This is a genomic window from Catenibacterium sp. GCM10023432 (genome assembly GCF_042651925.1).
Taxonomy (GTDB): domain Bacteria; phylum Bacillota_I; class Bacilli_A; order Erysipelotrichales; family Coprobacillaceae; genus Catenibacterium; species Catenibacterium mitsuoka.
Map to the genome: position 1 here is coordinate 1 of NZ_JBHSEB010000064.1, position 45,290 is coordinate 45,290.

Below are 45,290 nucleotides of genomic sequence, written 5' to 3' on the forward strand. Positions count from 1 at the left end.
TTTGCCTTTAGAGGAGTCCATGCCAACATAAAGAATATAATTGTTTTCCATAAATAATGACCTTCTTTCAAATGTAATCGGTTTTGAATTGCACCTCTAAATCAAGACAAACGCAACCTCGCAAATACGGAGACAAGTGTAGAAACACTGCTGCAACAAACTAATTCGGGTATAAAGTGATGTCAAGTCTAAAGGATTAAGTCTTTTTGAAGTGGACGTACATGAAGTAGCCACAGGGGGATGGAATAAAACCTTCATTCAAAACAAAACTATTATCTAGAAATTAGAATGTACAATCAATGATGAATTTAATTAAATTCATTAACTGATTACGTACATATTATACGAGAAGGGTGAAATTATGAAAGAACGTGAACAATTTAAATCAAGGATAGGCTTCCTGCTTCTTTCTGCAGGATGTGCTATTGGTATTGGAAATGTATGGAGATTCCCTTATGTTGTAGGACAAAATGGTGGAGGAATCTTTGTCTTCTTCTATTTGATTTTCTTGCTTCTTATTGGTGTTCCAATTCTAAGCATGGAATTCTCTGTGGGACGTGCAAGTGCAAAAAGTCCAGTTAAAGCTTATCAGGCTTTAGAAAAGCCAGGACAGAAATGGCATTTACATGGTTATATTGGATTATTAGGTAATTTCTGTTTAATGATTTACTATACTACAGTATCAGGATGGATGTTGAACTATTTCTATAAGTTCTTGACTGGTGGATTTACAGGAGTCAAAACATCTCAGGTTGCATCAGTTTTCCAGAATGTATTATCTAGTCCATCTCAGAATGTATTCTGGATGGTATTAGTTGTTGTTATTGGTATGTTAGTATGTTCAATGGGTTTACAGAACGGTGTAGAAAGAATTACAAAAGTCATGATGATTGGCTTACTTGTACTCATTGTAGTTCTTGCAGTACATGGTTTAACACTTGATAATGCGATGACAGGTGTTAAATTCTATTTATATCCAGACTTTAATAAAATCAAACATATTGGCTTATTAAATGTGATCGTAGCGGCAATGAACCAGTCTTTCTTTACTTTAAGTATCGGTATTGGTTCAATGGCAATATTCGGTAGTTATTTAAAGAAAGATAAAACTCTTTTAGGGGAAGCAGTGAATGTTGCGGTGTTGGATACATTTGTTGCTATTGTGGCAGGTCTTATTATCTTTCCAGCATGTTTCTCATTTGGAGTAAATCCTGACAGCGGTCCTAGTCTGATTTTTATTACTTTGCCTAATGTCTTTTTATCAATGACAGGAGGAAGAATCTGGGGTGCTCTATTCTTCATATTTATGGCTTTCGCATCATTATCTACAGTCATTGCAGTATTTGAAAACATTATTGCCTGTACAATGGAACTATGGAACATCACAAGAAAGAAATCAGTAATTATTAACTTGATTCTTATTACTGTATTCTCATTACCATGTGCCTTAGGATTTAATGTCCTTGACTTCTTGCAGCCTCTTGGCAGTGGTTCAACAATATTAGATTTAGAAGATTTTATCGTAAGTAATCTTCTCTTACCACTTGGGTCTTTTGTTTATTTATTATTCTGTACATCTAGCCTAGGATGGGGATTCAAGAATTATCAAACAGAAGCCAATTTTGGGGATGGTCCTAAGGTCCAGAACTGGATGCAAGGTTATCTTACAATTATATTACCTATTGCTGTCATATTCGTATTTATCAGCAGTTTGATGTAAACAGTGGATATTCCACTGTTTTTTTTCTTAGAAAATTCTTTTTTACAGGAATATAATATAATTAGAGAGAAAGAAAGGAGACTTTTATGACAAAGCAACAATACCAATTATGGATTTTAGAACATCAATCAGATGATTAAATTTTAGAAAGAAAGAACGAAAATCTTATACAGCTTGATACATCCTATGCAGTAGCTTCTGTGCAGTTTTCTTCTATTGAAGACAATATACTAGTAGAAATTTCTATTGTTTCAAAGAAGGATGAACGTACTAAATTTTATCTTCATTTTGAATTGAAGGAAGAAGAACATGCTAAAAAACTCTTTGATGAGATGGTTGAAACGCTGATTCGCTTAAAAGATGAAAAGAAAGTCAGAGTATTATTATCTTGTTCTGCTGGTTTGACAACTTCGATGTTTGCATCTATGCTTACTGAAGCGGCTGCTACGTTAGGATTAGATTATGAATTTAATGCAGTGAGTTATATGAATATTTATGAAGAGGCAGATAATTATGACTTAATACTGATTGCACCTCAGATTGGTTATATGCTGAATCGTTTGACAAGTAGCCTTCCTGATCATCTTATTCTGCAGATTCCTACAACTTGTTTTGCATCCTATAATACAGGAGAAACATTACAGTTTATACAAAAATCATTGAATGATTATTATAGAAAGAGAAACGATAATAAGAAAAAAATATGTCATTGTAAGAAATCTCAAAAGCGTATTTTATCCATAGTTATTCAAATTAATAAAAATAAGCAGCGTATCTCTTATCGTCTTTATAATAAGAATGAGGTACTAGATGAAAATTTGATTATCAAACCTACCTATAGAATTCAGGATCTGTATGATATTATTGATACACTTTTATTAAAGTATAATTTTATTGATTGTGTTAGTATTGCGACACCAGGAATTGTGAAAGATAATAAGCATTTTGTAGATGCTTTTACAGGAAGTATTATCGATATTCATAAATTATTTGAAGAAAAATATCATATAAGCACTTATGTTTTTAATAATGCGAATGCTGCCTGTGTAGGCTTTTCTTTAGAGCATCCTGAATATTCTCATATTATTTTTCATTCTCAACCATTTGGCGCTGGTCAAGGAGGACAGGGAATCATCGCTAATAAGATGCTTCTTACAGGATATAAAGGTATTGCAGGAGAGTTAAGGTATTATCTTCATCGTATGCAGTTGTCTGATGATGAAAGTAAGCTGATCTGGACAGAAGCAGGGGCTTTAGAAGTTGTTACAAAAGCTTTATTACCTTCTATTATTACAATAGGACCAGAGGCAGTGGCTATTAGTTGTCGTATGACGCCGGATATGGAGGAAATAAAGAAGACACTTTCTTCTTTCATCCCAGAAGAATATCTTCCTGAATTTTATTCTATTAAGGATCCTATTCCTTATATGCTAGATGGTCTTGCTCATCTTGCTGATGAAATAATTTAAAGACTATGAAAAAAAGTCGTATAGAACATGTGAAGAAATATAGTATGCTTTCTCTTGTAGAAGATTTAGGCTTTACTCTCGTCTATGAGAGTTCTAATTACTATTATCTTGAGGAACATGATTCATTAAAAATCAGAGTAAATATCAATAGATTCTATTGGTATTCAAAAGGATTTGGGGGAGACACGATTACATTATGCCAGACATTGGGGTTAGAAAAGAATTCAGAATTCCATTCTTTTATCTATACGATTCTTTATCTGGAAATGAGAATGTATGAGAATCCTCATTATGAATTTAAAAAGATTAAAAGACAAGAGAGAAAACTCTATTTACCACGTAAGAACATTAATAATAAGAAGGTCTATTACTATTTATATGAAAGAGGCATTAGTCTCAATATTATTGATTACTTTATTAATCATGATTATCTCTATCAGGAAGCAGTGAATCATAATCTTGTCTTTGTATCTTATAAAGGAAGTCAACCGGTATTCATAAGTAAAAGGGGAAGTGTGATAAATAATCGTTATATGCGTGAGCAGGCAGGGAATGATTATAACCATTGTTTTTATATATCGCATAACACGTCGCAGTTAATTGTGACTGAATCTATTATTGATATGATGTCTCTAATGACTCTTACACATAACTTTAAGAAGTATGATTATCTATCACTTAATTCAGTCTCTCATTATCGTGCACTCTTTTATCACCTAGAACATCAACCAATAGAAAGAGTCCTATTAAGATTAGACAATGATCAAGCAGGAAGATGGGCAGTTCATACAATCGTTGATATTTTAAATAAGAACTATCCCTATATCAAAATAGATGTAGCCTATCCTTATAGGCATAAAGATTGGAATGATTATCTAGTTTATGGTATTAAAAATAAAGAAAATGATATAATTATATTCTAGAGAGGATGAAATATATGAAACTTATATTAAAACAAAAGATCTTTTTGAATACCCACAAACCACAGGTAATTGTCAAAATAAGAAATGACAGTTTCAATTTTCTTGGCATTTATGTGTAAGAATAATTTCATCAATTGAATTCACCTGTTGATTATGGGTAATTAAAATCAATTTAATTTTAAAGGAGAAAGTTATATGTCTAAATATAAAGTTATTTTATACAATGAAGAAACAGATGACGTAGTTGATGATTTTGTTGATGGAGAAACATTTGATTCTGAAGATGAAGCACAAGACTTTATTGATGATATGTCAGCTAACCTGGCCGAAGGAGAAGAGATACTTCGTTTAAGAGGTGAATGGGATGATCCTGATCCAGAAGATAACTATGGGTATGGATCAGATGACTTATTTTTACAAGTTATTGAAATTGAAGATTAATTTGAATACCCACATTCCATAGGTAATTGTCAAAATAAGAAATGACAGTTTCAATTTTTTTGGCATTAATGTGTAAGAATAATTTCATCAATTGGATTCACCTGTTGATTATGGGTAATTAAAAAGATCTTTAGTTTGATGGATAGTTATAATATCTATGATTAACATGATCATGTTCTCTATACAGTCAGCAGTCGTCTTTCATGGGAGTCATAAATTAGATGTATATGACCCATCAGGTCATTGTCTAGCAACCATTAAAGAAGAAATATTGACATTTATGCCAAGATTTAGTTTTTACATAGATGATCATTATATCGGTTCATTCCAGAAGAAACTCAGTTTCTTATTTCCTAAATATGTCCTAGAATTTAACGACAGGTCTATTGATGGAGATTTCATGAACTGGAATTACACTATAAGTGATTTTTATCATGAAATTGCGACTATATCAAAAGAACTATTTCATTTTACAGATGTCTATGTCATTGATGTTCATAATAGCCAGGATGCACTTTATGCATTACTTGTTGTACTGGCAATAGATGCTGAAAAGTGTTCAGCCTCAAATAACTAAAAAAAGAAGCCGAGGCTTCTTTTCTTATGCATCAGAACGGGCAAATTTATTCTTCATAATAAAGCTTAATTCATCTAAGACAAGATGTAATGTTTTTGAAGTTTCCTTCTTCAACATATCAGCTGCCTTTTGATTGGCTTCATGTCTTAATTCTGTTTTTCTTGCTTCATCTGTTTCTTTTTCAATTAGTTCATCATATGTATGAATAATATGATGTGAATGAGACTGTACCACTCTTTGATAACGTTCAATATGGATGGCTGACTGTTTATCACATGCATCAGCCATAGCTCCTATAAGTCTATTGGCCCAATAGAAGTTATCAGTAGATACTTCAGCAGTTGTATTGCTGTAATATTCAGGCACAGTATCAATATGAATATACAATGGCACAAGTGTATTAAATACATTTGAACCAAATGTGAACCATTCAATAGGTTCCTGTCCCTGTCTTACCTGTAATACAGATAAGAAGTCGTTTCTATTGATTCCTACAGGACGTAATGCACCTTTATTAGATAAATCTCCACGCGTAATGTATGGATCATAAGGCGTATTCTGGAAATGAGTTGATAATGCGTATTTTACATCTTCAACAGTAATCTTTCTTTCAGGTACCATAGTCCAAGGAATATCATCAGAAAATGGTGTATAGTCTGCATTTTCTCCATCCCATTTATAAGTACGTGGATTTAAATAACGTCTAATAAACCAATCACGTGGTGTGTTATAGACATGATCTGAATCATCATGTGAACCAAATGCATAGCGTGCATTAAATGAATCATCTAGATTTAAACATAAATGATTCTTTTCAATAAATTCCTTTAAATCATCACTACATAAATGATTTTCTTGAGCAGTAAAAGCATCCTTTAAATCAAATGTATCAATACCTAACTGGTTAGGCATTACAACATAAGCATCATCAGGTACTCTTCTTGCAATCCAATGATGACCACCAATAGTTTCTAACCACCAGATTTCATCATGATCAGAGAAGGCAATTCCGTTCATTTCATATGTTCCATACTTTTCTAGTAGTGAACCAAGTCTTAATACACCTTCTCTTGCACTATGAATATAAGGTAATACAAGATAGACAATATCTTCTTCACCAATACCGCCTGGTGTATTTGTTTCTTCATCATATTCTACAAGTGGATCAGCCCCTAATACACGAGGGTTAGAAGTAATTGTTTCTGTCGCTGTCATTGCGACTTCTGCTTCATTAATTCCACTTGCTGCCCAGATACCTTCACCTTTTAAGGCATTTGGCATTGCAGTATATCTCATTGGATTATCAGGTAATTGAATCTTTAAATAAGATAATACTGTTTCATATTCTCTTTTTTGTTGTTCTGGATGAATCACTGCAAGTTTCTTTGGTGTAAATCTTGTAGATTGTGAATCATCATTTCTTGCGATTAAGGTAGAACCATCATAAGATGCATTCTTACCTACTAGTAATGTCGTACATGGCATACATTCATTCCTCCTTGTAGGCTTTATTATAGACCCTAAAGTAAAATAATTCAGCACATATGTGCAACCAAATGGAGGAAATCATCGTATTAATAGTGAAGGGAGGGAAATATCATGACAATAGAAGATGTAATTGATACCTATGGGGATATGGTGACTCGCATTTGTATCATGAATTTGAGAAATAGTGATGATGCGAAAGACTGTTTTCAAGAAGTTTTCATCAAACTCTACAAGCATGGCAGGATAGAAGACCCTGATTATCTAAAACACTGGCTGATTCGTGTCACAATCAATACATGTAAGGATTATCGTCGTGTTTTCTATAAGAAGACAATTAATATAGAAGATTTGCTTATTCAAGATGAGAAGAAGGATTATGTATTACTTCCTGTGATATTAGATATGCCAACGCGTTATAAGAATGTACTTTATTTATATTATTATGAAGGATATAAAACAGATGAAATTTCAGAAATATTAAAGATGAATATCAATACAGTGAAATCAAGATTAAAAAGAGGAAGGGAGATACTAAAGAAGAAAGTTGGTGAGGATGATGAATAAATGGAAAGAATTTGATGATATTCATACGCCAGAAGATTGGAAGAAGATCACATATACACAAAAGAAAAAACATTATTCATTTTCTATGGTTTTAACGGCTGTTATTGTATGTATTTCTTTAATAACTGTCAGTGCATTTCATTCTGATATGTCAGAATGGCTGACAAATCACTTTTCTAAAGAGGACATTCATGCTGTTGAGAATGTGGCTTTTAAGGATATCAGCTGGGGGGAGGCCCCTTTTGGATATACATATACTAAGGATGATATAATAAAAAATATCTACCTTATGCATCATAATCAAATCAAACTACAAAAACCACGTACATATAAGGGTGTTTATAAGAAGCCATTCTCTTTTAAATATGTGCGTTACCACCATGATATTTTCTTGTATGATTTTTCAGGTTATGTAGAGTATGGTGTCAATCGTATATTCAATAATAATGTCTATTTATGTACAAAAAAGAATGATATCATTGCCTTGAATATGAAGACGGGAAACATTGAAGCAATAACCACTGATCATCGCTCTGTAAATCCATACCTATCACCTCATGGACGTTATTTACTTATTAATAAGCAGGATGAGTATTGGACAATCTATGATACAGTCAATAAGACAGAAAAAATTGTGCCTGATATATGTGGGTATGCTTTATCAAATGAACATTCATTTTATGGTGATGATTATATTATTACTTATGGTGATGATTATACGATTGTGATTGATTGTGCAACACAGAAGGTGGTTGAAAAATGGAATGGTATTACTGAATTTGCGTCTGCATTTGAATTAGTAGATAATACAATCATTAATCATGTCACTAGAAAGAGTTGTGAAATAAAGGAAGAAAATTATCGTATAAAAATTGCAAGTTCTACAAGTCAATATCTTCTTATCACAAATGAAAATGAAGATTCTTTCTATGATAAGCATGTCAATTATTATCTCTATGATATTCAAAAGAATAGCTATGTTCCATTATCTTTACCATTTAAAAATGGTGTTGATATTTCACTCTATGAATATGAAGGAGAAAACAAATTGATCATCTATGATGACAAACAAAGCTATTTAGTCAATCTTCAATCATTGTTCCAATAGAAAAGCGGGGGAGTTTTAATTAAACTCCCTCGCTTCATTATTTATTTAAAATCTTTTTTACTATATTCGCAGGTGCAAATTCATAATCAAGGAATTCCATTTCAAAGACACCCTGACCTTGAGTCATAGAACGAAGATCAACTGCATAGTTCATCACTTCACTCATAGGTGCTTCTGCTATAATCTTAATTAATCCATCTTCAAATACATCAGAACCGATAACTCTCGCACGTAATGTATTTAAATGACTCATAATATCACCTGTAAACTCATCATCAATAATAACCTTCATCTTCATATATGGTTCAAGTAATGCAGGCTCTGCCTTAGGCATTGCTTCCTTGAAGCACATAGATGTTGCAGTCTTAAAGGCCATTTCAGAAGAGTCAACAGAATGATAAGCACCATCAATAAGAGTTGCTTCAATACCTAATACTGGATAACCGCCTAAGCATCCTGCTTTTACACTTTCAATAAGTCCCTTTTCAACAGCAGGGAAATAAGTACGAGGTACAGCACCACCAAATACTTCTTCCTTAAAAATATAAGGCTTATCATAATCACGAGAAGGTTTGAAAGTAATTTCTACTTCACCAAACTGTCCATGACCACCAGACTGTTTCTTATATCTTGTTCTTTGAGTGACTTCCTTTTTGATTGTTTCACGATAAGGAATCTTGACATCTTCAAACTTTGCTTCTACTTTAAATCTTGCTTTTAATTTATTAAGCACTGTATCAAGATGAATATCACCAATACCAGATAAGCATTGTTGCTTTGTTTCTTCATTGTATTCATAAACTAAAGTAGGATCCTCTTCGAGTAATCTATTAATCGCATTCGCAATCTTTTCTTCATTGCTCTTACCAAGAGGTACAATCGCTTTCTTATAATATGGTTTAGAATATTCTGTATCAGGAATAAGGATAGGAGAACGTGGATCACATAATGTATCATTTGTATGACATGTAGTTGAACGTGTAAATGCACCAATTTCCCCTGCATGAAGTTTATCTACTTCAATCAAGTTTTTACCCATAGGCTGATAAATCTTCACAATCTTTTCATCTTCTTTTTCTTTTGGATTATAAAGAGTCATACCTGCATATAAAGTACCACTTGTCACTTTAAAATAAGATGTCTTACCTACAAATGGATCAGTAATTGTCTTGAAGACAAATAAGCTTGTAGGTGAATCTTCATTACATTCTAAGATCTTTTCATCATCTTTCTTTAAATCCTTTACAATAAGTGCATTCTTTGGATGATTGGCTGAATCAAAGAAAGCACACATAGAATTTAAGATAATACTAATACCAATACGATCAGTACCACAAAGTACAGGAATCAAACTACCATCAGTTACACCCTGTCTTAATGCATTAGAAATCTCTTCTTTTGTGAAAGGTTCTTCTTCTAAATATTTTTCAAGTAATTCATCACTTGTATTCGCAACAGCTTCATCAATCATTGCCTTGATTGGTAATACTTCATCCATCATATCTTCAGGAATAGGGGCTTCATGTGTCTGACCATTTTCAAACATACGTCCTTCCATCTTTGCAACATTGACATAACCAACCATCTTATTATTATCCATGATTGGTACCTGTATTGGGGCAATACCCTTACCATAAGTATCCTTTAACTGCTGAAGTTTTGTAGGATAATCACTATTTGGATTATCTAATCCATTAATATAGATGATCTTACCTTTATTTCTAGCCTTATACATTGCCTGTTTTGTACCTGCTGAAATACCAGCATAACTTGGACAAATAATTAAAGCAGATTCACAAACGGATAAAGCTGCTTCTGTTTCACCTACGAAGTCAAAAGTACCAGGAACATCTATTAAATTAATCTTACAGTTATCCCATTCAATAGGAACGATTGATAAATTAATAGAAGACTGACGTGCAATCTCCTCAGCACTATAGTCACTGATTGTATTACCACTTTGGATATCACCAATCTGACCAATTGCTCCAGCACGGTAAGCCATTGTTTCTACTATACTTGTCTTACCACATCCAGAATGTCCTAAAACAGCTACATTTCCAATTTCGTGCGCATGATAATCTCTCATAAATATCTACCACCTTTCTAATGCACTTCTATGTAATGTAAATTTATACAAATATTTTATCATACATCATTTTAATAATGGAAAATAATCACTGTTTTAAAAAAAGTTTTCTAAAATAAGGAGTGAATGGCTATAATGGAAGTGAAAGTACTTTGGTAAATAGATGATAACTGTATCATATTTACAAGATAATGATATGTGAAAAAGAGTTCTTTGTAACAATCGTGCTCGTGATAGCGCATCCTTGGACTTACATTTTAGATTGTGTAAAATAGTACCTGTACAAGAGTTACGCCAACTCTTGAAAGGGAGGAAATTAAATGGACGCTTTTGCTGATAAGCTAGGACGTGTCGGTGCTTGGTGTGGTCAGAATAAGTACTTGAATGCAATCAAGAATGCATTCCAGAACTTCATGCCTGCAACTATCTCAGGTGCCATTGGTGTTCTTTGGACAAACGTTTTAGTAAACGAAACAACAGGTTTAGGCGCTTTATGGCCACCAATTATGGTACTTAAAGTTCTTAACCCAATTTTTACTGCAATGCAGTATGCTACAATCTCATGTATTACTATTAGTGTTACTATGTTACTTGCTTCTGAAATTGCTGAAGCAAATGGTGAAACTGGTGCTTTCCCAGCTGTATTAGGCTTCATCTTATGGATGATGGTTACTCCTACATCATTTGCTGCAAAAGATTTATCTGCTTCATTCATCGATAAAGCTGGTAAATCTCATGGTTATACTTTAGGTAATTTTATTAATGTGACTGGTGAAGCTGCTAAGCATAAAATTACAGCCGATAGCTTCACTTACAGTGGTATTTTAAATAACTACACTGCTGCAACTGGTTTATTCACAGGTTTAATTGTTGCAATCGTTGGTATGGAAATCTACAACATGTTCCGTAAGAATGATGCATTAAAGATCAGAATGCCTGAACAGGTTCCACCTGGAGTTGCTCGTGCATTCGAAGTATTAATTCCAACTTGCTTAACTGCAATCATTATTGGTGCTATTGGATTAGTATGTCAGTTAGCTACTGGCGCTGAATTAAACGCATTAATCTTTAATGTCGTTCAGAAACCTTTACAGAGCTTAATTGGTAACAACATTTTTGCAGTTGCTATTCTTTATGTAGTTATTTCATTATTCTGGTGCGTAGGTATTCATGGTAACAACATGGTTAATGCTGTTAAGGAACCAATCTTCAGACCATTACTATATGCTAACACAGCTGCATTTACTGCAGGTGCTGCTCAGAAGGACATTCCATATGTAATGAACTTAACTATGTTATCAATGTTTGGTGAATTCGGTGGTTCTGGTGTTACTATCGGTTTAGTTATCGCTATCTTTATCTTCTCTAGACGTGAAGATAACAGAACTATCGCTGGTATCTCTGTCGTTCCAGCCTTATTCAACATCAACGAAACTATGACATTTGGTATGCCTCTAGTATTGAACCCAATTCTAGATATTCCATTTATCTTAGCTCCAGTAGTTACACTTGTTGTAGGTTATCTATTAGTTACTAGTGGATTCTGTCCTAAGATCGTACTTGAAGTACCTTGGACAATGCCACCAGTATTCTTTGGATTCATATGTACAGGTGCTAACCCAATGGGTGCATTATCACAGTTAATCGTTATCGCATTATCTGTTGTAATCTATACACCATTCTTGATTGCTTACGAAAAGTATCAGGCTAAACAGTCTGAGGCTGAATAATCAATCATTTCTAGGTACTTTCTAGGCGGGAAAGTACCTTTTTTATGCGTATAAGGGAGGAAAAGTAATGTTATTAGATGAACTTATAGAATCTGGAGGAAACCTTCAGGAAGGTATTGAATTAAATACAAAACTCAGTGATGCTGAAAAATCAATCTGTCAGTATATTATCGAACATTTAGATCAGGTGCCTTATATGTCTTCAAGAGAATTAGCACGTTTGACTTATTCTAATCCAACATCTATATTAAGACTCTCTAGAAAGTTCGGTTATGCCAATTTTAATGACTTTAAATTTGATATTGTATTAAAACTACGTGATATGCATATGCCTAAAGTAGAACTTAACAAAAATGATAGTGGACTTGAATGCATTAATAAAACAGCACAGCTTTATGATAATGTAATCTCACGTACAAAAAATAATATATCACTTGCACAATATGATGAAATTATTGATGTATTAAATAAATGTGAGGCAATTGATATTATTGCGACAGATATGAACGCAGATATTGCGCATTATGCGCAACATATTTTGATGCCAATTGGTAAACCAATTCATGTTTATGAAAATCAGGATTTACAGGTACATGCTAGTCTAAATGTTCCATCAACTCATGTTGTTATCTTGGTCACTAAAACTGGCTTTAAACGACATATTCTGGATAATGCACGTATATTATGCCGTAGAGGTATTACAACTATTGCTATTACACCAGATAATAAAGGACCAATCTCTAAATATGTCACATATACAATTAAGGCAGAAAGCAATGAGACATTTATGAAATTACGAGATGTTATTTTCAGTATTTCTACAAAGTTTATCTTTGATTTATTCTTTACATCTTTATGTGCTATCAACTATGAGAATACATTGAATTCTGATGAATTTTACAATAAAACTGTTGATTAAAACAAATAAAAAGGATTGAGCCATTTGACTCAATCCTTTTGCCTTACTGAATTGTATCTAAGATATCCTTCATTTTCTTTGCTAGACCTTTAGTCTTTTCTACTGATAATGAACAGATAGCGACACGAATACCAAGATTTACCTTTACAGTAAAGATATTATTTGCCATTAAAGCTTCATGATACTTATCACGAGTTTCATTATCCATGGCAAGTGTAACGAAGAAACCTTCTTTATATGGGTAATACTTTAATCCTACTTCATCCGCTTCAGAAGTGAAGATATCTCCTCTTTCTTTTAATAAGTGAACATATTTTAATCTTTCCTGATCATATTCTTCGCCATGGTTATCTAATACATCTACAAATGTTTCCATTGCACCATTGTTGATATTTGACCAAGTTGCACGAGCATTCTTTTCAAATACGATCTTTACCTGATTCACTGATTCTTTCTTCTGACCTAGGATGATTGCTGCACCACATCTTAAACCATAGCTTGTCATTGACTTAGATAATGAGAATGAAACAACTACAATCACATTATCGCTGATCATGTCAAACTGACCAAAATAAGTCTTTGCTTCTTTCTGGCGGCTTGAGAAATCAATATAAGCAATATCATTTAATAATACAACAGCATGAGTCTTGCTGCATTCATTTAAGAAAGTAATCACTTCATCCCATTCTTCATGAGTTAAAGAATAACCAGTAGGGTTATGACATGGGTCATTGATAACAATCACTAACTTATTCTGCTTCTTCATTGTTTCAAGACATGTTTCTTTGAAAGAGGCAATATTGAAATGATCTCCTTCAAATAAAGAATATTTAGCCATTTCAAGATTATGCATCTGAGCCATTAATGCATAACTACCCCATGCAATTTCAGGCAGGATGACAGTCTGACCTTCATCTAAACATTCCTGAATAGTCATAGATACAGCACCAGTTCCTCCTGGAGTTGCCACTACTTCATGTTCAAGATGGCTATTACCATCTAGTACCCAATCATAAGCCTTCTGTCTAAAAGTAGGGTTACCAGTAAAGCTTGCTGCATACTTCGCAAGAACCTTATTATCAAGATTCTTTAAAGAATTGAAGACACTGTCCAATGCGACAAGCTGACCTTCTTCATTATATAAAGAACCGATAGTTGCATCTACAACCTGATCAGCTCCATACTTTTCTTTCGCTTCCTTTGCTTTCGCAACAATAGTAAATACTGTATCTACTATTGGCTGCTGATTTACGCTATCTTTTACGAAATTCATACGTTATCCTCCGTTTGTTTAGTAATATAGATACTATTCTAATACGCTAATGCGTTTGAAACAAGTCAACAAAGCGATATTTCTCATTTGTTTCACAAAATCGTTGTATATTAATGTACATCATTGTACACTATGTATGGCGTTGTTCTCAAGTGAGAATAACGGAAAGGGGCTTGTATGAAGGATCGTTATAACCGTACAATTGATTATATGAGAATATCGATTACAGATAGATGTAACTATCATTGTGTATATTGTAATCCAGATAAATTAAAATCTCTTTCACATAATGATATTTTACGCTATGAAGAGATACTAGATATATGCAAGGTGGCAGTTAAGCTAGGTATAGTGAACTTCAAGGTGACTGGTGGAGAACCGACGGTAAGAAAAGGATATCTTTCTTTTTTAAGACAGCTCAAACAGCTAGAGGGTGTGAGACAGGTAACTCTTACAACCAATGGCTTATTACTAGATGCACATACTATGGATGAGTTAAAGGATATAGGCATTGATGGGATCAACTTCTCTATAGATACACTTGATTCAAAGAAATATGCTTCTATCTGTGGCAAAGATACACTTGATACAGTATTAAATAATCTTCTCTATGGTGTTTCTATTGGACTCAATATAAAAATCAATACAGTCGTAGGACCACTTTTTACACAAAGTGATTTAGAAGGCTTGATTGATTTTTGTGAGAATTTATCAGTAAGTCTTCGTTTTATAGAACTCATGCCACTTGGTTCAAATAAAAGAGAAAATAAAATAGAAGAGGTACAGTCATATTTTGCATTACATTATAATATAGAAGAAATTACAGAAAGATTAGGCAATGGTCCTGCACATTATATAAGAATAAAGAATATGAAATGTGTCATTGGCTTTATTGAAGCCTTACATCATAAGTTCTGTCATGAATGTAATCGTGTGCGTTTGTCTAGTACAGGATCATTAAAATTATGCTTATTTCATAAGAATAGTATCGCATTAAAGCCTTATATATGTAATGAAATCAAACTAGAAGAAGTGATGAGGGATGCAATTTATATGAAGCCAGAACAGCACCATTTTGAAGATGAACAAAGTGGTACTGTAATGAATCAAATAGGAGGGTAATATGGGATTTACGCATTTTGATGATGATGGAAACGCCATTATGGTGGATGTATCTGATAAAGAGATTACAAAAAGAACAGCTTATGCAAGAGGGACTATTCAAGTCAATCATGAGATTATTGAACATATAAAAAACAATACAGTGGAAAAAGGAGATGTTCTTGGTGTCGCAAGAATTGCAGGTATCATGGCCGCAAAAAAGACAAGCGATATGATTCCGCTTTGTCATATATTAATGATTACTAATGTCACTGTTGATTTTGAAATAGATGAAGACAACAATCAGATTCATGCCTTTGCGACAGTGAAATGTAAAGGGAAGACAGGGGTGGAAATGGAAGCATTACACGCAGTAAGTGTTACATTATTAACTATTTATGATATGTGTAAGGCAATCAGTAAAGAAATGGAAATCAAAGATATTCATTTATTAAAGAAAACAGGTGGAAAGAGCGGTGAATTCAATTGGCAGGAAAAATAGAAGCAATTTGTATTAGTGAGAAGAAGGGGACTGAAAAGAAACCTATACAAGAAACTAAAATAATAGAAAACTTTGGCTTAGAACATGATGCCCATGCAGGTAAATGGCATAGACAGGTCAGCTTATTACCTTATGAAGAAAGAGAAGACTTTAAAAGACGTGGTGGAGATGTAGAAGATGGTGCTTTTGGTGAGAACCTTCTTATTTCTGGTATTGATTTTAATGAGCTTGTTGTAGGAAGTCATGTTCATATTGGTGAAGTGGATTTAGAAATCACACAGAGAGGTAAAAGCTGTCATGCTCATTGTCGTATTTATCACCAGGTAGGTGAATGTATTATGCCTCGACTTGGTATTTTCGCAAGAGTCATTCATGGCGGAGTGATTCATTGTGATGATGAGGTGACTTATACACCACCTGCTGATTCACGCATGCGTGTCGCAATACTCACTTTATCCGATAAAGGAAGTCAAGGATTAAGAGTGGATGAAAGTGGTCCTTCTATTAAGGAATATATGGAAGAAAGAGGTTATCATGTCACATCATTAGATATTCTTCCAGATAATCAGAAAATGATTGAACAGGCACTTATTAATCTAAGTGATCGATGTGAGAATGATTTGATTTTGACTACAGGTGGTACAGGTTTGTCACAAAGAGATGTCACACCTGAAGCGACATTAAAAGTAGCCACACGACTTGTGCCAGGTATTTCTGAAGCAATTCGTTATGAATCTATGAAATATACAAATCGTGCCATGTTATCTAGAGGTGTAAGTGTTATTAGAAACAACACGCTCATTATTAATCTTCCTGGAAGTGTCAAGGCAGTGAAGGAGAGTCTGGATATTATTATAGATCCTCTTCATCATGGCTTAGAAATCTTAAAAGGAGATGCACACGATTGTGCAAGAAATGATGATTGATTATTCACCTATATGGATCTCATTTAAATGCGCTGCTTTTTCTATCTTTATCACATTCTTTTTAGGACTCTTTGCAGCAAGATGGATGATGACACTTAAAAATAAGGTCATTCAACTCATCTTTGACGGCATCTTCACACTCCCACTTGTTTTACCACCGACAGTAATGGGCTTTTTCCTATTATTGATATTTGGAGTTAATCAGCCGATTGGTTCATTTTTCTTAAATGTGCTAGGCGTGCGTATTGCCTTTAGCTTTAGTGCCACAGTGATTGCGGCAGTCGTCATTTCTTTTCCCATCATGTATCGTTCAGCCAGAGGAGCTCTTGAACAGGTGGATGAAGATTTGGTCGCTGCTGCAAGAACACTTGGTATGAGTGAAACAAGCATCTTTTTCAAGATACTCGTACCTAACGCTTTACCAGGTATTATCAGCGGTGGCGTATTATCATTTGCGAGAGGTTTGGGGGAATTTGGTGCAACAGCTATGCTTGCAGGTAATATTGTTGGAAAAACACGTACACTGCCTTTAGCTGTCTATGGCGAAGTTGTCAGCAGTGATATGCATAGCGCATCTTTCTATGTTGTTGTTATTATCGCTATATGCTTTACGGCTGTGATATTACTGAATATCTATCAGTTATGGGTGAAGAAAAAGAGAGGTTATTAATATGTTATTAGAAGTGGATATCTATAAAAAACTAAGTGAATTTGACTTAGATGTTCATTTTAAGATTAATGAAATATGCTTGGGTGTCATGGGGTCAAGTGGCAGTGGTAAAAGTATGACACTTAAATGTATTGCTGGTATAGAAACACCTGATTCAGGAAGAATTGTCTTAGATGGAAGAGTACTCTATGATTCAGATCAACATATTAATCTATCACCACAAGAAAGAAATATTGGATATATGTTTCAGAATTATGCATTATTTCCAAATATGACAGTTTATGAGAATATTGCCTCACCTCTTGTGGCTCGCAGACTTGATAAGACTATAATTCATGATTCAGTGATTCAGCTGATGAAGGAGTTTCATATAGAAGGATTAGAAAAGCGTTATCCAAGACAGTTGTCAGGGGGACAGAAACAGCGTGTTGCCCTGGCAAGACTGTTGATCTACAACGCTGAGGCAATTCTTTTAGATGAACCATTTAGTGCCTTGGATGAAGATTTAAAAGGGAAACTTCTAAAAGAGATGAAGACTAAACTAGATGCTTACCATCGACCTGTTGTCTTTGTATCCCATAATAAGGATGAAATCAAAACTTTGAGTCATGAAATGGATATTATAAAAAAAGGAGAAATGGCTCATGAAGAAATTAGTTAGTATTTTATGTGTTTTTGCGCTCGTATTCGGTTTAGCTGGATGTGGACAGGAAGAAAAGAAGCCTGAAAAGAAAGTTACAATTACTATTGCGGCTGCAGCTAGTTTGGAAAAGACTTTTGAAGAAACACTTATTCCTCGTTTTGAAAAGAAATATCCAAATGTGAACGTAAAGGGTGTTTATGACAGTAGTGGTAAATTACAGATTCAGATTGAACAAGGATTAGATGCTGATGTGTTCTTTAGTGCAGCCACTAAACAGATGGATAGCTTAGTAGATGAAAAACTTGTTGATTCTAAGAGTGTTGTAAATCTATTAGAGAATAAACTTGTATTAATCAAAGGGAAAGATACAAAAACCGCTGTAAAAGGTATTTCAAACATCACTGATGCGAAGATGATTGCGGTAGGTGATCCTGAAGTAGTACCTGCAGGTCAATATGCGAAAATCGCACTTACTAAAGCCAATTCTTGGGAAGCTATCCAGAATAAGATTTCATTAGGTGGTAATGTCACTGAAGTATTAAGCTGGGTAGAAAGCGGAAGTGCTGAAGTAGGTCTTGTTTATTCTACAGATGCAGCCAGCAGTTCTAAAGTCACAGTACTTGAAAAGGTCAACAACAACTTATTAGATACACCAGTTATTTATCCAGTAGGACGAGTAACTAAAACTAAACATCAAGAACAAGCAAATAACTTAATTAAGTTTTTAGAAACTAAGGAATCGAAAGAAACATTCAAGAAGAGTGGTTTTACTATCTGTAAGTAGTAGTTGGGGGGCTTACCTCCTTTTTTGTGAGTATTGACACAACGTATAATAAGAAATAAACTTTAACTGTTAGGAGGACAAATCATGAAACAAATCAAGACAGAAGATGCAGTAGGGGCAGTATTATGTCATGATATTACTGAAATTGTGAGAGGCGTGAGAAAAGGCGCACGCTTTAAAAAAGGTCATATCGTAAAAGAAGAAGATATTCCTGTATTGTTGTCTTTAGGGAAAGAAAACCTCTATGTATGGGAAAATGATGAGACAATGATGCATGAAAATGAAGCAGCAGAAGTATTATGCAAGTTGTGTCAAAATGATCATATGTCTACAACAGAAATTAAAGAAGGTAAAATAGAATTGATTAGCACCATTGATGGCTTATTTAAAGTGAACAGAGAAAAGTTATTAGAAGTGAATCGTATGGGTGAAATGATGATTGCAACAAGAAATGGAAATACAGTTGTTCATTCAGGTGATCATTTAGCAGGTATGCGTATTATTCCATTAGTTATTAAAAAGGAAAAGATGGAAGAAGCATCAAAAATCACCGATACACCAATACTTGAAGTAAAGCCTTTTGTACTTAAGAAAGCAGCCGTTATTACTACAGGAAGTGAAGTCTATAAAGGACGTATCAAGGATACATTTACTCCTGTTATTATTGATAAATTAAAGGAATATGATGTAGAAGTTGTATTCCATAAACTATGTCCAGATAATCCGGATATGGTGACAAGTGCTATACAAGAAGCACTTGACATGCATGTAGATATGGTGATCTGTACGGGTGGTATGAGCGTTGATCCAGATGATAAGACACCACTCGCAATCAAGAACACAGGGGCCAATATTATTAGTTATGGTTCACCTGTTTTACCAGGTGCGATGTTCTTATTGTCATATAAGGGAGATACACCAATTGTTGGTTTACCAGGATGTGTGATGTATGCAAAAAGAACAGTCTTTGATTTAATTCTTCCTCGACTTGTAGCCAATGATCCAATCACTGCTGATGAACTTGCGATGCTTGGTGAAGGTGGTTTATGTTTAAACTGTCCACAATGTACATTCCCAAATTGTGGTTTTGGAAAGGGCTGGTAGGATGACATATCATAATCCTGAAAAATTTGATTTTAGAGTCAGACTCTTTAATGAAGAACCCTGTTTTGGAAAAGGTGTCTCACAGTTACTTCATTTATGTGATGAATATGGCTCTTTAAGTAAGGCGTGTGAGGTTATGGGGATGTCCCATTCTAAAGCATGGAAGATATTAAAGAAATCTGAAGAAGATCTAGATATGAAGTTATTAGAGCGTGTATCTGGAGGAAGTAATGGAGGAGGAAGTGTTTTAAGCGAAGAAGGAAAGACATTATTAAAGAAATATGATGAATTCCAGAAAAGAATGAAAGACTTCGCAGAAGAAACATTTCAAGAACTATTTAATGAAGAAAGATAAATATTTGATTATTGCGTTTGATTCTACAAGCCATGCACTAGACTTAGAGGATAAAGCAAAAAATAAGATGCAGGGAAGGCTGATTCCTCTTCCAAGAGAAATAGAAGCAGGATGTGGACTATGTTTTGCTTCTTTAGAACTCAACCAAGATAAATGGCATAAATTCTTAGAAGAAGAACATGTACAATATGCTTATATGAAAGAGGTGATTTTCTGATGAGTGAAAAGATTTACTGTCAGGGTGGAGGATGCAGCGCAAAGCTTGGCGCAAAGAAGCTCTCTCGCATCCTTGAAAAGATTGATAAGTATGAAGACCCAGACTTGTTAGTAGGCTTTGATAGTCATGATGATGCATCTGTATTAAAGATAACGGAAGATAAAGGAATTGTCTCTACACTGGATTTCTTTCCTCCAATGGTAGAAGATCCTTATCTTTATGGTCAGATTGCAGCCACTAATGCATTAAGCGATGTCTATGCTATGGGCGGTGTGCCTAGAACGGCTTTAAATATTGTCTGTTTCCCAGATGAAGAAGATTTAAATATATTAGGGAAAATTATCGAAGGTGGCAATGATAAGTTAAAAGAAGCTCATGTAACACTATCTGGAGGGCATTCTATTAGAGATACTTCTATTAAGTACGGCTTAAGCGTGACTGGTATTGTGGATGTTTATTCTATTAAGACAAACAATAATGCCCAGACGGGAGATGTACTTATACTTACTAAGAAATTAGGTGTAGGTATGACACTCAATGCGATGCGTATGAAAGACGCGGCGCCAGAAGTATTAGATGATGTTTTTAAGAGTATGACAACACTTAATAAGTATGCTGCAGAATTACTGAAACCATATGATGTTCATGCACTGACTGATGTCACAGGTTTTGGCTTAATGGTTCATTTAAATGAGATGTTAGATCATAAAAAGAGTGCACTGCTTTATGGAAACAGTATTCCTTATTTTAGAGATTGTCCTTATTATGTAGATGAATTCTATTTAAGTGGGGCTGCTCAGACAAATAGAAATAGTGTAGAAAAAGAAGTTGTTTTTGAGAAGGAAAACTTCTTCTTAGAAGAAATTATGTATGATCCTCAGACAAGTGGGGGATTACTTGCAAGTGTCGCAAAAGAGGATTTAGATGATATAATGAATGCATTTAAAGAAGCAGGAAGAGAATGTTATATCATTGGAGAGGTTATTGATTTAAAAGATAAAAGTATATATGTTGGAGAATAAAAATGAGAAAGTTAGATGCAAGAGGATTAGAATGTCCATTACCAGTTGTAAAGACTAAGGAATTATTAAAGGAAAGTAGTGAAGCAGTAGAAGTATTAGTAGATAATGAAACAGCTGTAGAAAACCTAAAGAAGTTTGCGAAAGTAAAGGGTTATGATGCCGTAAGTAGTAAAGTCAACGAAGATTATACTGTAGTAATCAGTTCAGGCGAACAGGTTGTAGAAGAAGAGAAGGCTGACAATATCTTGAAAGGACAGATTGTTGTAATAAGCAGTAATAGTTTAGGAAGTGACAAGGAATTAGGTAAAATTTTAATGAAATCTTTCATATTTGCGCTTACTAAGCAGGATGCTTTCCCAGAAACAATTCTTTTCTATAATGAAGGTGTAAAGATCACTACACAGGAAAGTGATACAGTGAATGATTTATTATTCTTAGATTCTGTTGGTGTTGAAATTGTGAACTGTGGAACATGCTTGGATTTCTTTAAGTTAAAAGATGATTTAAAAGTGGGCAGCATAACAAATATGTATGATATTGTAGAAAGAATGGAAAAGGCTGAAAAAGTCATCAAGCCTAACTAATATGGATAATCTTGTAGTAGTAAGAGGTGGCGGTGATATTGCGACTGGCACTATTTATAAGCTTGCCCGCTGTGGGTTTCATGTTCTTGTATTAGAGATTGCCCACCCAAGTGCGATTAGACGTAATGTTGCATACTCTGAAGCAGTATATGATGGTCATAAGGGAGTAGAAGGTATTGAATGCGTACTGATTCATTCACTTAATGAATTAGAGTCTGTATTTAAAGAAAATAAGATTGCGATGATGGTGGATCCTGAAGGGAGTTCTATTGATATCTTAAAGCCAGAAATTATGATTGATGCGATACTTGCGAAAAAGAATATGGGTACTTCAAGAAATATGGCGCCTATCACGATAGGTTTAGGTCCTGGATTTAATGCAGGAAAAGATGTAGATATCGTGATTGAAACAATGCGAGGACATCGCTTAGGTCGCTTGATTGAAGAAGGACCAGCAATGAAAAATACAGGGATTCCAGGACTTATTAAGGGGTATGGAAAAGAACGTGTCATTCATGCAGAAGTAGAAGGTACTGTTCATCAGGTTAAGAAGATTACGGATATAGTTGAAAAAGGAGACGTGCTTGCTTATATAGAAAACAAGGAAGGACAGTATCCTGTATATGCTTCTATGTCAGGGTTACTTAGAGGTTTGATTCGTGAAGGATATTATGTCACAAAGGGATTCAAGATGGCAGATATTGATCCTCGTTTAGATGAATATGAGAACTGCTTCACTATTTCAGATAAAGCAAGATGTATTGCAGGTGGTGTATTAGAAGCTATTTTCTATTTAAGGGGTCAGCATGATTTATCTTGATCAAGGGGCAACAAGTTTTCCTAAACTGCCCTCTGTCAAACTGGCAGTAATGGATGCACTTGACCATAATATGAATGCTCAAAGAAGTACAGGCGCATTTAAGACGGACCGTCTTTTATATTCAACTCGTAAACTCATTGCACAGTATTTTAATCTACCTTCTTTTGACCATGTTATCTTCAATAGTGGTAATACAGAAAGCTTGAATACATGTTTAAAAGGAATCTTATCAAAGGATGATCATGTCATTACAACTTATGCAGAACATAATTCTGTCTTAAGACCACTTCGTCAAATAGGTGTTGATTTAACTGTTACAGCACCTTATAAGGAAGATATTCTTAAAGAAATAAGAGAAGACACAAAGATGATTGTTATGACGCATAGTTCTAATGTGACAGGTGAACTCTATGATATAGATGCCATTGGTCAAATAGCCAATGAAAATCATATCCTATTTGTGGTTGATAGTGCACAAAGTGCAGGTCATATATCTATTGATATGCAGAAATCTCATATTGACTTGCTAACTTTTAGTGGTCATAAGGCATTACTAGGAATGAGCGGGGTAGGAGGAATCTGTGTCAATACAGATATATTCATTCACCCACTTAAGACAGGTGGAACAGGCATTGATTCCTTTAATAAAAACCAGCCTGATAGTTATCCTGAACACTTAGAAGCAGGTACTTTGAATATACCAGGTATTGCCTCTTTAAATGCAGGCATGACTTATTTATTAGAACATCAAAAAGAGATAGAAGAAAAAGAAAAACAGCTTTTTGATGCTTTATATAAAGGTATGAAACGTATTAACGGAATCACATTCTATTGTGATTATGATACCTGTAGCCATACACCTATCATTGCCTTTAATATTGAAGACTATGATTCATCTAAAATCAGTGATGTCTTAAGTTATAAATATGATATCATTACACGCTGTGGGGCCCATTGTGCTCCACTGATGCATACACATCTTAATACAGTAGAAAGAGGTATTGTACGTTTCAGCTTATCATTTATGAATAGTATGGAAGAAGTCAATACTGTCATTGATGTCTTAAGGGAGATGACTGAAGAATGATCATCAGTATTATTGGGTCAGGTGGAAAAACAACACGTATGAAGGAACTGCTTTTTAAGTATAGGGAAGAGGGAAAAACAGTTCTTATGACGACTTCTACACATATGCGTATAGAAGAAGATACTTTAGTTGATCCAAGTTATAAAGAAATTCATGAAGAACTAAAAAACAAAGGCTATGCCTTTGTAGGAAATCGTTTTAATGAAAAGAAAATCAAGGCACTTGATCATGATTTACTCAATCAATTAAAAAAAGAAGTGGATGTCATTTTAATTGAAGCGGATGGCTCTAGAGGTATGCCTTTAAAGGTGCCTGCAGACTATGAACCTGTCATAGATGAGGATACAGATCAAATTATTTTGATTACATCTATGAAAGGCTTAGGAAAACGTGTGAAAGATGTGGTGCATCGTTTTGAATTATTACATCTTGATCCAGAAAAAATAGTAGATGGTGCACTTATTCAGCAGCTCGTAAGATATTATTTGAAGAGATATCCTGATGCAGTTATAGAAGTAAAACAGCCGGAAGGGCTTTATCAAAGAGCTTTGGCTTCCTTAATAGAACATAACGTAGATGTGACATGTATACAAAAAGAGTGGTTCATGCCCCAGCCAAAATTAGTATTACTAGGTGCAGGACATGTCTCACAGTATGTTGAAAAAACAGCACATCTATTAGATTTCTATACAATAGTCATTGATAATCGTGAAGAATTTGCGAATTCAGCTATCTTTACAAAGGCCCAGGAAGTGCATTGTGTCAACTATGAAGAAGCAGATCACTATTTCCCTGAAGAAGACAATGCATGTTATGTTATTGTGACAAGAGGGCATAAGGATGATAAGGTCTGTCTGAAAAAAGTTCTTAATCAAAAAGCACTTTATATAGGTATGATTGGAAGCAAAGGCAAAGTGAAAAAGACAATGGATGCTTTAATAGAAGAAGGTTATGACGAATCTTTATTAAAACAGGTTCATGCACCTATTGGTCTTCCTATCCATTCACAAACACCTGCAGAAATTGCGATAAGTATTATGGCTGAAATTATACAGATTAAAAATACGCATCAATACTCTACAATGACAAGTGATCTCTATTATACAGAAGAGAAAGGAACTCTCTGTATCATTACATCTAAAGAAGGATCTGCACCTCGAGGAGTAGGTAGTATGATGCTTGTTACAGATGAAAAAATCATTGAAACAATTGGTGGTGGACGTGTAGAATACCAGGCAATACGCGATGCAAGAAATGAGGAAGGTATTCGTTCTCATCACTATGAATTAAGCAATAAAGAAGGTGCCAAGCTAGGTATGATCTGTGGTGGTCGCAATGATGTATTATTTATTCCTTTAAATTAGAAAGCGTGCAGGGCTGATCAGTCTGCATGATAACGCAATCTGATTGTATATCATCATAAAGTAATATACGATTATTAGGAAATATATAACGTTGAACACGTGACTTATCAAAATCTACAATCAGTTGATCAATAAAAGAAGGATGAAGTTTATTTTCTATAGAATGACATATTCTTAGGAAGATATCGCTTGATTCTTCTTTTTTTATTTTATAAACATATAAATAAGATTTCATAATTCTCACCTCTATAACTATTATATATATTTATAAAATAGAATGCGTTATGTATGCTTTTGACAACTCCTTTAATAAGGTGTCTATTTAAAATATGTGAAAATTAAGTGAAACATCTTTGTTTTTACACATAATATATTATGTTATGATAGAAAAAAGGAGTTGAGAAGAATGCTTACAATTAAGGATGTATGCAAACAATATCATACAGGTGAACTCACTCAGACAGCTCTTGATCATGTATCTCTATGTTTAAGAGAAAATGAATTTGTCGCAATATTAGGACCATCTGGTTCAGGAAAAACAACTTTATTGAATGTGATTGGCGGCTTAGATCAATATGATTCAGGAGATCTTATCATCAATGGTATTTCCACAAAACAATATAAGGATAAGGACTGGGATTCTTATCGAAATCATACAATAGGTTTTATTTTCCAAAGCTATAATTTGATACCGCATCAGACAATTCTTGCAAATGTAGAACTCGCTCTCACAATTTCAGGTGTTTCTAGAGAAGAAAGAACATGTCGTGCAAAACGTGCACTGACTCAGGTAGGACTTGGAGAACAGTTTCATAAGCTTCCTCATCAGTTATCCGGTGGACAGATGCAAAGAGTGGCTATTGCCCGTGCTTTAGTGAATGATCCTGATATTTTACTTGCGGATGAACCAACAGGTGCACTCGATAGTGAAACAAGTATACAGGTTATGGATCTTCTTAAACAGGTGGCGAAAGAAAAACTTGTAGTCATGGTCACTCATAATCCAGAACTTGCGCATATGTATGCCAATCGTATTGTAACTCTTAAGGATGGTGTGATAGTCTCTGATTCTCATCCAGTATCTTTTAACGAAGAAAAGCCTGTTCATAAAAATCTAGGAAAGACATCTATGAACTTCCTAACCGCATTAATGCTTAGCTTTAATAACCTTAAGACAAAAAAAGCCCGTACAATACTCACGTCATTTGCTGGCTCTATTGGTATTATTGGAATTGCGCTTATTCTTTCTATTTCTACTGGTGTGAATGCCTATATCTCATCCATTGAAAAAGAGACGTTATCAGAATATCCACTCTCTATTCAATCTACAGGAATTGATATGAGCGCGATGATGGGTGAACCTGTGAAGAGAAACAACAGTGAAGTTAAGGTTGTGGATATGATGGAGAATATGTTTTCTAAGATCGGTTCTAATGATTTAAAGAACTTAAAATCTTATATTGAAGAACATAAAGAAATCAATCAATATGCCCGTGCTGTAGAATATGATTATGGTATCTCACCACAGATCTATACAAATGACCAATATGGTATAAGACAGGTGAACCCTGATACGACTATGAAGAAGCTTGGAATGGGAACAGGTAGTAATTCTATGATGAGTAGTATGATGAATACGAATGTTTTTTATTCTCTTCCATCTCATGCATCTTTATATGATGATCAATATGATGTAAAAGCGGGGCACTGGCCTAAAAATAAAAATGAGTGTGTTTTGGTTCTTTCTAAAAAAGGTGGAATCAGTGATTTTATGCTTTATACATTAGGCTTAAGAGACCCAGCACAATTAGATCAGATGTTAGAAGCTTTTAGTGAAGAGAAAAGTGTTAAAGTCACAACAGGTAAACAAGGTTATCGTTATAAAGATCTATTAGGTATTACTTTTAAAGTAGTGAATGCCTCTTCTTATTATCAATATGATGATACATATAAGGTATATAAAGATAAAAGTAATGATACAAACTATATCGATTCACTTGTACAAAATGGCAGTGATTTAAAGATTGTTGGTGTTGTACAACCTAAAGAATCGATGAATGCTTCTATGCTTGCTATGGGTATTTATTATCCTTACTCACTTGCCACTTCTACTATTAAAGATGCGAGTAATAGCCAGATAGTTAAAGAACAGCTAGAAAACAAAAATATAAATGTGATTACTGGACAATCTTTTAATGATCAGTCTCAAAAGTCATTTGATTTATCTTCTATGTTTCAAGTAGACAATAATGCACTAAAGAATGCATTTCAGTTTGATACAAGCAAGGTGAATATGTCCATGCCACTAATGGACTTGTCACAGGTATTAAGCCAGATTAAGATTGATATTTCTGCTACAGATGCAAGTGCTTTTATGTCCACTCTTACTTCAGGTTATAGCGATTATTTAAAGGAGCATCCTTTAAAAGAAGCAGAAAATTTAAATGCGCTGGTTCAAAAATATCTTCAATCAAAAAGAGCATCTGATATAATCAAGAAAGGCATTGATGATGCAATTAGAGAAAATGGTGAAATAAAGATCACTGAAGAACAGATGCAGAAGATTATGAAGAATGTAGCGGATGACTTTAGTGATTATGCAAAAGAAGATATCAATTCATTTACGCAAGGGTTACAGAATAGTATGATGAACTATCTCAATTCACAGGATTCTAAGCAGGTCATCAATCAGTTTATTGATAAAGTGATCAAGGATAATCATCTTGATGCACAATTAAATACAATTATGTCAGGTTACATGCAGACTGTCACAAAACAGATGTCCACATCTCTTTCTCAGGCATTTACTTTTAATCCAGATGTCTTTAAACAGGCCATTAAAATGAATAGAGATGGTGCGGATATGACTGAACTTTTAAAATCAATGATGAATACAGAGCAGTCAAGCTATGATAATAATATGAAAAAATTCGGTTATTGCAGCTTTGATGATCCAAGTAGTATTAGTATTTATCCTCAGAACTTTGAAAAGAAGCAGTCAGTCCTTGATTATTTAGACCATTATAATGAGAAGATGAAAAAGATAGATGAAGAAAAAGTGATTACTTATACAGATGTTGTTGGAACACTTATGTCTTCAGTCACTGATATTGTGGATGTTATTAGTTATGTGCTTATTGCCTTTGTGGGTATTTCACTTGTGGTTTCTTCAATTATGATTGGTGTTATCACCTATATCAGTGTATTAGAGAGAAAGAAGGAAATTGGAATACTGCGTGCCATTGGAGCATCTAAACATAATATTTCACAGGTATTTAATGCGGAGACATTCATTGTTGGTTTATTATCAGGACTCATGGGTATTGGTATTACCTTGATTCTATTAATTCCTACAAATATAATTATTCATAATGTATCCAACCAGGCCTCTATCAATGCGATGCTGCCAGTAAGTGGTGCAATTATTCTTATACTATTAAGTATCGGGCTGACATTACTAGGTGGATTAATTCCATCTCGTAAAGCAGCTAAAGAGGATCCTGTCAAAGCATTACGTACAGATTAAAGGAGTAAATGAGCCAAAGAACGTTATTGAAGAGATTTGTTCATTCTATGATCATTTCTTTGATTCAGAAAAAATACGAAATATATCATGCATCATACAAGTGAAGTGGTCAATATGACAATAGAAGACTTGTCACAGGCTAGTGGTGCAAGCTTCTGTATTTTGTTTTTATAAGGCCATTGTTCTCATGTGATTGCCATTGCAGTAATAGAAATACTCTATCTTTTCCTTGCTACAATGAAAGAAGTTGCACATGAAAAGAGCGTTAAGCATGAAGATTTGATTGCAGGAGATAAGATATAAGGTATGCAGGTGATGCATGCCTTTTTAATTATCAAAAACAATAATGAAAGTATTGAAAACAATAATTCTATAAGTATAATTAAGTTGAAAAGGAGAGAAGAATATGAGAAACAGAATCACAATATTAAAAGAGAAGATGCTTGATGAAAAACGTTATGCATCTATTGAGCAAGCGCGTATCATAACACGTATTTATAAAGAGAATGAAACTCTTTCTGTTCCTATGAAACGTGCCCTCTCTTTAAAAGCAGCGTTAGAAGAAATAGAAATTGGTGTTGAAAAAGAAGAATTGATTGTTGGAAATCGTACAAAAGGTGTACGTGCAGGTGTTGTATTCCCTGAAAGCGGCTGTTCTTGGATTGATAAAGAATTTGAAACACTTCCTACCCGTCCTCAGGACCGCTTTGAAGTGAGAAGTGAGGATATCAAAGAATTTAGAGAAACGATTTACCCATACTGGAAAGGACATTCTATGGAGGATGTCATTAGAACACGCTATGGCAAAGAAATTGATCATATCAGTAAAGTAGTCAAGATCAATCAGAAAGACCATGCACAGGGTCATATCTGTCCTGATTCTGCTTTATGGTTAAAGTATGGACCTCAGGGATTATTAGATAAGATTAATGAAAAACAAGAAACAGAATTCTATACATGTACGAAACTTGTATTAGAAGGGGCAATTATTTTCATGAAAAGATATCATGACTATATTATCTCTATGCCTGAATATCATGACAGTGTTGATTTAAGGCGTGTTGCAGATAACTGCCTCTCTTTATCTCAAAGACCGCCAAAAACATTCCATGAAGCTGTACAGTCTCTATGGTTCTTATTTGTGATTTTACATATGGAATCCAATGCGTCTTCGTTCTCACCAGGACGTATGGATCAGTATCTTTACCCATATTATGAACATGATTTAAAAGAAGGACTTATTACGAAAACTGATGCATTAGAAATATTAGAATGTCTCTGGTTGAAGTTTAATCAGATTGTTTATCTTCGTAACAGTAATTCAGCTAAATACTTTGCGGGATTTCCGATTGGGTTTAATATTGCGGTAGGTGGTTTGGATGAAAAAGGACATGATACATATAATGATTTATCCATGCTTTGTCTAGAAGCACAGAAGGAATTATGTCTTCCTCAGCCTAACCTATCAGTGAGACTTAATAAGAATACATCTCATGAACTCATGCAGAAGGCGATTGAAGTTGTTGCATTAGGTAGTGGTATGCCTCAGTTCTTTAATGATGAAGCCATTATTCCTGCAATGGAAAGACTTGGTATCCGTCACGAGGATGCTTTAAATTATGCGATTGTAGGATGCGTAGAACTTACAACCCATGGCAATAATCTAGGCTGGAGTGATGCGGCTATGTTCAATCTCAATAAGGCATTAGAACTTACTTTAAATAATGGTAAATGTTTATTGACGGGGCAGAAACTTGGCCTGGATATGGGATCACTTGAAACATATAAGACATATGAACAATTAGAAAAAGCCTTCAAGATTCAGATTGATTACTTTATTGAAATGATGATGAAAGCGGAAGAAGTTGTAGAAAGAGTTCACCAGGAATGTTTACCTACAGCTTTCTTATCATGTGTCATTGATGATTGTTTAGAAAAAGGTATGGATGTTACAAGAGGTGGCGCTAAGTATAATTTATCTGGTATCCAGATGATTCAGATTGCGAACTTAGCGGATTCTCTTGCCGCTATTAAAAAGCTAGTCTATGAAGACCATCTCTTAGATTCAAAAGAACTACTTACAGCTTTACAGGACGACTTTAAAGGACATGAAATTACACAAGCCATGCTTTTAAATAAAGTACCTAAATATGGTAATGATATTGCCTGGGTAGATGAATGCGGCGCGAAATGGGCACGTTACTTTAGAAATAAGATGAAAGAGTATAAGAATTATCGTGGTGGTCCTATTCATACAGGTATGTATACTGTTTCAGCGCATGTTCCAATGGGTGAAAATGTAGGAGCATCTCCAGATGGTAGAAACGCTTATACACCTCTTGCGGATGGTGGTATGTCACCTGTCTATGGTAGAGACTTAGCAGGACCAACAGCTGTCTTGAAATCTGTTTCTAAGCTCGACGATGATCTCACAACCAATGGGGGATTACTCAATATGAAGTTCTTACCAGACTTCTTTAAAACAGAAACAGGACGTATGAAGTTTGAAAATTTCCTTCGTGCTTTTGTAGACTTGCATGTACCTCATATTCAGTTCAATGTCGTGAATAAAAAAGATTTATTAGACGCGAAAGCTCATCCTGAAAGACATCGTTCACTCACAATCCGTGTTGCTGGATATACAGCCTACTTTGTAGAACTGGCAGGTAAATTACAGGATGAAATTATTGCGAGAACAACCTATGATAACATCTAAATATCTTGTATTTGATATCAAAAGATTTGCGGTACATGATGGGGAAGGATTGCGTACTACGATATTCTTTAAAGGATGTCCTTTAAGATGCAGATGGTGTCAGAATCCTGAAGGACTTTTACCACAAAGAAAACCTATATACTTAGAAAACAAGTGCATGCATTGTCGAAACTGTGAGAAGCAGGGAGCAGGTAAAATAGTCTATCAAGATAGACCTGTATTTATAGAAGATGATTTGGATGAAGTCTTTAAGTATTGTCCTACTGATGCGATTCAGTATGATAGCTCTTATTATAGCTTAGAAGATCTTGTTGATAAGGTGATGGAAGATGAAGTTTTCTTTAAATATGGTGGAGGTGTGACAGTTTCTGGTGGAGAACCTTTTATGCAGCAGAAAAAACTGATACAATTATTAGAGGAACTTCATACAAAAGTACACACAGCCATTGAAACATCACTTTATACATCTTTAGATTTAGTTAAGCAGGCAGCACCTTATCTTGACCAGATCTATTGTGATTTAAAGATAGAAGATGACAAAGCTCATCTAGAAGCGACTGGTGTATCAAATACAATTATTAAAGAAAATCTATCTTATTTACTCACAAGTGAACATAAAGATAAAGTGATTGTAAGAACACCACTTATTCCTGGATATACAGGTGATGATGACAATATTAAGAGTATTGCCTCTTATCTTTATAGTTTATATCCAGAAGTACGTTATGAATTATTAAATTATAATCCTCTTGCATCCGCAAAATATGATTTGACTGAATTTGAATATGGTGTCAAAGAGGATGCAGTGGCCTATAGCCAGGAAGAATTAAGCCATTACTATCAGATTGTATCTGATAGTGGAATAAAAAATATAATCAAGGGAGATTAAAAAATGGAATTTATTATTGATACTGTAGATTTAGAAGAAATTAGAGATGCGGTAGATCATTTACCAATCGTAGGTGTCACAAGTAACCCAAGTATTGTAAAGAAGACTAGCCCAAAGGATTTCTTTGGACATATGAGAGAAATCAGAAAAATCATTGGTGATGAACGTTCTTTGCATATTCAGGTCATTGCGACAGAAGCAGATGAAATTGTGAAAGAAGCACACAAGATCTTTGAAGAAGTAGATGACAAGGTATATGTAAAGGTTCCTACTACTTATGAAGGTGTTAAAGCTATGAAGATCTTAAAGGCTGAAGGTAAAAAAGTAACTGCCACAGCTGTTTATGATTTGATGCAGGCTTATATGGCCTTAGCTGCAGGTGCTGATTATATTGCACCTTATACAAATAGAATTGGAAACTTAGGAAATGATCCTTTTGAATTAATGGCTCATTTATCTAATAGAATTGTAGAAGATGGTTATGACTGCAAGATACTTGCAGCAAGCTTCAAGGGTGTACAGCAGGTAAGAGATGCATTTAATGCAGGTAGTCAGGCTATCACTGCACCAGTCAGCGTATTAAAGGCAATCTTTGAAAATCCAAGTATTTCTAAAGCTGTGACTGATTTCAATAATGATTGGTATTCAGTATATGGAGAAGACAAAGGTCTTTGTGATATGTAATGAAAAGAAACGAGCGAGGGCTCGTTTCTTTTTAAATAATATGATGTTTTTTTAATTCTTCTTCTAGTTTTGAATGATCAGGCAAATGAATACCATCCATGCCGACGTTCTTACATGCATTAATATTATTGAGAGAATCATCAATGAATAGACACTCATCTGCTTTTAACTGATAACGTTCTAATAATAATTCATATATTCTTAAATCCGGCTTGATTAACTTTTCTTTGGCACTAATAATAGCTCCATCAAATAGAGTAAACCAATCCTGCTTCTTTAAGAAACGATTATATGCATCTAGATGGAAATTAGAAATAATATAGAGAGAGTAACCTTTCTCTTTTAATAGAGAAAGTAACTTTATATTATTTTCAAAAGGAAGAAGTAATTCAATCCATTTTTCCATGATTTCTTCTATATCCAATGCAAGTTCAGGATATTCGTTGATTAATTTTTCTGTAAACTCTTTTCTTGTGATGGACCCTTCGTCTAGTTTGATCCATAAAGGATTCTGGAAGATGATTTCAAATAATTCATTATAATGCGTATAGTTCTTCTTTTTCAGCCAAACTAAAGGCTGATAGTCTAAGAGAACACGCCCTAAATCAAATACAATATTTCTCATATTTTTCTCCTTTTAGTTATTATATGATATACTTAATAAAATGTATATGTTAATCAAATAAGTGGTGATATTATGGAAGAATTAAAAAAAATAACAACAAGTCAAAATAGAATAGATTTATTACATGCTTCCTCTATTGATACGTTAGAAGATATTATTTATCATTATCCTTATAAATATGATGAAGTGACTGAAATATGGCCTCCTATAGAAGATAAATGCTGTGTAGAAGGAGTTATCATAAGTAGTCCTAAAGTATTTTATAAAGGACGTTTTTCACGTATGACATTCAATGCGTCTATTAAAGGCAATGACTATACAGTCACAATCTTTAATCGACATTTTCTTCGCCCTCATTTAACACTTAATCGTATCGTTACTTTACAAGGTAAGGTAGAAGGGAATCGTTTCATTGCTTCTAATATATTATTAAAGAATCTAGATCAATTATCAGGTATTACACCTGTCTATTCATTAAAAGACGGTCTCACAAGTCATGCCTTTTCCCAATATGTTAAAAAAGTATTAGGGATGAATATTCCTATTGAAGATAGTCTTCCTATAGAAATAAGAGAAACAGTCGATCTCATGAGTAAGAAAGAAGCACTTTATGCAGTCCATTTTCCAATGAACCATGAACAACTACAAAAGGGTATTAAAACTCTTAAATATGAAGAATTCTTAAACTTTGAATTGGCTCTTTCTTATCGTAAAATGCAAAGAGAACAGGAAGTAGGCTATGCAAAGGACTTTTCTTTAGATGAAGTCAATGCCTTTATTCATACGCTTCCCTTTAAATTAACGAAAGATCAAAAACAGAGTGCTAAAGACATACTATTAGATCTTCATAATCCAACAATCATGTATCGTTTCTTACAAGGTGATGTAGGAAGCGGTAAGACAATTGTGGCAGCTATAGGGTTATATGCGAACTATTTAAGTGGTTATCAGGGGGCTCTCATGGCACCTACTGAAGTACTGGCAACGCAACACTATAGTAAGCTTAAAAAGACATTTGAAGCATATGATATGAATATTGCGTTACTGACAGGGGCGCTCACTTTGAAAGAAAAGAAAGAAATCTATGAAGGGTTGGAGAGAGGTGTAATTGATTTGGTGATTGGTACACATGCTTTATTTCAGGAGAGTGTTCATTATAAGAAGCTAGGATTTGTGGTAACAGATGAACAGCATCGCTTTGGAGTGAAACAAAGAAAAGCCTTAAAACAGAAAGGTGAAGGTGTTGATTTCCTTGTCATGAGTGCGACTCCTATACCTAGAACACTTGCAATGAGCTTATATGGGGATATGGATGTTTCAAGTATAGAAACGAGACCGGAAGGTAGAAAGCCTATCTTAACAAAATATTTTGAAGGTAGTTCTATGAGACCTTTCTTGAAACAATTAAAGAGTTATTTATCACAAGGTGGACAATGTTATGTCATCTGTCCTTTGATTGAAGATAACGAAGATCTTCCATTAAAAAGTGCTTTGACTATTTATGAAGCGATGTCTTCTTATTTTAAAGGACATTATCAAACAGGACTTCTTCACGGTTCTTTAAAGGATGAAGAGAAAAATGCAGTGATGCAGGATTTTAAAGATAATAAAATACAGATTCTAGTCTCTACTACAGTTGTAGAAGTAGGAGTCGATGTCCCCAATGCGAATATGATGGTTATTTATAATGCAGAAAGATTTGGCTTATCTTCTATCCACCAGCTACGTGGCCGTATTGGAAGAGGAGATCAACAAGGTTATTGTTTTTTGTTATCTGAAGCAAAGGACGAGCCAGCAAAAGAGAGACTGCACTATCTAGAAGAACATGATGATGGATTTGAAATATCACAGTATGATTTAAAAACAAGAGGGCCAGGAGAACTATTAGGTGATAAACAGAGTGGTCTTCCAGCCTTTATGATGGGTGATATTTTTAAAGATATGAATATTCTAGAAGAGACAAGAAGATATGCAATTAAGATGATTCATGACTATTATAAGTACGGGGAATATGAAAACTATATTGAGATGATCAAGAAAAAGATAAAAAAAGGGAATGAATATATTGATTAGTTATGATATTATGTAACTGATGAGGTGATTTTTATGAAATTAGCAATCGATGCGATGAGCGGAGATTTAGGTAGTGCACCTGTTGTGGAAGCCTGCAGGAAGTTTGCAGAAAAGCATCCAGATGTTGAATTATATGTGACAGGTAAAAAAGAAGAATTAACAGCTTTAGAATCTATTAATTCTATTCATATTGTAGATGCACGTGATGTTGTATTAATGACGGATAGTGTATTAGGTGTAAGAAGAAAGAAAGAATCTTCAATGGTGAAGGCTTTAATGATGGCCCGCAAGGATGAAGTAGATGGTGTTGTATCATGTGGTTCTACAGGTGCTTTTTATACTGCTTCAATGTTGTTTGTAAAGCGTATTGAAGGAGTGGAAAAATCATGCTTAATGGCGACTCTTCCTACATATAGCGGCAATAGTACTTGTTTGATGGATGTTGGTGCCAATGCGACTAATACAGCAGAACAACTACAGGAATTTGCAGTAATGGGTTCATTATATAGCAAGCTTGTATTAGATAAGGAAAATCCTAAGGTTGCTTTACTTAATATTGGTGCAGAGGATCATAAGGGTGATGAAATGCATCAGCAAGCCTATAAACTATTAAAAAACTGCGATAAGATCAATTTTACAGGTAATGTAGAAGGTAGAGATTTGTTGTCTGGTGATGTTGATGTTATCGTGACAGATGGATTTAGTGGTAATATCGCATTAAAAGCCTCAGAAGGTGCAGCTATTCTTCTTATGAAGGCACTTAAAGAATCTTTATTTGCGACATTAAGAGGTAAGATTGGTGCATTATTTGCGAAAACGCAATTATATGCATTAAAAGATCGTTTTGATTATAAATCAGTCGGTGGTGCTTTATTTATGGGCTTTGAAAAAGCAATCGTAAAAGCACATGGCAGTTCAGATGCCAAGGCAGTTTATAATGCAATGGAACTTGTATATAGAATGGTAGACTTAGATGTTGTAGGTCGTATGAAAGAAGGACTTCAATAATGAAAATATTAGATTTCTTACAGAAAGAAAACATTCCTTTTAAGCGTATTGGTCTTTATAAGGAAGCATTTACTCATTCGTCTTATGCAAATGAATCAAATGCTCATATTCCAGATTATGAAAGACTAGAATTTATGGGAGATGCTGTTTTACAGCTATTCGTATCAGAATTCATTTTTGCATTACATCCAGAATATAAAGAAGGACAGTTAACACAGCTTCGTTCTAAACTTGTAAGAGAAGAATCGTTGGCACGTTTTTCTGAAGAACTTCATTTGGGTGAACTTCTTTACTTAGGTGTAGGTGAAGAAAAGAGCGGCGGACGTCATCGTGAAAGTGTTCTTGCAAATATTTATGAATCATTTATAGGTGCGCTTTATTTAGATTGTGGTAAAGAACAGGTGATTCGTATTCTTGAAAAGACAATCTTCAAACATGTCAATGAAGTGAATGAATTTGATGATATCACTGACTATAAGACTAAATTACAAGAATTAGTGCAGTCGGATGACCGCAAGACTGTCAGCTATCATGTTAAGAGTTCAACTGGACCAGCCAATGCCCCTGAATTTGTTATCGAAGTTATTCTAGATGATATGATCTTAGGTACTGGAAAAGGAACAAGTAAAAAGCGTGCAGAACAGCATGCGGCAAAAGATGCATTAATGAAAATGGCAAAGAAGGCTTAATAGTCTTCTTTTTCTTATGTGTAAGTTTTGTAAAAAAAGACAAATCACTTTACTTTTTGTATAATGATAGTATGATAAAAAACAAACAAGTTAGGAGATTATAATATGGGAAATAGTACAGTAAGTGATGCAAGAAATATAACTCTTGTCATGGACTTTTATGAATTAACAATGTCATATGATTATTTTAAACAGGGAAAAAAGGATGAAATTGCATATTTTGATATGTTCTATCGAAAGAATCCTGATAATGGTGGTTATGTCATCATGGCAGGACTACAACAGTTGATTGAAGCTATCAAAGATATGCACTTCTCAAAGGGTGATATTGACTATTTACGTACTTTAAATATGTTTGATGAAGAATTTTTATCTTATTTAGCTGATTTTAAGTTCGATGGTACAATCTGGGCAGTCCCTGAAGGAACACCTGTATTCCCTTATGAACCATTAGTCACTGTTAAAGGAAAATTGATTGAAGCACAGTTATTGGAAACATTCCTTTTAGTGACAATTAACCATCAGTCATTGATTGCGACTAAAACACATAGAATTGTACAGGAAGCTAAGGGTCGTCCTATTATGGAATTTGGGGCAAGAAGAGCACAGGGATATGATGGTGCAACATATGGCGCAAGAGCAGCTTATATTGGTGGAGCATCAGGAACTGCTACAGTATCAGCAGGTAAAGCTTTTGGTATTCCAGTACTTGGTACAATGGCACATTCTTTTGTTCAGTCATTTGACACTGAATATGATGCATTTAAAGCGTATGCCGAAATCTATCCAGATTCATGTATTCTCTTAGTAGATACATATGATACATTAAAAAGCGGTATTCCAAATGCGATTAGAGTTGCAGAAGAAGTATTACAGCCAATGGGTAAGACATTAGCGGGTATTCGTATTGACTCAGGAGATATCGCATATCTTACTAAGAAAGCAAGAATGATGCTTGACGTTGCTGGATTGACTGATACAAAGATTTCTATTTCTAATTCATTAGATGAATATTTAATCCGTTCTGTACTTGAACAGGGTGCACGTATTGATTCATTTGGTGTAGGGGAAAATATGATTACATCTAAGTCTTCACCAGTATTTGGTGGTGTTTATAAGATGGCGGCCATGGAAAAAGATGGTCAGATTGTTCCTAAAATCAAGATTTCAGAAAATAAAGAAAAGATTACTAATCCAGGCTATAAGAAGGTCTATCGTTTAATAGAAAATGAAACAAATAAAGCCATTGCGGATATTGTAATGTTTGCGGATGAAACAATTGATCCAGAAAAGAATCTCACTATTTACTCTCAGTATGATAAATGGAAGAATAAAACATTAATAGGTGGGTCTTATACATTCTTTGAATTACAGGAACCTATCTTCGTGGATGGTGAATGTGTATATGAAGAAAAGACACTTGAAGAAATCAGAGAAAACGTTAAAAAACAGGGCACATTATTATGGGATGAAATATTCCGTTTAGAATACCCACATACTTATTATGTAGACCTTTCTGAAAGACTTATTGACTATAAATTAAAGATGCTTGAGGAAAAACGCGGATGAAAATTACAGTAGTAGGATTAGGCGTTATTGGTGGCAGTTTTGTTAAGGCGCTTAAAGGAAAGGGTTATGAAGTTTATGGTATCGATACAAACCAGCAGACTTTAGATATGGCTAAAGAAGAGGGCTGTATTATTGAGGGTTATCTAGATGGGAAAGATATTATCCCTGAAACAGACCTTACAATCATCTGCCTTTACCCAAGTCTTGTCTTAGACTTTATTAAAAACAATCAATTTAAACCGGGAAGTATTGTTACAGATGCCGTAGGAATTAAGTCTTATTTCTTAAGAGAAGCACTTTCTGTCATTCCAGAAGATGTAGAATATATTTCTATTCATCCTATGGCAGGTAGAGAAAAGAAGGGCTATCAATATGCCTCTAAACAGGTATTTGAGAATGCAAACTTCATTATTGTCTATCATGATGATAATAAGAAATCCACTATAGATTTTGTTCAGGAATTCTCTAAACAGTTAGGCTTCCGTTCAGTTAAGATCATGTCTCCTGAAGCACATGATGAAATTATCTCATTTACTTCTCAATTACCTCACTGTCTGGCTGTATCGCTTATGAATAGTGATGATCAGAAATATGAGACAGGAAAGTATATTGGAGACTCATTTAGAGATCTCACACGTATTGCGAATATCAATGAAGACTTATGGGATGAATTGTTTATGAATAATAAGCAGTATCTTCTTGCTTCTATCGAACGCTTTGAAGAACAGCTAGACCTTCTTAAAAATGCGATTCGTGATAATGATGATGAGACTTTAAAGGCTGCATTTAGAAAATCTACAAAAAGAAGAGAACATTTGTAAGAATGTTCTTTTTTTTGTTTCGAAAGTTTAATATATAAAACAAAAAGTTTAAAAAAGAGGTTGAAAGATATCTTTATAAGTGTATAATATTGTTGTTTGATTAAGTGAACAAAAAGTTAATTATATAAAACAGGGAGGATTAGATGGATCTCGGAAGGAAAATTAAACAGCTGCGTCTTGCAAACGACTTAACTCTTGAAGAACTTGCAAACCGCAGTGAATTATCAAAAGGTTTCCTCTCCCAGGTTGAAAGAAATCTAACATCACCATCTGTCGCAACACTTGATGATATTCTTGAAGCATTAGGTACTAATCTTCATGATTTCTTTGATCAGCAGGAGGATGAACAGCTTGTTTTTGGCGAGAAGGATTTTTTTGTGAATGAACAGGATGATTATATCATTCACTATATCGTACCAAATGCTCAGAAAAATGAGATGGAACCTATTCTTATTGAACTAGAAAAGGATAAACGTTCAATGAAGATGGAACCTCATGGCGGAGAAGAGTTTGGTTATGTATTAGAAGGCAAAGTCGTTCTTCATTATGGGATGCGAGAAGAAATTGTTAAAAAGGGTGAAACATTTTATTTGAAGGGCACACGTGCACATTATTTAGAGAATCAGTGGGAAAGAAAGGCGAGAGTGATCTGGATTTCTACACCACCATTATTTTAAATGAGGAGAGTTTTATGAAGAAAATTATTGAATTAGATAATCTGACTAAATCATTTGATGGCCAGGTCATCCTAAAAGGAATTCACCTAGACATCTATGAAAATGAATTCGTAACACTTCTAGGGCCAAGTGGATGCGGAAAAACAACTACGCTAAGAATCATGGCAGGATTTGAAGAACCTGAATCAGGTACTGTATTATTCGATGGTATGAATATGGAAGGTGTACCACCTTATAAGAGAGAATTAAATACTGTCTTCCAGAAGTATGCTTTATTCCCACATATGGATGTTTATGATAATGTGGCTTTTGGTTTACATATTAAGAAGATGCCTGATGAAATCATTGATCATAAAGTAAGAAGAATGCTAGAACTTGTAGGCTTAAAGGGCTTTGAGGAAAGAAACATTTCTCAGTTATCTGGTGGTCAGCAGCAGCGTGTTGCGATTGCAAGAGCTCTAGTTAATGAACCAAAAGTACTTCTTCTTGATGAACCATTAGGCGCACTTGATTTGAAACTAAGAAAAACAATGCAGATTGAATTAAAAAAGATTCAGCAGCAGGTAGGTATTACTTTCGTTTATGTTACTCATGATCAGGAAGAAGCACTTACTATGTCTGATAAGATTGTTGTTATGAATGAAGGCATGATTCAACAGATTGGATCACCTATAGATATTTATAATGAACCAGAAAATAGATTTGTTGCCAACTTCATTGGTGAATCTAATATTGTAGAAGGTCATTTCATTAAGGACTATCTTGTAGAATGGCATGGTCAGCAGTTTGAATGTGTAGATAAAGGATTTGAAGAAGGTCAGGAAGTAGATATTGTATTACGTCCTGAAGACTTAGATATTGTAGAACCAGGTAGAGGTAAAATTGCAGGTGAAGTCGTATCTGTTATCTTTAAAGGGGTACATTATGAAATCATGGTACGTACAGAAAATCAGGACTATAAGATTCATACAACAGATTTAACAGAAGTAGGAAAGAAAGTAGATTTAGATTTCTGGCCTGAAGATATTCATGTCATGGAACCAATGGGTACTTATTAATGAAACAGTATAAAAAACTTATTACTCCTTATGTCCTATTTCTATTCCTGTTAACTGTATTGCCGATGGTGTTGATTGTATTCTATGCTTTTACACAAAGGGCATCTGCAATCAAGACTTTCGAATTTACATTCGCTAACTTTGCGAAATTCTTTGATCCAATCTTTGTCCAGGTATTGATTAAATCATTTGGGCTTGGATTACTTACTACATTTATCTGTTTATTGATTGGTTATCCAGTGGCTTTTATGATTTCTAAGTGTAAACAGCATACTCAGACTATTCTTATTATGCTTATTACTATTCCGACATGGATCAACCTTTTAATGCGTACTTATGCATGGGTTTCTATTTTATCTAGAAATGGTATCTTAAATAACATCCTAGGAATGCTAGGATTGGGATCATTTAGAATGTTATATACTGATGGAGCAGTTGCAATTGGGATGATTTATAACTTTCTCCCATTTATGATTCTACCAATCCATACATCTTTAACTAACATGGATCCTTCACTTGTAGAAGCAGCTTATGACCTAGGTGCAAATAAAATTACGGCCTTCTTTAAAATTACTTTTAAACTTTCACTAGGAGGCGTTTTAACTGGTATTACAATGGTATTCTTACCAGCTATCAGTGAATTCGTTATTCCGAAGATGTTAGGTGGAGGACAGTATTCACTGATTGGTAATTTCATTGAAAACCAGTTCATTACTGTAGGTAACTGGCATTTCGGTAGTGCTGTATCACTCATCTTAGGTGTGATTGTCATTATTTCTATGGCACTTATCTATCGTGCTGAAAAGAAGACAAATAATGAAATTGAACAGGGAGGACTTACTAATGCGAAAAGAAAAAAAGCTCAGTAAAGTGATTATTATTTCACTATGTATGGTCTTCCTCTATTTCCCGATATTTATTATGGCAGTTTTCTCATTTAATAGCGCGAAGTCTTTATCACATTTTGGTGGTTTCTCAGGACGCTGGTATGTACAGTTATTTAATAACACACAGCTATTAAATGCTATCTTTGTATCAGTTAGTATAGCAGTCATTGCGACTATCTGTTCAGTTGTTTTAGGGACAATCACTGCCATTGCATTATCTAAATCTAAAAAGACTATCAGAACACTTGTACAGCAGGTGAACAATCTGCCAATCATGAATCCTGAAATCGTTACAGCTATTTCTTTGATGTTATTATTTAGTTTTGTGAATTTTGAAAAGGGTTATATGACAATGTTACTTGCTCATATTGCATTCTGTACACCATATGTTATTACAAATGTTTATCCTAAAGTAAAGCAGTTAGATGATAATCTAGCAGATGCGGCAATGGATTTAGGAGCAACACCTTTCCAGACATTGACAAAGGTGATTATTCCTCAAATCAAGCCTGGTATCTTTGCAGGAGCACTTTTATCATTTACTATGAGTTTTGATGATTTCATCATTTCATACTTTGTATCTGGTAATGGTGTAGAAAATATATCTATCGTCGTATATAACATGTCTAAACGTGTTGATCCAAGTATATATGCATTATCTACAGTTATTCTAGTCGTTATTTTAATTGGGGTATTATTAGGCACTTTTGTACCATATATTTATTTGAAGAAGAGAGGGGTAAAAAATGAAAAAGCTATTTAAAGGTTTACTTTGCGTTGCAGTTATCTGTGGCCTAATGACTGGGTGTGGGTCAAAAAACTATAAACACACATTGAAAGTATTCAACTGGGGTGTATACGCTGATATGGACGTTATTAAGGCATTCCAGGATGAATATGACTGTAAGGTTATTTATGAAACATTTGATTCAAACGAATCAATGTATACTAAATTATTAGGTGGTAACCAGTATGATGTATTAGTACCATCAGATTATATGATTGAACGTATGATCAAGGAAAATCTTTTAAAGAAGATTGACTGGTCTAAGATTACTAATAAGAAATCATTAGATACTAAAGTATTAAACCAGCAATTCGATCCTAACAACGAATACTGGGTACCTTATTTCTGTGGTAACGTAGGTATCGTTTATGATAAAACACAGGTTAAAAAAGAAGATTTAAAAGCAGGTTGGGAAATCCTACGTAATACTAAGTACAAGGGTAACCTTTATATGTATGACTCTGAAAGAGACTCTATGATGGTTGCTTTAAAGGCTTTGGGATACTCTATGAACACAACTAATGAAAAAGAAATCCAGGCTGCTTTCAATTGGTTGGTAGAACAGAGAAAGACTATGGATCCTACATATGCAACAGATGACTCTATCGATAACATGAAGAATGGTGAAAAAGCACTTTGTGTTATGTATTCAGGTGATGCAGCGGATGTAATGAAAGAAAACCCAGATATGGGCTTCTATATGCCAGAAGAAGGGACTAACTATTGGTTTGATGGATTTGTTATCTCTAAGGGTTGTAAGAACACAGATATGGCCAATAAATTCATTAACTATATGATTTCTGATAAGAACGCTTTCTTAAATACACAGGAAGTAGGCTATTTAACTACTAATACTGTAGCAGCAGCAAAAGCTAGAAAGAAAGAATTCAAGAACAACAATGCTTATAGCATGCGTGTTGGACCAAAAGATGAATGTTTCAACTATCAGGATACAAAGACTAAAGAAATGTTTAGTAACTACTGGACAAAAGTTAAAGCAAAATAACAATATTTATGGTGATTCTAGTTTCTAGAATCACCATTTATCTTTCTTTGTAAGCATTTTCTCAGGAGTACTGATAAAAAAACATAATTTTTTGATTAAAAAAACCTTGTGTTTATCAAGTTAAATGTAAACACTTAGAAAAAAGTTCTAAAAACCCCTTGCATTATCTCAAAATACATAGTATAGTATACAAGCAGTCTCGATTGCGACGGTTCCATAGCCAAGTTGGTAAGGCAGAAGACTGCAACTCTTCGATCATCGGTTCAAGTCCGGTTGGAACCTCCATACGTGTGCCCTGGTGGCGAAACTGGTAGACGCACAGGACTTAAAATCCTGCGGACTTCAAACTCCGTGCCGGTTCGATTCCGGCCCAGGGCACCATTTATGAATTGCGCTAGTAGCTCAACTGGATAGAGTACTTGTCTACGGAACAAGGGGTTACGGGTTCAATTCCTGTCTAGCGCGCCAATTATATAAACGGGAAGTAGCACAGCTTGGTAGTGCACCTGGTTTGGGACCAGGGGGTCGCAGGTTCAAATCCTGTCTTCCCGACCATTTGAAATGGGGCCTTAGCTCAGCTGGGAGAGCGCCTGCTTTGCACGCAGGAGGTCAGGAGTTCGATCCTCCTAGGCTCCACCAATTTAATTAATCATATACATGGCGGGATAGCTCAGTTGGCTAGAGCATTCGGTTCATACCCGGAGTGTCGGGGGTTCAAATCCCTCTCCCGCTACCATTTGATTAAAAATACTCTGATAGATGAGGACCCTTAGCTCAGTTGGTTAGAGCCACCGG

At 34.5% G+C, this 45,290-nt stretch carries 42 protein-coding genes and 6 tRNA genes; 43 read left to right on the forward strand and 5 right to left on the reverse strand.

Translation table 11 applies throughout. From position 1 onward, the window contains the following. The first annotated feature begins 361 nt into the window (after window positions 1-361). From ACFOZZ_RS08405 to ACFOZZ_RS08425, 5 genes are all read left to right on the forward strand, one after another. Window positions 362-1,720, forward strand: a complete 1,359-nt coding sequence (locus ACFOZZ_RS08405; RefSeq protein WP_376815077.1) for a sodium-dependent transporter — start codon at window positions 362-364, stop codon at window positions 1,718-1,720. 200 nt (window positions 1,721-1,920) lie between these two features. After that, the gene (locus ACFOZZ_RS08410; RefSeq protein ID WP_376815078.1) at window positions 1,921-3,189 is read left to right on the forward strand and encodes an ROK family protein; all 1,269 of its coding nucleotides are present in this window, start codon (window positions 1,921-1,923) and stop codon (window positions 3,187-3,189) included. Between the two features lie 5 nt (window positions 3,190-3,194). Further along, window positions 3,195-4,112 (forward strand): toprim domain-containing protein, encoded by a 918-nt coding sequence (locus ACFOZZ_RS08415; protein WP_376815079.1) that lies wholly within the window; start codon window positions 3,195-3,197, stop codon window positions 4,110-4,112. A gap of 195 nt (window positions 4,113-4,307) precedes the next feature. Further along, window positions 4,308-4,553, forward strand: a complete 246-nt coding sequence (locus ACFOZZ_RS08420; RefSeq protein WP_376815080.1) for a hypothetical protein — start codon at window positions 4,308-4,310, stop codon at window positions 4,551-4,553. Between the two features lie 157 nt (window positions 4,554-4,710). Next, the gene (locus ACFOZZ_RS08425; protein WP_376815081.1) at window positions 4,711-5,130 is read left to right on the forward strand and encodes an LURP-one-related/scramblase family protein; all 420 of its coding nucleotides are present in this window, start codon (window positions 4,711-4,713) and stop codon (window positions 5,128-5,130) included. Window positions 5,131-5,154: 24 nt separating this feature from the next. Here ACFOZZ_RS08425 and ACFOZZ_RS08430 read toward each other — a convergent pair whose 3' ends face one another. Continuing rightward, entirely contained in the window at window positions 5,155-6,615 is a 1,461-nt protein-coding gene (locus tag ACFOZZ_RS08430) for a C69 family dipeptidase (protein ID WP_376815082.1), read from the reverse strand. A 114-nt stretch (window positions 6,616-6,729) separates the two neighbouring features. Between ACFOZZ_RS08430 and ACFOZZ_RS08435 the strand changes: the two genes are divergently transcribed. Continuing rightward, the gene (locus tag ACFOZZ_RS08435) at window positions 6,730-7,182 is read left to right on the forward strand and encodes an RNA polymerase sigma factor (RefSeq protein WP_147556482.1); all 453 of its coding nucleotides are present in this window, start codon (window positions 6,730-6,732) and stop codon (window positions 7,180-7,182) included. Continuing rightward, window positions 7,175-8,290 carry a hypothetical protein gene (locus ACFOZZ_RS08440; protein WP_278780787.1) on the forward strand — a complete coding sequence of 372 codons (1,116 nt, stop codon included), beginning with the start codon at window positions 7,175-7,177 and terminating at the stop codon, window positions 8,288-8,290. The genes ACFOZZ_RS08435 and ACFOZZ_RS08440 overlap by 8 nt, the downstream gene beginning before the upstream one ends. Window positions 8,291-8,327: 37 nt before the next feature. Here ACFOZZ_RS08440 and ACFOZZ_RS08445 read toward each other — a convergent pair whose 3' ends face one another. Next, window positions 8,328-10,379: an elongation factor G gene (locus ACFOZZ_RS08445; protein WP_055233688.1), complete on the reverse strand. Its 2,052-nt coding sequence runs from the start codon at window positions 10,377-10,379 to the stop codon at window positions 8,328-8,330. A 320-nt stretch (window positions 10,380-10,699) separates the two neighbouring features. On the opposite strand from ACFOZZ_RS08445, the gene ACFOZZ_RS08450 reads away from it, so the two are divergent. Then, the gene (locus tag ACFOZZ_RS08450; protein ID WP_055233689.1) at window positions 10,700-12,109 is read left to right on the forward strand and encodes a PTS sugar transporter subunit IIC; all 1,410 of its coding nucleotides are present in this window, start codon (window positions 10,700-10,702) and stop codon (window positions 12,107-12,109) included. A gap of 67 nt (window positions 12,110-12,176) precedes the next feature. After that, window positions 12,177-13,028 carry a MurR/RpiR family transcriptional regulator gene (locus ACFOZZ_RS08455; protein ID WP_055233690.1) on the forward strand — a complete coding sequence of 284 codons (852 nt, stop codon included), beginning with the start codon at window positions 12,177-12,179 and terminating at the stop codon, window positions 13,026-13,028. A 43-nt stretch (window positions 13,029-13,071) separates the two neighbouring features. Here ACFOZZ_RS08455 and ACFOZZ_RS08460 read toward each other — a convergent pair whose 3' ends face one another. After that, window positions 13,072-14,301, reverse strand: a complete 1,230-nt coding sequence (locus ACFOZZ_RS08460) for an aminotransferase class I/II-fold pyridoxal phosphate-dependent enzyme (protein WP_278780786.1) — start codon at window positions 14,299-14,301, stop codon at window positions 13,072-13,074. A gap of 177 nt (window positions 14,302-14,478) precedes the next feature. On the opposite strand from ACFOZZ_RS08460, the gene moaA reads away from it, so the two are divergent. The 14 genes from moaA to yqeC all read left to right on the forward strand — a co-directional run bounded on the left by moaA (window position 14,479) and on the right by yqeC (window position 25,480). Then, window positions 14,479-15,423, forward strand: a complete 945-nt coding sequence (moaA, locus tag ACFOZZ_RS08465; protein WP_286697013.1) for a GTP 3',8-cyclase MoaA — start codon at window positions 14,479-14,481, stop codon at window positions 15,421-15,423. A gap of 1 nt (window position 15,424) precedes the next feature. After that, on the forward strand, window positions 15,425-15,904 hold the full coding sequence (gene moaC / locus ACFOZZ_RS08470; protein ID WP_055289532.1) for a cyclic pyranopterin monophosphate synthase MoaC: 480 nt from the start codon (window positions 15,425-15,427) through the stop codon (window positions 15,902-15,904). Beyond that, the gene (locus tag ACFOZZ_RS08475) at window positions 15,889-16,830 is read left to right on the forward strand and encodes an MOSC domain-containing protein (RefSeq protein WP_278860595.1); all 942 of its coding nucleotides are present in this window, start codon (window positions 15,889-15,891) and stop codon (window positions 16,828-16,830) included. Before moaC ends, ACFOZZ_RS08475 begins: the two co-directional genes overlap by 16 nt. Beyond that, window positions 16,820-17,500, forward strand: a complete 681-nt coding sequence (modB, locus tag ACFOZZ_RS08480) for a molybdate ABC transporter permease subunit (protein WP_278860596.1) — start codon at window positions 16,820-16,822, stop codon at window positions 17,498-17,500. Before ACFOZZ_RS08475 ends, modB begins: the two co-directional genes overlap by 11 nt. A gap of 1 nt (window position 17,501) precedes the next feature. Continuing rightward, window positions 17,502-18,161 (forward strand): sulfate/molybdate ABC transporter ATP-binding protein, encoded by a 660-nt coding sequence (locus ACFOZZ_RS08485; protein ID WP_278780784.1) that lies wholly within the window; start codon window positions 17,502-17,504, stop codon window positions 18,159-18,161. After that, on the forward strand, window positions 18,145-18,927 hold the full coding sequence (gene modA / locus ACFOZZ_RS08490) for a molybdate ABC transporter substrate-binding protein (protein WP_055289536.1): 783 nt from the start codon (window positions 18,145-18,147) through the stop codon (window positions 18,925-18,927). Before ACFOZZ_RS08485 ends, modA begins: the two co-directional genes overlap by 17 nt. Window positions 18,928-19,011: 84 nt before the next feature. Continuing rightward, complete coding sequence (locus ACFOZZ_RS08495) at window positions 19,012-20,031, forward strand: molybdopterin-binding protein (RefSeq protein ID WP_278860593.1); 1,020 nt, start codon at window positions 19,012-19,014, stop codon at window positions 20,029-20,031. Window position 20,032: 1 nt separating this feature from the next. Next, entirely contained in the window at window positions 20,033-20,386 is a 354-nt protein-coding gene (locus tag ACFOZZ_RS08500) for a winged helix-turn-helix domain-containing protein (RefSeq protein ID WP_376815083.1), read from the forward strand. After that, the gene (locus ACFOZZ_RS08505) at window positions 20,373-20,603 is read left to right on the forward strand and encodes a DUF3343 domain-containing protein (RefSeq protein ID WP_055233697.1); all 231 of its coding nucleotides are present in this window, start codon (window positions 20,373-20,375) and stop codon (window positions 20,601-20,603) included. The genes ACFOZZ_RS08500 and ACFOZZ_RS08505 overlap by 14 nt, the downstream gene beginning before the upstream one ends. Beyond that, window positions 20,603-21,625 carry a selenide, water dikinase SelD gene (gene selD / locus ACFOZZ_RS08510; RefSeq protein WP_376815084.1) on the forward strand — a complete coding sequence of 341 codons (1,023 nt, stop codon included), beginning with the start codon at window positions 20,603-20,605 and terminating at the stop codon, window positions 21,623-21,625. Before ACFOZZ_RS08505 ends, selD begins: the two co-directional genes overlap by 1 nt. Before the next feature lie 2 nt (window positions 21,626-21,627). Continuing rightward, complete coding sequence (gene yedF, locus ACFOZZ_RS08515) at window positions 21,628-22,209, forward strand: sulfurtransferase-like selenium metabolism protein YedF (RefSeq protein WP_278780780.1); 582 nt, start codon at window positions 21,628-21,630, stop codon at window positions 22,207-22,209. A 1-nt stretch (window position 22,210) separates the two neighbouring features. Further along, a complete protein-coding gene (gene yqeB, locus ACFOZZ_RS08520; protein ID WP_055233699.1) occupies window positions 22,211-23,029 on the forward strand; it encodes a selenium-dependent molybdenum cofactor biosynthesis protein YqeB in 819 nt (272 codons plus the stop codon). Then, on the forward strand, window positions 23,016-24,116 hold the full coding sequence (locus tag ACFOZZ_RS08525) for an aminotransferase class V-fold PLP-dependent enzyme (RefSeq protein ID WP_279067517.1): 1,101 nt from the start codon (window positions 23,016-23,018) through the stop codon (window positions 24,114-24,116). Before yqeB ends, ACFOZZ_RS08525 begins: the two co-directional genes overlap by 14 nt. Then, entirely contained in the window at window positions 24,113-25,480 is a 1,368-nt protein-coding gene (yqeC, locus tag ACFOZZ_RS08530) for a selenium cofactor biosynthesis protein YqeC (protein WP_376815085.1), read from the forward strand. The genes ACFOZZ_RS08525 and yqeC overlap by 4 nt, the downstream gene beginning before the upstream one ends. Here yqeC and ACFOZZ_RS08535 read toward each other — a convergent pair. Continuing rightward, window positions 25,464-25,715 (reverse strand): hypothetical protein, encoded by a 252-nt coding sequence (locus tag ACFOZZ_RS08535; protein WP_055233702.1) that lies wholly within the window; start codon window positions 25,713-25,715, stop codon window positions 25,464-25,466. The two genes, yqeC and ACFOZZ_RS08535, sit on opposite strands and share 17 nt — an antisense overlap. A gap of 171 nt (window positions 25,716-25,886) precedes the next feature. Here ACFOZZ_RS08535 and ACFOZZ_RS08540 point away from each other — a divergent pair, with 171 nt between their 5' ends. The 4 genes from ACFOZZ_RS08540 to ACFOZZ_RS08555 all read left to right on the forward strand — a co-directional run bounded on the left by ACFOZZ_RS08540 (window position 25,887) and on the right by ACFOZZ_RS08555 (window position 33,295). Continuing rightward, window positions 25,887-29,006 carry an ATP-binding cassette domain-containing protein gene (locus tag ACFOZZ_RS08540; RefSeq protein ID WP_376815086.1) on the forward strand — a complete coding sequence of 1,040 codons (3,120 nt, stop codon included), beginning with the start codon at window positions 25,887-25,889 and terminating at the stop codon, window positions 29,004-29,006. Between the two features lie 406 nt (window positions 29,007-29,412). Continuing rightward, complete coding sequence (locus ACFOZZ_RS08545; RefSeq protein ID WP_279067519.1) at window positions 29,413-31,722, forward strand: glycyl radical protein; 2,310 nt, start codon at window positions 29,413-29,415, stop codon at window positions 31,720-31,722. After that, on the forward strand, window positions 31,685-32,611 hold the full coding sequence (locus ACFOZZ_RS08550) for a glycyl-radical enzyme activating protein (protein ID WP_376815087.1): 927 nt from the start codon (window positions 31,685-31,687) through the stop codon (window positions 32,609-32,611). Before ACFOZZ_RS08545 ends, ACFOZZ_RS08550 begins: the two co-directional genes overlap by 38 nt. A 3-nt stretch (window positions 32,612-32,614) precedes the next feature. Beyond that, complete coding sequence (locus tag ACFOZZ_RS08555) at window positions 32,615-33,295, forward strand: fructose-6-phosphate aldolase (RefSeq protein WP_376815088.1); 681 nt, start codon at window positions 32,615-32,617, stop codon at window positions 33,293-33,295. A 31-nt stretch (window positions 33,296-33,326) separates the two neighbouring features. Here the strand turns inward: ACFOZZ_RS08555 and ACFOZZ_RS08560 are convergent, their stop codons facing one another. Beyond that, complete coding sequence (locus ACFOZZ_RS08560; RefSeq protein WP_055234776.1) at window positions 33,327-33,920, reverse strand: HAD family hydrolase; 594 nt, start codon at window positions 33,918-33,920, stop codon at window positions 33,327-33,329. A 72-nt stretch (window positions 33,921-33,992) separates the two neighbouring features. On the opposite strand from ACFOZZ_RS08560, the gene recG reads away from it, so the two are divergent. From recG to ACFOZZ_RS08640, 16 genes are all read left to right on the forward strand, one after another. Beyond that, entirely contained in the window at window positions 33,993-35,993 is a 2,001-nt protein-coding gene (gene recG / locus ACFOZZ_RS08565) for an ATP-dependent DNA helicase RecG (protein WP_278779001.1), read from the forward strand. Window positions 35,994-36,026: 33 nt separating this feature from the next. Next, window positions 36,027-37,001: a phosphate acyltransferase PlsX gene (gene plsX / locus ACFOZZ_RS08570; protein WP_376815089.1), complete on the forward strand. Its 975-nt coding sequence runs from the start codon at window positions 36,027-36,029 to the stop codon at window positions 36,999-37,001. Further along, window positions 37,001-37,690: a ribonuclease III gene (gene rnc, locus ACFOZZ_RS08575; protein WP_055289171.1), complete on the forward strand. Its 690-nt coding sequence runs from the start codon at window positions 37,001-37,003 to the stop codon at window positions 37,688-37,690. The genes plsX and rnc overlap by 1 nt, the downstream gene beginning before the upstream one ends. Window positions 37,691-37,795: 105 nt before the next feature. Then, the gene (locus ACFOZZ_RS08580) at window positions 37,796-39,259 is read left to right on the forward strand and encodes a nicotinate phosphoribosyltransferase (RefSeq protein WP_055289172.1); all 1,464 of its coding nucleotides are present in this window, start codon (window positions 37,796-37,798) and stop codon (window positions 39,257-39,259) included. Further along, on the forward strand, window positions 39,256-40,080 hold the full coding sequence (locus ACFOZZ_RS08585; protein ID WP_055235093.1) for a prephenate dehydrogenase: 825 nt from the start codon (window positions 39,256-39,258) through the stop codon (window positions 40,078-40,080). The genes ACFOZZ_RS08580 and ACFOZZ_RS08585 overlap by 4 nt, the downstream gene beginning before the upstream one ends. 143 nt (window positions 40,081-40,223) lie before the next feature. Next, the gene (locus tag ACFOZZ_RS08590) at window positions 40,224-40,757 is read left to right on the forward strand and encodes a helix-turn-helix domain-containing protein (protein ID WP_006506217.1); all 534 of its coding nucleotides are present in this window, start codon (window positions 40,224-40,226) and stop codon (window positions 40,755-40,757) included. A gap of 14 nt (window positions 40,758-40,771) precedes the next feature. Next, on the forward strand, window positions 40,772-41,815 hold the full coding sequence (gene potA / locus ACFOZZ_RS08595) for a spermidine/putrescine ABC transporter ATP-binding protein (protein ID WP_006506216.1): 1,044 nt from the start codon (window positions 40,772-40,774) through the stop codon (window positions 41,813-41,815). Further along, complete coding sequence (locus ACFOZZ_RS08600) at window positions 41,815-42,684, forward strand: ABC transporter permease (protein ID WP_055289174.1); 870 nt, start codon at window positions 41,815-41,817, stop codon at window positions 42,682-42,684. Before potA ends, ACFOZZ_RS08600 begins: the two co-directional genes overlap by 1 nt. Next, complete coding sequence (locus ACFOZZ_RS08605; protein WP_147556518.1) at window positions 42,659-43,465, forward strand: ABC transporter permease; 807 nt, start codon at window positions 42,659-42,661, stop codon at window positions 43,463-43,465. Before ACFOZZ_RS08600 ends, ACFOZZ_RS08605 begins: the two co-directional genes overlap by 26 nt. Then, the gene (locus ACFOZZ_RS08610) at window positions 43,449-44,495 is read left to right on the forward strand and encodes an ABC transporter substrate-binding protein (protein ID WP_055235203.1); all 1,047 of its coding nucleotides are present in this window, start codon (window positions 43,449-43,451) and stop codon (window positions 44,493-44,495) included. Before ACFOZZ_RS08605 ends, ACFOZZ_RS08610 begins: the two co-directional genes overlap by 17 nt. 210 nt (window positions 44,496-44,705) lie before the next feature. Next, window positions 44,706-44,780 (forward strand) — tRNA-Cys (locus ACFOZZ_RS08615). Window positions 44,781-44,787: 7 nt separating this feature from the next. After that, a tRNA-Leu gene (locus ACFOZZ_RS08620) sits at window positions 44,788-44,876 on the forward strand. A 10-nt stretch (window positions 44,877-44,886) separates the two neighbouring features. After that, window positions 44,887-44,963 (forward strand) — tRNA-Arg (locus ACFOZZ_RS08625). 10 nt (window positions 44,964-44,973) lie between these two features. Beyond that, window positions 44,974-45,050, forward strand: a tRNA-Pro gene (locus tag ACFOZZ_RS08630). A gap of 8 nt (window positions 45,051-45,058) precedes the next feature. Beyond that, window positions 45,059-45,134, forward strand: a tRNA-Ala gene (locus ACFOZZ_RS08635). Window positions 45,135-45,154: 20 nt separating this feature from the next. Further along, window positions 45,155-45,231, forward strand: a tRNA-Met gene (locus ACFOZZ_RS08640). The last annotated feature ends 59 nt before the right edge of the window (window positions 45,232-45,290 follow it).

Bases quoted from the DNA above. Each gene is read 5' to 3' on its own strand.
- ACFOZZ_RS08415 (WP_376815079.1), top strand. From the start codon at position 3,195: ATGAAAAAAAGTCGTATAGAACATGTGAAGAAATATAGTATGCTTTCT.
- ACFOZZ_RS08535 (WP_055233702.1), bottom strand. From the start codon at position 25,715: ATGAAATCTTATTTATATGTTTATAAAATAAAAAAAGAAGAATCAAGC.
- ACFOZZ_RS08585 (WP_055235093.1), top strand. From the start codon at position 39,256: ATGAAAATTACAGTAGTAGGATTAGGCGTTATTGGTGGCAGTTTTGTT.
- ACFOZZ_RS08600 (WP_055289174.1), top strand. From the start codon at position 41,815: ATGAAACAGTATAAAAAACTTATTACTCCTTATGTCCTATTTCTATTC.
- plsX (WP_376815089.1), top strand. From the start codon at position 36,027: ATGAAATTAGCAATCGATGCGATGAGCGGAGATTTAGGTAGTGCACCT.
- ACFOZZ_RS08610 (WP_055235203.1), top strand. From the start codon at position 43,449: ATGAAAAAGCTATTTAAAGGTTTACTTTGCGTTGCAGTTATCTGTGGC.
- ACFOZZ_RS08430 (WP_376815082.1), bottom strand. From the start codon at position 6,615: ATGCCATGTACGACATTACTAGTAGGTAAGAATGCATCTTATGATGGT.
- ACFOZZ_RS08540 (WP_376815086.1), top strand. From the start codon at position 25,887: ATGCTTACAATTAAGGATGTATGCAAACAATATCATACAGGTGAACTC.
- ACFOZZ_RS08505 (WP_055233697.1), top strand. From the start codon at position 20,373: ATGAAGAAAGATAAATATTTGATTATTGCGTTTGATTCTACAAGCCAT.
- ACFOZZ_RS08605 (WP_147556518.1), top strand. From the start codon at position 42,659: ATGCGAAAAGAAAAAAAGCTCAGTAAAGTGATTATTATTTCACTATGT.
- selD (WP_376815084.1), top strand. From the start codon at position 20,603: ATGAGTGAAAAGATTTACTGTCAGGGTGGAGGATGCAGCGCAAAGCTT.
- ACFOZZ_RS08500 (WP_376815083.1), top strand. From the start codon at position 20,033: ATGACATATCATAATCCTGAAAAATTTGATTTTAGAGTCAGACTCTTT.
- potA (WP_006506216.1), top strand. From the start codon at position 40,772: ATGAAGAAAATTATTGAATTAGATAATCTGACTAAATCATTTGATGGC.
- ACFOZZ_RS08425 (WP_376815081.1), top strand. From the start codon at position 4,711: ATGATTAACATGATCATGTTCTCTATACAGTCAGCAGTCGTCTTTCAT.
- ACFOZZ_RS08405 (WP_376815077.1), top strand. From the start codon at position 362: ATGAAAGAACGTGAACAATTTAAATCAAGGATAGGCTTCCTGCTTCTT.
- moaC (WP_055289532.1), top strand. From the start codon at position 15,425: ATGGGATTTACGCATTTTGATGATGATGGAAACGCCATTATGGTGGAT.
- modA (WP_055289536.1), top strand. From the start codon at position 18,145: ATGAAGAAATTAGTTAGTATTTTATGTGTTTTTGCGCTCGTATTCGGT.
- ACFOZZ_RS08485 (WP_278780784.1), top strand. From the start codon at position 17,502: ATGTTATTAGAAGTGGATATCTATAAAAAACTAAGTGAATTTGACTTA.
- ACFOZZ_RS08440 (WP_278780787.1), top strand. From the start codon at position 7,175: ATGAATAAATGGAAAGAATTTGATGATATTCATACGCCAGAAGATTGG.
- ACFOZZ_RS08460 (WP_278780786.1), bottom strand. From the start codon at position 14,301: ATGAATTTCGTAAAAGATAGCGTAAATCAGCAGCCAATAGTAGATACA.
- moaA (WP_286697013.1), top strand. From the start codon at position 14,479: ATGAAGGATCGTTATAACCGTACAATTGATTATATGAGAATATCGATT.
- ACFOZZ_RS08590 (WP_006506217.1), top strand. From the start codon at position 40,224: ATGGATCTCGGAAGGAAAATTAAACAGCTGCGTCTTGCAAACGACTTA.
- ACFOZZ_RS08420 (WP_376815080.1), top strand. From the start codon at position 4,308: ATGTCTAAATATAAAGTTATTTTATACAATGAAGAAACAGATGACGTA.
- ACFOZZ_RS08560 (WP_055234776.1), bottom strand. From the start codon at position 33,920: ATGAGAAATATTGTATTTGATTTAGGGCGTGTTCTCTTAGACTATCAG.
- yedF (WP_278780780.1), top strand. From the start codon at position 21,628: ATGAGAAAGTTAGATGCAAGAGGATTAGAATGTCCATTACCAGTTGTA.
- yqeB (WP_055233699.1), top strand. From the start codon at position 22,211: ATGGATAATCTTGTAGTAGTAAGAGGTGGCGGTGATATTGCGACTGGC.
- yqeC (WP_376815085.1), top strand. From the start codon at position 24,113: ATGATCATCAGTATTATTGGGTCAGGTGGAAAAACAACACGTATGAAG.
- ACFOZZ_RS08580 (WP_055289172.1), top strand. From the start codon at position 37,796: ATGGGAAATAGTACAGTAAGTGATGCAAGAAATATAACTCTTGTCATG.
- rnc (WP_055289171.1), top strand. From the start codon at position 37,001: ATGAAAATATTAGATTTCTTACAGAAAGAAAACATTCCTTTTAAGCGT.
- ACFOZZ_RS08525 (WP_279067517.1), top strand. From the start codon at position 23,016: ATGATTTATCTTGATCAAGGGGCAACAAGTTTTCCTAAACTGCCCTCT.
- ACFOZZ_RS08455 (WP_055233690.1), top strand. From the start codon at position 12,177: ATGTTATTAGATGAACTTATAGAATCTGGAGGAAACCTTCAGGAAGGT.
- ACFOZZ_RS08495 (WP_278860593.1), top strand. From the start codon at position 19,012: ATGAAACAAATCAAGACAGAAGATGCAGTAGGGGCAGTATTATGTCAT.
- modB (WP_278860596.1), top strand. From the start codon at position 16,820: ATGATGATTGATTATTCACCTATATGGATCTCATTTAAATGCGCTGCT.
- ACFOZZ_RS08445 (WP_055233688.1), bottom strand. From the start codon at position 10,379: ATGAGAGATTATCATGCGCACGAAATTGGAAATGTAGCTGTTTTAGGA.
- recG (WP_278779001.1), top strand. From the start codon at position 33,993: ATGGAAGAATTAAAAAAAATAACAACAAGTCAAAATAGAATAGATTTA.
- ACFOZZ_RS08450 (WP_055233689.1), top strand. From the start codon at position 10,700: ATGGACGCTTTTGCTGATAAGCTAGGACGTGTCGGTGCTTGGTGTGGT.
- ACFOZZ_RS08545 (WP_279067519.1), top strand. From the start codon at position 29,413: ATGAGAAACAGAATCACAATATTAAAAGAGAAGATGCTTGATGAAAAA.
- ACFOZZ_RS08555 (WP_376815088.1), top strand. From the start codon at position 32,615: ATGGAATTTATTATTGATACTGTAGATTTAGAAGAAATTAGAGATGCG.
- ACFOZZ_RS08550 (WP_376815087.1), top strand. From the start codon at position 31,685: ATGAAATTATTGCGAGAACAACCTATGATAACATCTAAATATCTTGTA.
- ACFOZZ_RS08435 (WP_147556482.1), top strand. From the start codon at position 6,730: ATGACAATAGAAGATGTAATTGATACCTATGGGGATATGGTGACTCGC.